Below are 57671 nucleotides of genomic sequence, written 5' to 3'. Positions count from 1 at the left end.
CGTCGATGACGGGAAGCGTCACGGGCGCGTCGGCGACGTCGACGAACCTGACGGCGTAGCCGTCCATGGCGGAGTTGTCGAACGGCGGCAGCGGCACCGGCGAGGAGATCTCCTCCGCCAGCGTGGTGCCGAGCGCCCGCTCGAGCTCGACCTCGAGCGGGGCCAGCGTGCGCACCGTGGCGAGGATGTCGGCCAGGTGCGCGTCAACCGATTTCATCGAGGAACTCACGCAGCCACGGTACAAACTCCGGGGCGAGATCCTCGCGATCGGCCGCGAACTTCACGACGGTGCGCAGGTAGTCGAGCTTGTCACCGGTGTCGTAGCGGCGGCCGCGGAACAGCACGCCGTGGACCGGACCGCCCTCCTCGCCGCCGCGGCCCGCGAGCGTGCGCAGCGCGTCGGTGAGCTGGATCTCGCCGCCGCGGCCTGGCGGGGTGTTCTCCAGCACCTCGAAGACCGCCGGGTCGATCACGTAGCGCCCGATGACCGCCCAGTTGGACGGCGCCTCCTCCACCGCAGGCTTCTCCACCAGGTCGGTGACGCGGACGACGTCGTCCTCGGAGGTGGCCTCGATGGTGGCCACGCCGTACAGGGAGACCTGCTCCTTCGGCACCTCCATCAGCGCGATGACGCTGCCGCCGTAGGTGCCGCGCACCTCGATCATGCGCTTGAGCAGCTCGTCACGGTAGTCGATCAGGTCGTCGCCGAGCAGGCACGCGAACGGGTGGTCGCCGACGTGCTGCTTGGCGCAGAGCACCGCGTGCCCGAGGCCCCTGGGCTCGCCCTGCCGTACGTAGTGGAGGGTCGCCAGCGAGGCGGGCTCGAGGACCTGGGACAGCCGCTCCTCATCGCCCTTGGCCTCGAGGGCACCTTCCAGCTCGAAGGCGCGGTCGAAGTGGTCCTCGATGGAACGCTTGTTCTTGCCGGTCACCATCAGCACGTCGAGCAGTCCGGCGGAAGCGGCCTCTTCGACGACATACTGGATCGCGGGCTTGTCGACGATCGGCAGCATCTCCTTGGGAGTTGCCTTGGTCGCCGGAAGGAACCGGGTGCCCATGCCCGCGGCAGGCACGACGGCTTTCGTCACTGGGTCGAAGTCAGCCATACAGGGGACCCTACTGGAGGTATCTGTGGACAAGCTGAAGCTGCGCCGCCGGCTGACCGAGCAGCGTGCCGCCATTACCGAGCAGAAACGGCGGGACGACGCCCGCACGATCCGCGAAACACTGCTCGACCAGCCGTGGGTGCAGATGGCCGGCCTGGTGGCGTGCTACTGGTCGATCGGCACCGAACCGGACACGCACGGGCTGGTGTTCGCGCTGTGGAAGCACGGCGCCACGGTCATGCTGCCCGTGCTGCGCGACGACAACGACCTCGACTGGGCGGTCTACGACGGCCCTGACACGCTGGCCCCCGGGCGCTTCGGGATCATGGAGCCGGTTGACACGCGCAGAGGCGTCGACGCCGTCCGCACCGCCGCGCTCGTCATCGTCCCCGCGCTGGCCGTCGACAAGGACTCGGGGGTACGGCTCGGCCGCGGCGGCGGCTCCTACGACCGCGCGCTGGCCAGGGTCGGGCCGAACGTGCCGACGGTCGCGCTCCTCCACGACGGCGAGTTGATCAGCGGCGTCCCGGCCGAGCCGCACGACCAGCGCGTCAAGTGGGTGATGCAGCCGAGTGGCCTGACGAACGTCCAGAAACCGGCGTAACCAGGCGCGACCAGTCAGGGCGGACTAGCTCGGCAAGTACGCGACAATAGCCCTCAGGACAGGAGAGGGGGCCGGATGAAACTCGACGTCTGGCTTCTTCTGGGAGCAGCCGTCGTCATCGCGGCCATCGCCTCGGTACGGGTCGCCCACCGCAGCGGCCTGCCCAGCCTCCTGCTCTTCCTCGGGTTCGGGCTCCTGCTCGGCGAGAGCGGCTTCGGGATCCCTTTCGACGACCCCATGCTCGCCCAGCAGATCGGCCTCGGCGCGCTGGCGCTGATCCTGGCCGAGGGTGGTCTGACCACGACGTGGGGCCATGTCCGCCGATCGGTGCCCACCGCGCTCGCGCTGGCCACCGTCGGGGTGGCGGTCAGCATCGTGGTCGTGGCGCTGGCCGTCCAAGGACTGCTGGGGGCCGACTGGCGCACCGCGCTCATCCTCGGCGGCGTGCTGGCCTCCACCGACGCGGCGGCGGTCTTCTCCGTGCTGCGCAGGCTCCCGCTGCCCAGCCGCCTGGCGGGCATCCTGGAGGCGGAGTCGGGCTTCAACGACGCCCCGACGGTCATCGTCGTCGTGCTGCTCAGCCAGGTGGCGCGGCCGGTGCCCAGTCTGGGCGAGTTCGTCCTCGAGGCGGTGATGGAGCTGGCCATCGGCGCGGGCGTGGCCTGCCTGCTCGGCCCGGCCGGCGCCTATGCGCTGCGCCGCGTCGCGCTGCCCGCCTCGGGCCTCTACCCCCTCGCGGTGCTGGCGCTGACCTTCGTCGCGTACGGCGGCGCGGTCCTGCTGCACGGCTCGGGTTTCCTGGCGGTCTACCTGACGGCACTGATCCTGGGCAACGCCAGGCTGCCGCACCGGGCCGCCACCCGCGGGTTCGCCGAGGGTCTCGCGTGGCTGGCGCAGATCGGCCTGTTCGTGATGCTCGGCCTGCTGGCCAGCCCGAGCGAGATGTCCGAGGACATCGTTCCCGCGCTCATCGCGGGAACGGTCCTCCTGCTGCTGGCCAGGCCGGTGTCGGTGGTCGTCTGCGCGTGGCTGGTGCGGATCGCCCGCCTCGACCGCATCGACTGGCGCGAGCAGGCCTTCCTGTCGTGGGCGGGACTGCGCGGCGCGGTGCCGATCGTCCTGGCCACGATCCCCTGGGCGGCGGGCGTCGGCAACGCCGAGCACCTGTTCAACCAGGTCTTCGTGATCGTCATCGTGTTCACGCTCGTGCAGGGTCCGACCCTGCCGTACGTCGCCAGGCTGCTCGGCATCGCCACCGAGGGCGAGCCGCTCGACCTCGACGTGGAGTCGGCGCCGCTGGAGGAGCTGAACGCCGACCTGCTCCAGATCAAGGTGCCCCAGGGCTCGCTGCTCCACGGTGTGGAGATCTTCGAGCTGCGCCTGCCCGCCGACGCGAACGTCACGCTGATCGTCAGGGAGGGCCGCACCTTCGTCCCCACCGTCACCACCAGGATCAGGTCGGACGACCAGCTGCTGGTGGTCACCACGGCCTCCTGCCGGGACCAGGTCGAGCGCCGGATGCGCGCGGTCAGCCGCAGGGGCAAGCTGGCGGGATGGTACGGCGAGCGCGGTATGGAATGAGCCGCTGCCGAGGAGTGTTTATGATTAGCAGTCGCGTAGGTCGAGTGCCAACCTAAGGAGGAGCGCGTGCCCACGTACCAGTACGTCTGCAATGACTGTGGCCAGCCACTCGAGGTCGTCCAGAAGTTCTCTGACGACGCCCTGACGGTGTGCCCCTCCTGCGAGGGCCAGCTCCGCAAGGTGTTCTCGGCCGTTGGCATCGTCTTCAAGGGCTCGGGCTTCTACCGCACCGACAACCGCTCCTCGTCGTCGACGACCACGTCGACCACGACGGCGGCCAAGCCTGCGGAGAGCACGAGCAGCAGCAGCACCCCGGCCGCCACGCCCTCCCCGGCCGCGGCTCCCGCCGCCACCAGCTAACCGGGCCGGTCGGCGTCCGCGCCGAGCAGCTGCGGGCACAACCTGTCCAGCAGCTGGTGCAGCTCGGGGTGCGTGCCCCAGTCGGCGACCAGCTCCCTGAGCCCGTCCCTGGCCCGCCCGAGCAGGGCCGTGTACGCCCGGTCGCCCTCGGCCGTGAGCCTCAGCGACTCGCCGTCCGCTGACCGCCTGACCAGCCCCATGGCGATCAGCTGCGCGGTGTACGGCCCGCCCTCCGCCCGCGTGACCTTCCCGCGGTCGGCGAGGTCCTGGGCCCGTACCCACCCGTGGCCGCCGAGCCTGGCGATGATCCAGACGCCCGCCGGCGAGACGCCGTCGAGTCCGGCCAGTTCGCCGAGCCTCGCGTAGTAGTCCTTGCGCAGCTCGGTGTCGGCCAGGCGCATCAGACCCCGCTCGACCTCGGCCAGGGACGACCGTTCGGCCGAGGTCGCGCCCAGCCCCTCACCGATGTCGCCGGCCGCGACCGTCTTCTTCAGCGGCTTCTCGGGGATGAACCACGACAGCACGAACGCCACCAGCATGATCGGCGTGGCCACCGCGAACACGCTGGAGATCGCGTCGGCGTAGATGTGCAGGAAGTCGGCCGCGAGCGCGGGCGGCAACCGCTGGACGATCGTCGGATCGGCCCGCACCTGCTCGGGGTCGAACCCCGAGGGCAGCCGCACGGTGGTCAGCAGCAGCCGCAGGTCCTCGTTGAGCGTGGCGGTGAAGACCGAGCCGAGGACGGCGACGCCGAACGAGCCGCCGATCGACCGGAAGAACGTGGCTCCCGAGGTGGCCACGCCCAGGTCGGCGTAACCGACCGCGTTCTGCACCACGATCACCAGCACCTGCATGGTCATGCCGAGCCCCACCCCGAGCACGAGCAGGTCGACGCTCATGACGAGGGTGGAGCTCGTCTCGGTCAGGCGCGAGAGCAGGAACATCCCGGCCGTGGCCACGGCCGTGCCGGCGATCGGGAAGACCCTGTAGCGGCCGTGACGCGAGATGACCTGCCCGCTCACGATCGACATGGTGAGCATGCCGGCCATCATGGGGAGCAGGTGGATGCCCGACAGGGTGGCGCTCACGCCGTACACGACCTGCATGAACAGCGGCAGGTAGGTCAGCGCGCCGAACATGCCGAACCCGACGACGAAGCCGACCGCGCACGTCACCGTGAAGCTGCGCGTCGCGAACAGCCGCGGCGGCAGCACCGGCTCGGCGGCCCGCCGCTCCACGAACCACCAGCCCGCCAGCATGGCCACCGCGGCCAGCCCGAGCCCCCGGATGACCGGGTCGGACCAGGCGTACGTGGTGCCGCCCCACGTCGCCAGCAGGACCAGGCAGGACGTCGCGCCGCCGAGCAGGACGATGCCCGCGTAGTCGATCGTGTGGCGGGTCCGGGTGGTACGGCCGGGCAGGACGGCGACGATGACCGCCAGGGCGACGGCGGCCACGGGCAGGTTGATGTAGAAGACCCAGTGCCAGGACAGGCGGTCGACGAAGAACCCGCCGAGCAGCGGGCCGACGATGCTGGCCACCGCGAAGACGGCGCCGAAGAAACCCTGATACCTGCCGCGCTCGCGCGGCGGGACGACGTCGCCGACGATCGCCTGGGCGAGGACCATCAGGCCGCCGCCGCCCAGGCCCTGCAACGAGCGGAAGGCGATGAGCTGGCCCATGGACTGGCTCAGGCCGCAGAGGGCGGAGCCGACGATGAAGATGACGATCGCGGCGATGAAGAGGTGCTTGCGGCCGTACTGGTCGCCCAGCTTGCCCCAGAGCGGGGTGGAGACGGTCGAGGCGAGCAGGTAGCCGGTGACGACCCAGGACAGCTGTTCCAGGCCGCCGAGGTCGCTGACGATCGTGGGCAGGGCCGTGGAGACGATCGTCTGGTCGAGGGCGGCCAGGAGCATGCCGAGCATGAGCGCGAGGATGATCAGGCCGAGGCCCGCGCGCCGGCCTTCCCCCTGGTCCTTCTGACGCTCTGGCATGGTTTCCCCCGGACCGTCCCGTCGAGGCGAGCATACTCTTCGCGATCATCCGGCTACGTGGTGGAGTGCGGCTACTTGCCGGGATAGGGCAGTTCCGGGATGTGCCGCCGCCATTCGGCGGCCGACAGGGGGCCGCCCGCCCGGGCGCGGACCGCCGCCTTCGCCCTGCCCCGCTCGATCGGGAACGCCCGCAGGGAGCCGTCGCCACCGGCGATGTGGAGGACGCCGTCACCGAAGGCCAGCGCCACGACGCCCTCCGGCGAGACGGCGACGGGCAGGCCCATCACCCGGCGACCGGTCAGGTCCCACAGCCGCACCGTGCCCTCCTGCGCCACGGCCAGGATGCCCTCCCGGGAGATCGCCAGGTGCTCGCCAGCGACCTCCTCGCGGGTGAAGGCGTACCCGGAGCGCTGCCACGTCCGGGTGTCGACCAGGACGACCCTCCCGCGAAGGGACGACTCGCCCACCGCGAACGTGCGCCCGTCGGGGCTGAAGGCGACCGACGTAGCGCCGAGGTGGCCGGGGATCCTGGCCTCCTTGCCCGACCGCGTCTCGAACACGCGCAACCCGCCGCCGTCACCCGCGCCCCGGACGGCGATGAGGCGGCCGTCGGGACTGAAGACCATGCCGTCGCCCGGCGGCAGGCGCAGGACGCGCCGGCGCGTGGCCACCTCGTACAGCTCGGTCGCCTTCTCGGTCGCCACGGCGATGATCGTGCCGCCCGGGTCGAACACGGCGTCCCATCCGGGCAGCGAGCCGCGTCCGGTCCCCGAGGCGACGTCCCACAACGCCACGGACGACGCCGAGGGGACGGCGAGCGTCCGGCCGTCAGGGCTGAAGGCGAGCCGCTGGGCGCCCCCACCGGGAACCCGGGCGATCCGCCGCCTGGTCGCGGTCTCCCACACGGTCACCCATGACCGGTGCGCCAGCGCGAGCCGCCTGCCGTCGGCGCTGAAGGCCGCGCCCGCGAGGGCCGCGTACTCGCTGTAGCGCGGGCCGGGAAGGTCCGGAAGGACGTCCGGCGCGGTGAAGGCGGAGATGTCGACCGTGACGACCTCACCCAGACCCGTCAGGAAGTGAAGGCCACGACCCCCCGCCCGCAGGCTCCTCGCACCGCTGACCTGGAGCGGATGGGACATCACCGGGTCGATGCGGTCGACCTTCCACAGCTGGAGCACGCCTTCGTCCCCCAACCCCGCCACGAACCGGCCGTCAGGAGTGAAGACCACCTCGCCCTTGTACGGGAACGTCCTGTCGTCATGGTCACGCCAGGCGCTCTTCTCGACGTCCCACAGCCGGAAGGCCGTCTCCCCCGTGCGCACGGCCAGCACCCTGCCGTCGGGACTCCACGCCGCGATCTCGCGCGGCAGGTCCGCCAGCTTCCGCCGCCGCCGCAGGTCCCACAGCACCCACGAGGAGTCGCCCTGCCCGATGGCCGCGACCCTGTCGCCCGGCCCCACGACCACGCCGAACGCCGGAGGCAGGCCGTCGACCCATCGACGCCTGGCCACGTCCCAGAGCCCGGCCCTTCCGTCCGCCTCCGAGGCCAGCAGGCGTCCGGTCGGGCTGAACCCGCTCATCGCCGACCGGATCGGACCGCCGATCCGCTTGCCCGAGCCGACATCCCAGAGCTGGACGTGCTCGTCACCCGTCACGGCCAGCGTGCGACCGTCGGGGCTGAGCTCCACCGCCGAAACCCCGGCCCCCACACCGGTGAAGGAGGTGACCTCACCGCCGGCCCCCACGCCGGTGAAAGAGGTGACCTCGCCCGCCGAGACCCCGGTCCCCACAGCGGGGAAGGAGGTGACCTCGCCCTCGGAGGCCCCGGCCCTCACGCCGGGGACGGAGGTGACCTCGCCCGCTGAAACCCCGGACCCCACGCCGGGGACAGAGGTGACCTCACCCGTCCGCCGCCGCAGTCGCACGACGCCCTCAGCAACCGAGACGAGCGTCTGGCCGTCCGCGCTCAACTCCTGCAACGCGCCGGGCGGGGCGCCGGGATCGCTGAAGAGGGCGATCTCCGGCTGGGCGAGCGAGCCGTACAGGCCGGCGCGGGTCTCCATCAGCGGCGCCAGATCGGCGGCCGCGAGGCTGAGCCGCATCGCGGTCACCGGATCCGACCCCCGCAGCTCCTCCGCCCGCGCCGCGACCAGCCTGGCCACCGACTCCAGATGCTGCTCGGCCATGACCCGCCGCTGCCGGTCCGCGACGACGGTCGCCACCGTCGCCACCACCAGCAGGACGGCCAGAGCGGCGATCATCAGCCGGCGCCGCCGGGTGGCGCGTCGCGCCAGAGCCGTACCCGCCTCCAGGAAGGCCGCCTCGCGCCGGGTCAGCGTCAGATGCCGCCTGCCGGTCGCCGCCCAGCGCAGCGCCTCCTCCAGCGCCGCGCCGCGGTAGACGTCGCCGCCGGTCTGCCAGCGCCGCGCCGCCTCGCTCAACGCGCGGTGAACCGCCAGGCCGTCCCGCTCCTGCTCGACCCAGCCCCGCAGCCGAGGCCAGGCCCGGTGCAGAGCCGGATGCACGATCGCCACCGCCCCGCCGAGCGACCCGGCCCCGTCGAGCAGCCCGTCCCCGCCGAACGGCCCGGCCGCGTTGACCGGCCCGGCCCCATCGAGCAGCCCGGCCGCGCCGGACGGCCCGGCCGCGTCGAACGGTCTGGCGGCCTCGGACGGCCTGGCCGCCTCGGACGGCCTGGCCACGTCGAGCATCCCGGCCGCGCGGTAGGCGGCCACGACACCTGCCGCGCCCTCGGGCAGTTCCTCTGGAGGGACCCGGCGGGTCATCTCACTGTCGGTCAGCCGCAGGAACACCTGGGGCGCCATGGCCTGGTCGGCGGGGTCCAGCGCTTCGTAGACGGATTCGGCGAGGTCACCCAGTGGCGGATCGGCGTGCCACGCCCCCACCGGAACCGCGAGCCGCCCAACACCCGGCACTTCCCCGGCACGCGTTGCTTCCCCAAGTCCCCCGGCACGCGCCACTCCCTCAGGGCCCGCGGCAGCCACCGTTCCTCCGGGTTCCTCGGTAGGCGCCGTTTCCCCGAGGCCCGCGGCGAGCCCTGCTTCCCCGCCAGCCGAAGAACCCCCGACACCCGCCGCTTCCCCAGCACTCCGAGAACGGCCAGCAGGCGCCATTCCTCCGGCTCCCGCGGCACGCACCGCTCCCCCGGGACCCCCGGCAGGCGCCACTCCTCCGGGCCCCTCGGTAGGCGCCGTTCCCCCGGGGCCGGCGGCGAGCCCTGCTTCCCCGCCAGCCGAAGAACCCCCGACACCCGCCGCTTCCCCAGCACTCCGAGAACGGCCAGCGTCCGCCGCTCCCCCAGCACCCGCAGAACGCCCCGCACCGGCCCCTTCAGTCCAACCGGAAGCGTGCACACCCCCAGCACCCGCGTACTCCGTCTCCCCAACACCCCACGGACCACCGACCCGCGAGGCTCCCCCGGCAGCGTCCGGACGCCCGGTCGGCAACGCTCCCCCGGCTCTCCCGGCAGACGCCGCTTCCCCACCATCTCCCGCCGCTCCCTCTGCACCCGCCGCTTCCCCAGCATCCGGAGAACGACCGTCACGCAACCCCTCAGGCCACCCCACAGCGGGCGCACCCCCGGCACCCTCGTGCAACCTCTCCCCAGCCCCCTGCGGACCGCCGACCCGCGCCGCTCCCCCGGCGGCTTCGGAGCGGCCAGTGCTGAGGCCCGAGCCTGGTGCGCCGTCGGAACCCGCACGCAGCGCCTCCCCCACAGCCTTGGAACGGCCGGTGCCGACCAGGCCGAGCAGCAGTTCCCTGGCGTCGGGCCGGTCCCCGGGCCTCTTGCGAAGAGCCGCGGACACCAGCGAGCGCAGCGGCTCGTGCAGCATGGTCACGTCGGGGTCCACCGTGAGGACCCGGTGCATCACCCCGCCCAGACTCTCGTCCATGAACGGGTCGGCGCCCGTGGACGCGTACAGGATCACACCGCCCCACGCGAAGACGTCCGCCGGTGTACCGGCCCGTTGCCCGGTGAACACCTCGGGAGGCATGTACGTCGGAGTCCCCGCGACGAACCCCGTCGACGTCAGCGACATCTCCTCCGTCCGCGCCACACCGAAGTCGATCACGCGGGGGCCGTCGGGGCCGAGGAGCACGTTGTCCGGCTTGAGGTCGCGATGGATCACCCCCGCCTCGTGGATCGCGACCAGCGCGGTCGCCACGGCCGTCGCCAGGCGGTGCAGCGGATCCCCCGCGAACGGCCCGGACTGCTCGACGGCCGTGCGCAGGCTCGGGCCGGGGACGTACTCGCTGACGATGTACGGCTCGGGCGCGTCGACGTCCACGGCGAGGATCCTGGCCGTGCAGAAGGAAGCGACACGGCGGGCGGCCGTGACCTCCTTGACGAAGCGAGCCCGGTCGGAGGTGTGCAACACCTTGATCGCGACCCTGGCGCCGGCGACGTCGTAAGCCTCGTAGACGATTCCTTGCCCGCCCGCGCCGAGCCGTCCCGCGAGCCAGTAGTCGCCCAACCGCTGGGGGTCGCTGGGAAGGAGCGCCTCCAGGTTCATCGACGGCCTCCGAGGGTCATGGGATGCGGAGGATTTGACGAGCTCAGCCGCCGATTAGTTCTACCCACCCCACTCACACCTGCAGCTCATCGCCGGGCTTCTACCCCACCGCCGCTGCCATCCCTCCGCCTCCGCAGCGCTGCAGCCCCTCGGCCACGCTATGCACAGCGACCACCTCCGCCCGCGCCACTCAGAGGCAGCACGTCTCCCAACCATCCCCGCCCCGTCGTCCGCCCACTGCTGCCCATCGACCCGCGCCACTCAAGGCCACCTCTCTGCCCGCAGTTACGGGCAGCACCTCACCGCTTGCCCAGCCACCCCCGCCCAGCCACTGCTGCCCGTCCGCCCGGACCACACGACCACCACCTCCGCCCGCGGCGCTCAGGGGCGCTACCCCTCCACCTGCACCGCCCACGGCCGCACCTCGCGTTGCGCTCCCCAACCCGTCCGTGAGACAGACCAGGCCCGGACTGGTTATCCACACCCACCCAGCCGTTATCCACAGAACCCGATTCCGCCCGTCCCCCCACCCACCCACTCCCGCTACTCTCTCGCCATGGTCACTCGCGCAGACATCGGCGTCATCGGCGGATCAGGCTTCTACTCCCTCCTCGACGACGCACAGGAAGTCGAGGTCACGACCCCCTACGGCCCGCCCAGCGACGTGGTCACGGTCGGGCGCATCGGCACGCGGTCGGTGGCCTTCATTCCCCGTCACGGCCGCGACCACCGTTACCCGCCCCATCGCATCCCCTACCGCGCCAACCTGTGGGCGCTCCGCTCGCTGGGTGTCCGCCAGGTCCTCGCGCCCAACGCCGTCGGCTCCCTCCAGGCCGAACACGGCCCGGGCACCATCGTGGTCCCCGACCAGCTCGTCGACCGCACGTCGGGCCGCGTGCAGACCTACTACGACGCCGGCGGCGCCGTCCACGTCTCCTTCTCCGACCCCTACTGCCCCGACGGCCGCGCGGTCGCCGTCACCGCAGCCCGAACAGGCGGCTGGAACACCGTCGACGGCGGCACACTCGTCATCATCGAGGGTCCCCGCTTCTCCACCCGCGCCGAGTCGAAATGGTTCGCCGGCAACGGCTGGACGATCATCGGCATGACCGGCCACCCCGAGGCCGTCCTGGCAAGGGAGCTCGCCCTCTGCTACACCTCGCTGTCCCTCGTCACCGACCATGACGCCGGCGTGGAGGCCGGCGAGGGTGTGACCCACGACGAGGTGCTCCGCTTCTTCGCCACGAACGTCGCCAAGATGCGCACCCTCGTCTCCGACGCCGTCCAGGCCCTTCCCGAGGAGCGCACCTGTTCCTGCGGCTCGGCCCTCGACGGCATCAAGCTGCCCTTCGACCTGCCCTAACGAGCACCGCCCAAGGCATCACCGGTACGCCACGGCGCTCCGTGCCACCCACACGGAGCCCACCCTTCCTCCACGAGAACGAACCAGCCGAAAACATCCCCAGCACCCTCCAGACATCCCCAGCGCCCTCCCACGCCCCTGTCCGAACCTCACGACCTCGCGGCCGTAGCCGTCCAGACCTCTCGAGCTCCCGGCGATCGCGGTAGGCCTCCCGATCTCCCCGCGGTCAGCGCCTCTCCGGCCAGCACCGACGCAGCGCCGGCCCCACAGCGCCCACAACGCTCTTCATGCGCCCCGACGCGCCCTCGCATCATGCCCATCGCCGCCCTTAGACCCCCCATCACGCCATCCGACCGCATCGCGCCATCCTGACGACATCACGCCATCTCGACCGCATCGCGGCGCTGGCCCACATCGCGCCACTCCAACCGCCTCGGAGCAGCCTCGCTCGCCGCCGCTTCCCTGGCCAGCCGTGTCGCCACGCGAATGGCCTCATCTCGATGACACCAGCCGCTCGTCCCGCGCCGCACGCCCGCCCGCGACCCCACCCCAGAACCCGAACCGCCCCTGAACCTGAACCTGAACGAACACCACCACCGACCCGGCATCCGCCCCAGCAACACCACCCTTGGAGTCGCCCATGCGCGCCTGGACCCGCGTCTTCGAACGCCGGCGCCGGCTCATCGCGGCCGCCCTGGCCGCCCTCTCCCTCGCATGCGTGCTCACCGTCCTCCGCCCAGGCCCCGGCCCGACCACCACCGTCCTCGTCGCCACCAAGGACCTCAAACCCGGCACCCTCCAGCAGGGCGACCTCCAGCCGGCTCACCTCCCCGCGGCAGCCGTACCCGACGGCGCCCTCAGCACCGGCGCCGTCGGCCGCACGCTCGCCGCCCCGATGCGTCGCGGCGAGCCCCTCACCGACGTACGTCTCGTCAACCCCGCGCTCCTGGCCACGCTCCCTCCGGGTACGGTCGCCATGCCGGTGCGCATCGCCGACCCCGACGCCGTACGACTGCTCTCCCCCGGCGACGCCATCGGCGTGCTCGCGGCCTGGGACTCCGGCCAGGTCGCCCAGACCGTGGCCGAACGGGTTCCCGTCATCACCATCCCCCCGGCGGAGTCCGACAGCGGCGCGCTCGTCGTGCTGGCCGCCACTCCCGACCAGGCGAGAATGCTCGCCGCCGCCCAAGCCGGTGGACGCCTCTCCGTGACCATCAATCCGCACTTACCGTAAGTGATTCGCTACTATTTGTAGCTATGAGCGGTTTCAAGAAGTTCCTCATGCAGGGAAACGTCATCGACCTGGCCGTCGCGGTGGTCATCGGCGCGGCGTTCGGCGCCATCGTCACGTCCTTCGTCGCGGATCTGCTGACCCCGCTGATCTCGGCGTTCGGCGGCCTGCCCGACTTCAGCTCGCTGACGCTCACGGTGGGCCAGGCCCAGTTCAAGTACGGCAACTTCATCAACGCGCTGCTGTCGTTCCTGCTGATCGCCCTGGTCGTGTACTTCCTAATCGTCAGGCCGTACACCCGCTACAAGGAACGCGCCGCCGGACGCCAGGAGACCACGCACCGCGAATGCCCGGAATGCCTGTCCGACATCCCCAAGGCAGCCGCCCGCTGCGCGCACTGCTGCGCCGAGGTCACCCCGGTCTGACCAGATCGGCGCCAAGCCCTGCCCGACATCCACTCCACGCCCAAACAGTCACCCAGAACCCCGAGCCGGAGCGTGCGGTCAGCGCTGGGAATCGATCTGCGGGTCGTACTCCCAGTGCCACGGCTCATAAGGGCTGCTGTAGGCCCAGTCCGGGTGGAACCACCCGTACCTCTTCGAGTTGGCCTCCATCCACCTGAACTGCGGTGTTCCCGCGCTCTGCACCCCTCCGCACAGGTCGACCGCCATGCCCAGACCGTGGTTGCTCCGCCCGGGAACGGCGGCGAAACCCGGCCGGCGGTAGTAGACCGACTGCTGCTCGGCCAGCGTCCGGTAGGCGTCGGTGACGCATATCTGCTGCCCGAAGTGCCGCTTGTACGCCTCGTTGAGCGAGACGAAGGCGATGGCCGCGTCCGCCCGCAACAGGTGCCCGCGCTGTTGGAGCGGGCAGAGGATGTTCTCGGGAATGAGCCCGTTGGGATACTCGGTCGTCGCGTTGATCCGCAGGGGATTGCACGCGAAGGCTGCGCGCCCCACCTTGTCGATCTTGATGCCCATCTTGACGAGGGCCTTCGTGAGCGACTGCACGACCTTGTCCGAACGCTTCGTCAGCATGGAGACCTCCGCCTCCACCTGCGCGGCGGCGAGCAGGTTCGTGGCGCGCAACTCCTGCGCCTCGGCAGCCAGCCGCTGCTTGTCCGCGTACGCCTTCGCGACCTGCTCCATCTGCAACTGCTGAGCCTGCGCCAGCACGCTCGCGTCGCTCTGCGAGCGCAGCATCGCCGTGTTCGCGTCCGCGTTGCCGGCGAGGAACGGCGCGATGCCATCGCCTATGGGCTGCTGGTACACCAGCTCGACGAGGTCGGCGATCGGCCGCCGCATCTGCGTCAGCGCCGCCTCCGCCTTCGCCAGGTCCTCGAGCTTCTTGTCGAGCTGGGAGTTCGCCGCCTTGAGATCACTGGTCCGCTTGTCGAGCACCTTCTGCGCCGCGGCCAGCTCGTTCGCCGACTTCTCGGCCTCCTTGCGCAACGCCGTAAGATCCCCAGGCCCCTGCGTCACCGCCGTACTGTCCCCGGCGGACCCCTCCACCACCCCGCCACCGACGACGGCCTCGAGAACGGAGTCCGGCAACGGATCGACAGCATGCGCGGGTACGGCCGGAATGCCCAGAAGCACCGAAGAGATCGCCGTGACGACCGCGATCAGACCCACTGATCGAGGGGCTGACACGTTCGATTCCTCCGTTTGCGAACTCGTTACCTGGGTCAGGCACGCACGTTACTACAGCCGTCTCGGTGCCCGGACCGAACTCCCGGCAGCCGTTATGTTCCGAACACGCCATTAGCGCCGCTCCACCGCCAGATCCCTACGCCTGCTTCCGCTGATACTCCTGACACAACTCCCACAGCCAGGTGTCCACCCACTCGTCAGGACAGCCGCCCGGCCGCGCCGGCTCCTGCCGTACGGGCCGCTCCGGCACCGCCTGCCGCGCCTCTGCTGGCTCCTGCCCCCGCTCCTGACGCCTCGGTACGGCAAGCGCCACCGTCTCCGGCGCCTCCACCCCCAGCGGTGCCGGCAACAGCCTCTCGAACGCCCGCTCAGCATGCGGCGGCGCGGGTGCCGGCACCGGCGCGAAGGCCATGCGCCCGCCTTCTCGACCAGCCACCACCGGCCGCTCCCCCGACGCCGCACCCACCGCCCGGCGACCGCCCCCTTGCTCACCCGCCACCTGGCCACCGACCTGCCGATCGTCCACCGCACGGCGACTCGCCCGCCCCTCGCCCGAGCCCTCCATCGCCGCGGCCGTGACGGCCGCGTCGTACCCGACGAGTTCCCCCGCCAGCAGCCCCCCAGCGAGGATCGCGGGCGCAAGCAACGCCGCGAACAGCACCACCGGCCGCCCCGCGCCCCGCCTACCACGTCGACTACTGGTCACGAGCGCGACGTTAGCCACGCGGCGGATCTGATCACGGGACCGCTTGCCATGCCTTTACCGCCGACCAGAGCACCCGTGACCGATCCCGCGAAAGTTCCCTCGGGTCGATGTCACACGCAGTGCTCTGCTTTCGCTAGTCTTAGGTGCGTCCGCCTCCGTAGCTCAGGGGATAGAGCACCGCTCTCCTAAAGCGGGTGCCGCAGGTTCGAATCCTGCCGGGGGCACTCATCTCCACCAGGAAATTTGGCCTCTGACCTGCGGTTTCTCAACCGCAGGTCTTTTGTTTGCCAGCCCCAGCTAGGTCACCGAGGGCAGCCATATGCAGCCGTAGGACAGAGTTTTGGGGACATACGGGGGATGATCTTGGAAGCGGTTTCCCGAGGTCAACTGCGGATTCTCCGACGGTCTGTTGGGGCGGACTCGTCGTATCTATGATCGGCATCGTGCAGCGCCTCGCCCTCTTCGATCTCGACAGGACGCTCATAGATCTCGGCGGCGCGCTCACGCGGTGGGCCGAGGAGTTCGCCGAGCAGCATCACTTGAGCGGCGAGGACGTGGCCTGGCTCGTCTCCCTGGATCAGGGCGTACATCCCCATCGAGAGGTGTTCTTCAACGAGGTCCGCGAGCACTTCGCGCTGACGGAATCAGTCGAGGAGCTATGGGCCGGCTACCGGCAGCGGATGCCCTACCTCGTGCAGTGCTATCCCGGCGTTCTGTCCGCCTTGGCTGATCTGAGGGCCGCAGGGTGGCGTGTGGGGATCGTCACCAACGGCACGGCGGACAACCAGCTCGGCAAGCTTCGGCAAACGGGCCTGGCCGACGCAGTCGACGGCTATGCCGTGTCGGGAGTCGAGGGCATCAGGAAACCCGAGACCGGCCTGTTCGAGATCGCCGCGCAGCGGTGTGGGACCAGCCTGGCCCAGGGCGGCTGGATGGTCGGCGACAACCTCATCGCCGACATTGAAGGAGCTCAGACAGCCGGCCTCCACACGATCTGGATCGACCGGGGAACATGGCCCGAGCACGAGCATCGAGCCGACCATGTGGTCGCCGATGCAACCGAGGCAATCGCCATCATGCGCGGGCAGCGCCACGAATAGCGCGGCTCAGCCAGCCCGAGGCAAATGACGCCGTTGGGACGCCCGAGGTGGCCGACGGTACGCGGCGCCCATTTCGCATAGTTGGGCATCTATAGCCCTTCGTAGGTGTACGCACAAAACCTGCCGAATGGATCGATTTCTCAGGGAAGAATCGCGAATCGGTTGGTTACCGGGGCAATCGACTCAGACGGGGTTATCGTCGATTGGGGGTCCTTGAGGAGCCATACGAGGAGAGATCGGCATGCCTGGTCTTGATCGCGAGGCGATGCAGGCTGCGATGTCCCGCATCCAGAAGCTGTCCGATTACAACTGGTGGGTCCTGCACGCTTCCTGCACCTTGATGGAAGCCCAAGCATGGGTCGGGCCGAGCGGGACCCGTTTCAGCGACACCGTCCACAAGAGCCAGCAGGAGTTGCGTGCGATGCTGGCCAAGGCCGTCTCCCTGGCCCAGGACGAGCTGGCGAGGGCGAAATGAGCTTCAGCGGAGTGAAACTGCCGGAGTTCGACACCCTGGTCACCCGCCACACGGCGGCCGCCATGCAGATCGAGGAACTGACCTCGTTGCTGTACGGCGAACTCAATGGCGCAGGACTGGATACCGCGCCGGCGGAACGGATCAGGCGACTCGCGGCGCAGGTTGGCCAGGAAGCCGAGGACTTGCGCAAACGGCAGGGCATCGTCCGGGAGATAGAACGTTTGAAGGTCCCCCTCGGACCGGCCGCAGCAACGGGAACCCTCATCGCGATGCCGGACTCTCTCCAACAGGCTCAAGGCCAACTCGACGGCACCGCCGCAGCCAGAGCGGCCAAGGCCGCGGCAGCAGGCGATAAGAACGCGTTGAAGCAACTGCAGGCGTACGCGGCGAAGGCGCGCGACGCCACATTCGTCAAAGCGTTCCTCTCCCAACTCGGCGCCAAGGGAGTGACGGAACTGCCCGCCACGATCGCCGGTCAGCTCAAGGCGGCAGCCTCAGCAGGTGGCACCGGGCAGGCATCCAAGGAAGCCCGGGAGGCGATGCGATTGCTCGCTACCGCGCTGGCCAAGGGAACCAATCCCAGCGATCCCGCGTACATGGGCGACGCCTTCCTCACCGATCTGGTGAAGCACGGACGCAGCGAGTTCAAGCTGAACGGCATCGCCTACTACGGATATCAAGCACAGGCGATGATCTGGCAGGCGAGCGAGGGCAACCCGCCGTTCTCCGAGAAGTTCATGCAGGTCGTCGGACGAGATGCCATCGTCTTCGAGAAGGAGAAGTTCGAGGATCGCTGGAAGGCATTCAAGGACGCGATCGGAAGCGCCCTGGGCAGCCAACAGGTCCCGATGGCGGACCTCGCCACCACGCTCGGCGTGACCCAATGGATGATTCCCAGGCCCCCACGATCGGCCCAGCGAAGCAGCCCATCGACGAGTCGCGGAAGCATCTTGGCTCAGCGGTCATCGACGACCTGTTCAATGCGGCGGCCAGCGATGCGAAAGCTTCACAAGCCCTGCTCAACCACACGCCCGCCGGATGGAAGCAGTCGATCCTGTGCTACATGCTGACCGATCGCCTCGCCGCATTCCAGTTCCACGGCAACACCGACCCGTTCGCGCAAGCAATGCGGAAGGCGATGACAGGCAAGGACGACACCTCACTGAAACTGACCGGAGAGGCGCTGAACATCCTCAAGGAGCACGCCAAAAAGGTATTCGGGCCAGACGACAACAATCGCCACAGGCGATTGGTCCAAGAACGCCATGGAAGCAGCCAAGGGCAAGAGCTTCGCCACCCGCGATCAGCCACCCCAGATCAGATCCCTGGAGGAGATACTGGCAGAGCCGACGACTTTTGACGATTTTATGGAATGGGCACAACGTTTTACTAATACTGAAAGCACAGCGAACGACTTGCAGACCACCATGTCTCGCCGCGCCACATCTGGGCCACGTCCACGGTACTCACACTGCGGCTTCCCAGGCGAGGCAGGACGTCTCGGACGTACTGGAGGAAGCCCTTGTGCGGGCCGATGACCAAGACCTCGTCGGCCGTGAAGTGGTTGTTGTCCAGCAGCCAGGTGACTCGGTGCAGACCCACAGCGGTCTTACCGGTGCCGGGACCACCCTGGACGAGTAACAGGCCGGGGCGTTCCCCCTGAGGACTGGACACCTGAGACCCTAGACCTAGTGTCATGCGCCTGAAATTCGGCGGATAAGTTCTTATCCTTGGCATATGGGAAATCCGGGCCCGTCGGCCGTAGAGATCAAGTTAACGAGCACGGAGCGAGCTCGGCTGCATGGTTTGACGGTGGATGCGTCGGGACTGGCCGGCCGAGCGCGGATCGTGCTGGCCTGCGCCGAACCGGGTGCCAGTAACGCGCAGGTGGCGCGGGATCTCGGGATGAACGTGGCGACGGTGCGCCGGTGGCGCGCCGCTTACGCGCGGGGCGGGATCGATGCCCTGCTGGACAGGCCTCGAACCGGGCGGCCCAAGGCCGGGCTGACGGTCACCGAGGAAGAACGGGTCACGCTGCAGCGGTGGGCGCGCCGAGCCAAATCGTCGCAGGTCCTGGCGATGCGGGCGAAGATCGTGCTTGGCTGTGCGGACGGCAAGGACAACCAGCAGATCGCTGCCGAGCTGCGAGTGCATCCGGACACGGTCTCCAAGTGGCGCTCGCGCTTTCTGCGGCTGCGGCTGGACGGGCTGATCGACGAGCCGCGACCTGGCCGACCACCGTCGATCACCTTGGACCAGGTCGAGCAGGTGGTGGTGGCCACCTTGGAACAGACACCGACAGGCGCCACACACTGGACGCGGGCCTCGATGGCCAAGCGCAGCGGGCTGTCCAAGTCGACGATCGGGCGGATTTGGCGCGACTTCGAGCTCAAGCCGCACCGGGCCGACACCTTCAAGCTGTCCACGGATCCGTTGTTCGTGGAGAAGGTCGTCGACGTGGTCGGGCTCTACCACCATCCGCCCGAGCGGGCCGTGGTGCTGTGCGTCGATGAGAAATCCCAGATCCAGGCACTGGACCGATCGCAGCCGGTGCTGCCGATGATGCCGGGCATGCCCGAGCGGCGCACCCACGACTATGTGCGCAACGGCATCACCAGCCTGTTTGCCGCCTTCAACATCGCTGACGGCACGGTGATCGGCGAACTGCACCGCCAGCACCACGCCGCCGAGTTCAAGAAGTTCCTGGTCACCATCGACAAGACGGTGCCGACCGAGCTGGACGTCCACCTGATCTGCGACAACTGTGAGGATCAGGGTCGTACCGCCTCGGATCAGGCTTGACCCGTGCGACAACTGGCCTCGGTGTCCTGCCGTAGATCTGTCGGCCTGATCGGGGGCGGTGCTGCATGCGCCGATCCGGTGGAGCGTGTCCCGATAGGGGCCTTGGCCTAGAAGGCACCGTCACAGTCCTGACCGCCCTCACCGGCTCGGCGCTGGCCATCAGTCCCGCAACGATCAGGAGTGTGACGACCTGTGATCAGCATGCCCCATTCCGCCCAGCCTGACCACGCCGCGGCTGAAGCCTCATCGGTGCTGCTGGGAGTCGACACCCACAAAGATGTGCACGTCGCGGCCGTACTCACTGCTGTCGGTGTGCTGGTGGGCAGTAAGGCCTTCCCCGCCACGGCTGCCGGCTATCGGTCGCTGCTGGGTTGGGCGCGAGGATTCGGGCTGGTGGTCCGCGCCGGTGTGGAGTGCACCGGCTCCTACGGGGCCGCGCTGACCCGGCACCTGCGTCAGGCGGGCGTTCAGGTGGTGGAGGTCAACCAGCCGGACAAGGCGACCCGCCGCCGGCGAGGCAAGACCGATGCGGTCGACGCCGAGGCCGCAGCCAGGGCAGTGCTGTCCGAGCGGGCCACCGCGGTGCCCAAGTCCGGCGATGGACACGTCGAGGCGATACGCATGTTCAAGCTGGCCAGGGACTCGGCCGTCAAGTCCCGCACCCAGGCCATCAACCAGCTCAAGGCGGTACTGATCAACGTCGATCCCGCGTTGCGCGAGTCGCTGGCCGGCCTGGGCGTCAAGACCCTCATCCGCAGCTGCGCGGACCTGGCCGAACCCGACACCAGCGGCACCGACCTCGCCCATTCGGCGGCTGTCTTCACGCTGCGGCTGTTGGCCCGACGCATTCAGCAACTCACCGCCGAGGCCCGCGACCTGGAGAGACGCATCCGAGACGCCGTCACTGCTCATAGCCCGCAGCTGCTGGAGCGCGTCGGCGTCGGCCCCGACTGCGCCGCCGCCCTGCTCATCGCGGCTGGCGACAACCCCGAACGGCTGCACAGCGAGGCCTCCTTCGCGGCGCTGTGCGGCGTCAGCCCCGTCGAAGCGTCCTCCGGCAAGACCCAACGACGCAGGCTCAACCGAGGCGGTGACCGCCAAGCCAACGCCGCCCTCTACCGCATCGTGCTCAGCCGCCTGCGCTGGGACCAGCGCACCCGCGACTACCTGGAACGACGCCTGACCGAAGGTAAGACCCGCCGAGAAGTCATCCGCTGCATCAAACGCTACGTCGCCCGCGAAATCTACAACCTCACCCACCGGCCGGCCAGCTCACCCCGCACCATCGCTGACCTGCCAGAAGCGGCTTGACAAACATAGGGGCATCTACGGCACCCACAAGACTCCGGCGGTCAAGGCCTGGCTGGCCCGTCATCCCCGCTTCCACATGCATTTCACCCCGACCGGGTCCTCGTGGATCAACCAGGTGGAGCGCTGGTTCGGATATCTGACCGACCAGCTCATCCGCCGTGGTGTCCACAAGAACGTCCAAGCGCTGGAGAAGGACATCCGCGCCTGGATGGACCAGTGGAACGAAGACCCCAAGCCGTTCGTGTGGGTCAAGACCGCGGAAGAGATTCTTGCATCCCTCGCCAAATATTGCCGACGAATTTCAGGCGCATGACACTAGTGCGGTGACCACGAACGTTCACCGGCTTGAGTGATCAGGCTGCTCGGACGAGCGGCCGGCCCCACCGTCGTTGTTTCTCGCTGCGGACACGGGCACGTTCGCGGCGTTGGGCGGCCAGCACGTCGGGATGACGGGCGTTGGCGTTGCGCCAGCGCAGGTAGGCCTGCAGCTTGCGGGTCTGCACGGTGTGGTTGGGATGGTGCGAGTTGCTGATCACGAACGTTCTCAGCGGCCCGAACTGCGCTTCGATCGGGTTGGCCCAGGAGGCATAGGTCGGCGTCAGGCACAGCTCCACCCGGTTGGCTGCGGCCCATGCGCGGATGGCGGGGGTGGTGTTGGCCGACAGGTTGTCCAAGATGACGTAGATCGGCGCGCCGTCGGGGCGGGCCTTGCGGATGCTCTTGAGCGCGGCCAGCGTGTTGGCGCCGCTCTTGCGCATCCGGACCACGCCCCACAGCTGGTCATCGCCCAGGCTGTAGCAGCCGTGGAAGTAGCGGATCCCGTGGGTGCGCCGGTAGGTGGCCGGCCAGCGTTCGGGTCTGCCCTCGCGCGCCCAGCCCGAGCCGGGCTGCGGCCGGATCGACAACGGCCCGAACTGGTCGAAGGCGAAACACCGGTTCGGAAAGCGGGTGGTGACCTCCTCGATCCGGTCCAGCTTGGCCTCCCGGTCGGGGTCGGTGGACTCCTTCCAGGTCCGGGTGCGCTGGAAGGAGATCTTGTGCTCGCGTAAGTACTGCCGCAGCCGCTCCCGGCCGATCACCACGATGCGGGTCGGGTTGTCGGCCAGGTAAGCCAGGAGTTTGCGGATGCTCCACCGGGTGAAAGGACGACCCAGCTTCTCGGGCCGGGTGGTGGCCGTCCGGGCGATGAAGTCCTCATCATCGCTGGTGATGCGGCGGGGACGGCCTCCCGCCCAGTTAGGGTCCAGCGCGGACAGGCCCCGCTCGTTGAAGGCGTGAATCACGTCGCGGACGGTGTCTTCATCGGCGGCGACCAGCTGGGCGATCGCCGGCACCGGCGTCCCGCTGGCCGACGCCATGATGATCAGCGCACGCCTGACCCGGATCGAGTCATGCTTGCCTCGCCGGACCAGCCGTTGCAGGGTCTGTCCCTCATGATCGGACAGCCGCCGTGCCCGGACGGGCTCGGCCATATGCCTCTCCTTTGATCGACCTGGATGGTGTCGATACGACCTTGGAGGACAAGCGGGCGAAACTGGCGCAACCTGTACGGCGTGTCACCTCACGACCCGGTGAACCTAAGTGGACACCGCACTAGCTGGTTCGGGGAAGATCGGGAGAGTGTCCCGTTGGGGATGAAGAACTATCCACCGGAGTTCAAGAGGGACGCGGTGGCGTTGTATGAGTCGAGGCCGGGCGCGACGATCGCGGGGATCGCCGCTGACCTGGGGATCAGTTCCGAGACGTTGCGGAACTGGATCCGGGCGGCACGCGGCGAGCGGGGTGAGCCAGGGCGGTCGGGCCGCAGGCCGAGAGCTGGTGACAACGGCGGTGAGGCGTCGCTGGAGACGGTGGAGGCCGAGAACGCCGCGTTGCGGCGCCGGGTGCGTGAGCTGGAGGAGGAGCGGGACATCCTGCGCAAGGCCGCCCGGTATTTCGCCGGGGAGACGCGCTGGTGAGGACTCGTTAACTAACTACTGCCTGATTTGATGTTGCTTTCATACTCGGCGATCGCCTTCTGTAAGGCCTCGATCGTGCGGGGTGGGTGCGTCCGGCGAGGCTGGTCAAGGGCTGTGGCGATGTCGGGAGTGGCGAAGGCGAGCAACGGCATGGTCCGGTGGGCGTGGTAGCTCAGCGTGTTGCGGTCTCGGCTGAGCAGTCGGGCCGTCAGGGTGAGCGTGACCGTGTTGCGGCGGCTCAGGATCGCGGCCAGGACACGGTGGCGGTGGTCGAGGAAGCCGAAACCGGGGTTGTATCCGCGTCGGTTGATGCCCTTCCTCTTCTCGCGTTCAGCCTCGGCCAGGACCCCGGCGCCAGGGCTGGAGTTCCTTCACGAGCCGATCGAACTGTTCGCGGGAGATGCCGGTCAGGGCGGGGTGGGTGAGCAGGTAGGTGGCCTCGGCCGGTATCGGGGGAGCCTTCGCCTGTTCCGGGTCTGCCGGGGGTGACTGCTGGGGGTCGTAGGGGGCGATGGTGTAGTTCCACTCGCCGTGGAAGTCGTCACGCTGGACGCGCTGCAGGATCGCCTTGCGTTCGTCCTTGGTGAGGGTCCGCCCGGTGGGGTAGTCGTTGTCGTCCAGGACGGCGCTGACGGTCAGTCCGGTGCTGGTGCGGGTGGCCGAGATGGTCTGGAGCAGCACCTCGTAGCTGGTCAGCGGCTGCCCGCGCAGGCTGTGGGTGATGCGGGAGAACAGCCGGTGCTCGACCTTGTTCCACTTCGATGTGCCGGGCGGAAAGTGCATGACGGTGACGGCCAGTCCGCACTCATCGGCGAACGCGGCCAGGTCCTTCTTGAACAGGTGGGAGTCGGCCGAGTTCGCTCCGCCGGAATCCGCGGTGATCAGCAGCCGCGCCGCGTCGGAGTAATCGAGCCGGCCTTGCTGGTTCCACCATCGGCGGATGGACTCCACCGCGAACGCGGCGGTGTTGCGGTCGGTGCCCACGTTCACCCAGCCGGTATCGCGTCCCAGGTCATAGACGCCATACGGGATGGCCACCGGCGTGGCGGGGTCGGTGAAGTCATGGTCCGGGGCGATGATCGGCCTGCCCATGGGCCGGTAGGTGCGGCCGGGTCGCGCGTACTCCCCGATCGGCTCCTTCTTCTTGGCATCCACGCTCACCACCGGAAGACCGCGGGCCAGGAACTTCTCCACGGCCGCGTTGATATGCCGGAACTGCGCATCGCGGTCGGGCACCTGGCTGCCAGCCCGTCTCTTGGCCATGCCCTGCAGGCTGAACCCCATCTGGCGCAGCAGCCTGCCCACCACCGGCGCGCTGACCGGATGCCCCGCTTCTGCCAGTTCCCGGGATAGATCCCGCAGTGAGGCGGTGGTCCACCGCAACGGGGAGACCGGATCGCCCACCTCCCGCGGCTCGATCAACGACTCCAGAGCCGCGACCAGGCCCGGATCGCGCTCGTCGGCCAGTTTGCGGCCCGCGCCCGGCCGGCGCGCCCGTCCCTCTAGCACCGTCGCGCCCGCAAGTTCTGCTCGCCCCCGCGCGACCGTCGACTCCGAGACTTCCGCCAGCCGGGCCACGGCCGCGATCCCTCCGTGCCCCAGCGCCTCGGCCTCAGAGGCCAGATACAAGCGGCGCTGCCGCTCGTCCAGATGTGGAAGCAACGCGGCGAACTTCACATCCAGCACCGCCAGGGCCTGCGGCGATATCCCCACGAGAGCCCGTATACCACTTCACTCACAGACACGAGATCAAAACAAGCAGTAATTTCCTTACGCGCCCTGAACCGCTTCCAGTTCGTCGCCGACCACGCAGGCGCCTTCGGGGTGAAGCGGTTGTGCCGGATCGTCGGGGTCGCCCGCTCCAGCTTCTACCACTGGCGGTCGGCGGCGCCGGCGCGGGCTGAGCGGCAGCGCCGGGACCAGGCGCTCGCCGAACAGATCCGGGCCATCCATGCCGAGCATGACGGCACCTACGGAGCGCCGCGCATCACCGCGGAGCTGCGTGAGCGGGGCTGGCTGGTGAACCGCAAGCGGGTCGAGCGCATCATGCGCGCCTTCGCCATCGTGGGCGTGCACCTGCGCAGGAAGGTCCGCACCACGGTGCCCGAGGCCTCCGGCCGCAAGGTTGCCGACCTGCTCCAGCGCGACTTCACCGCAGACGCGCCGAACCGGCGCTACGTGGGCGACATCACCTATCTGCCCATCGCCGACGGCACGCACCTGTATCTGGCGACGGTGATCGATCTGTGCTCGCGCAAGCTGGCGGGCTGGTCGATCGCCGACCACATGCGCACCGAGCTCGTGGCCGATGCGCTGCGGGCCGCCGCCCGCGATCGCGGCGGACTGGACGGGGCGATCTTCCATTCGGACCACGGGGCGCAAGGTGGATTCAACCGGTGCTCGCAACACTCCATCGACGGAGGTGTTGGTGAATGGGCCTGGGCAAGAAACAGCAGGCTGTCCGGTTGTATCGCGGCCAGATCCCCTCGCCGGGACGGCCGACTGTCGCCTGGCGTGAGGACCGTGTCCGGTTCTGGCATGCGATCGCGCGTGGGGTGAGTTCGGAGGACGCCGCGGTGGAGATCGGCGTGTCGCCGGCGGTGGGGACGCGCTGGTTTCGCCAGGCTGGCGGGGTGGGACCATGTCTTGCCCCGACGGTGTCGGGCCGTTATCTGTCGTTCGCGGAGCGGGAAGAGATCGCGTTATGCCGTGCTCGGAAGGTCGGCGTGCGGGAGATCGCGCGGCGTCTGGGGCGGTCGCCGTCGACGATCTCCCGCGAGTTACGGCGTAACGCCTCGACGCGGACGTATGACGTGGAATATCGAGCGACGGTCGCGCAATGGCACGCCGAGCGCCGAGCCCGGCGGCCGAAGACCGCCAAACTGGCGGCCAACCAGCAGCTGCGCGAGTATGTGCAGCAGCGGCTGGCCGGACAGGTCCGCCACCCGGACGGCACGCCGGTGTCGGGGCCAGAGACGGCGCCCTGGAAGGGGCGGAACGAACCTCGGCGTCAGGACCGCCGCTGGACGACGTCGTGGAGCCCGGAACAGATCGCCCATCGGCTGAAGGTCGATTTCCCCGAGGATGACACCATGCGGATCTCACACGAGGCGATCTACCAGGCCCTGTTCATCCAGGGGCGAGGAGCGCTCAAGCGGGAGCTGGTCGCCTGTCTGCGCACTGGGCGTGCCCTGCGGGTGCCGCGAGCACGCGCCCGGCAGAAGGCCGGCGGCCACGTGACCCCCGGGGTGCTGATCAGCGCCAGGCCCGCCGAGGCCGACGACCGTGCGGTCCCGGGTCACTGGGAAGGCGATCTCATCATCGGCACCGGCCGGTCGGCGATCGGCACCCTCGTGGAGCGCACGACACGGTTCACTCTGCTGTTGCACCTGCCCCGGATGGAGGGCTACGGCACTCAGGAACGCGTGAAGAACGGCCCAGCGTTGGCAGGCCGCGGCGCAGAAGCCGTCAGGGACGCGATCACCAAAGAGATCACTGGGCTACCCGAGCAGCTACGCCGCTCGCTGACCTGGGACCGTGGAACGGAGTTGGCCCAGCATGCGCAACTGCGCATCGACACCGGCTTGGTGGTCTATTTCGCCGATCCCCATAGTCCTTGGCAGCGTGGCACCAACGAGAACACCAACGGGCTGCTGCGCCAGTACTTTCCCAAGGGCACCGACCTATCACGATGGAATGCCGAGGAGTTGGCGGCCGTAGCATTCGCGCTCAACACCAGGCCCCGAAAAACTCTCGGGTGGAAGACACCGGCAGAGGCCTTCAGCGAGCATCTAAGCTTGCTGCTGAACAGCAGTGTTGCGACGACTCCTTGAACCCAAGCAATACGGCAGCAAGCAGTTCGCGGACCTGTGCGCCGAACTGAGCGTCGTCCAGTCGATGGGAGCGGTCGGATCCAGCGCCGACAACGCGGCGGCCGAGAGCTTCAACGCCACGCTGAAACGCGAGACGCTTCAAGACCGCACCAGCTGGTCAACCGCCCGCGACGCCCGTCTCGAGGTGTTCCGCTGGGCCAGCCGCTACAACACCCGACGCCGCCACTCCAGGCTCGGCCAACGGGCTCCCCAGGCCTACGAGACAGCCTTCCACTCAACATCATCTACGCTGGCATCAGCTGCATAAGCCGTGTCCAGTCTTCGGGTGGAAGCCCCGCCGCGCCGCTCGTCAGCAACCAGGCGTAACTGGTCGCGCTGGATTGTCTCGACGATGTCGCGCATCAGTCCGTCGCGGGCCAGGTCGAGGTCGGCGAGCAGGAACGCGTCGGGCTCGTCTACCTCGACGTCGGGAGCCGGAGTCATTTCCGTCCCATCAGTGATGATCTGAATCTCGTTGTCGCTGTAATCGAGTACCCGGCGCCCGTCGCAGCGCAGGCTACTAAGAAGAGGACCTCGCCGGGATCGTCCGGAGTTGCAGACCGCCACCTGGTGGCCAGCCTGTTGGCCCATTTCACGACTGCACGCTCGTCGCCGTACACGACATCTCGGCGACCGAGGTACCAGGCCAGCTTGCCATCAGGATCCTCAACGAGGTCGACCCGTGTGAATACGAGTGAAAGGTCCCCGATGTCCTCCCGCTGGCCATACTCGGGTGGCGCGTCCGGGTGAGAAGAGAGACCCGCGTCAGCACAGTCTGTCCGGTACCCCGTCTTGAACCGGTCGACCGCCTGCCGGTCCTGATCGGCACAGCCATAGGCATGATCAACAGCTCGCTGCTCCTCAGCGATCACGTCTGCACGATCCACCATACCCATGCGCCCTCCTCGTCATGTGGCCCGCTGTGGGCGAGCGGGAGCGCTCCAACCGCAGACAGGTTGCACCGATCTATCACCTATTGATCGCCAATGTCACGGGTTCGATGGTGGAGGGACTGCCAGATCACTACCATTTCGTCCACGAAGCTCTCTACCACGCGCAACAGCAGCCCAACGAGACCGTTGGAATCAACCCCTGTGCTCTCCATCGAAGCCGGGGCGGTTCAGAGTGACGAAATCCATCCATTTGTCTGTTGGATTGTCGTCGATCTGGGGTGACGCTCGCGCGATCGTCCATGACGATGCCGGCCATCCTGCAGGTCGTTTACCCACTCAAGCCGGACAGCCTCCAGCTGACTCTATTCTCAGAAAGCCAGGGAGGCGAAACGGCCGCCGAAGACGGAAATGTAACGCTCCGTTCGCCCAAGGTGATGAGCTACTGGATGCCAGAATTCTCGCTAGCCTCTTGGCAGGAGTGAGCTTGAGAGGGGACCGCTGCAAGAAATGACGTTACCCCAGCCAGAGGGAGAGCTGCTCGACCCCTGCGCCGAAGATCTCATCGAGTCACTGCGCGCTTTCGGCTACGACCTGCCAACGGCGCTCGCGGACCTCGTCGACAACAGCATCGCTGCGGGAGCTCGGACCGTTCGGATAGCGTACTCCTCGGATCGGGGTTCCGCCTGGGTCGCTGTCGCGGACGACGGCCACGGCATGAGCGAAGAGGAACTCCGCACGGCCATGCGCTTCGCCCGGAATCCCAACGCAGAGCGCGCGATCGGAGATCTGGGGCGGTTCGGTTTGGGACTGAAAACGGCCTCGCTCTCACAAGCCAGAAAGCTGACGGTTCTCAGCAGAGACGCCAATGGCACACTCTCGACGCGCACCTGGGACATCGATCACGTAACCCTTCACCGTCAGTGGCGCGTCATCACCGAACTCGACAGCGAAGCCCAGAAGATTGCCGACCAGTTGGAGTTCACCGGTCCAGGGACACTGGTCCTATGGAGAAACACCGACAAGCTCGGGGACGGTCCCTCACTTTCCCGCCGCATCAACGAGGCCGGCAGGGAGCTGTCACTCCTGTTTCACCGTTTCATCGAACGTGGCCACCTGTATCTCCACGTCGGCGGCCACCAGTTGACCGCCATGGATCCGTATCTCCGGAGGCATCCAGCAACCCAGGACCGAGGCGTGGAAGACCTTGAGTACCAAGGTCACAGGATCCGCTTGAATCCCGTGGTCCTGCCCCATCCCTCCCGCTTGACCAGGCAGGATGCCGCCCTCGCTTCCGGCCCTGGCGGGATGCTGGCCCGCCAGGGGTTCTATGTGTATCGGGGAGACCGTCTGGTTGTGGCTGGAGGCTGGCTCGGACTGCAAGGCCTGTACAACTCCCAACCCACCAGGCTGGCCAGACTGACAGTCGAGATCCCCCCAGGGGCCGACCTTTCGTGGGAGGTAGACGTCAGAAAGTCCACCGTTCGCCCGCCATCCGTCTTGGAGGCACGCATCATGGAGATCGCAAAGGATGTCCGGGCACGCTCCGAACGGGTCTTCACCCACCGCGGAACACCGACACCCGGCCCCCGTGAGCGACGGGATCTTCAGGTGGTCTGGCAACAGGTACGCCGGCTCGGGACCTCCGAGTACACCGTGAACCGGAGTCACCCTCTGATCGCCGCCGCGATCTCCGGTCCCGGTGGAGAGGCCATCGAGGGTGTCCTCCGGATGATCGAAACCACGTTTCCCGTCGGTCTTGTCGCTCAGGAAATCGCAACGGCTGCCCAGGCAGAGGAGGTAGCTACCGAGCAGCCGGATATCGAGGAAATCCTTGCGCTGTTCCGCTCGATGCTGACAGGACTGCCTGACGATCCCGAAACCCGACTTGTGTTGATGGAGGCGCTCGCGAAGGCCGAGCCCTTCAGCAGGTATCCCGGTCTCGTCCAAGAGATCATCGAGTCCGAGACTTCCAAGGAGGACTGATCGTGTTCGACCCTACGGAGATGGCGCTGACCATGGCCAGGCAGGTGGTGCTCGGCCTGGACAAACACGAGCGGACGCCTGCACGACTGAGAGAGATCGCCAAACAGGCAACCAATATGTTGAATGCCTCGGTCGGTCCCGTTTCGGTCGTCGAAGTAGCACTGCAACTTGAGGAAGAATTCGAGGTCTCGGTGCCAAAGGCGATCGTGGTCAGCGACGCTGGAGAACACGAGCCTTGGCTGGAGGACCGCCAGGGAGAAATCGAATTCGCGTACTGGAACCGCTACGTCACCCTGCTGGGTAAGCGCTGGAAGCCCAGTGCCGTTGAAGCGCTGGATGAGACGACAGATCAGATTCTCGGCCTGATGGAGGATCCTGCCCGGTCAGGTTCCTGGAAGACCTACGGCATGGTCTATGGTCAGGTCCAGTCCGGCAAGACCGCGAACTACGCGGGCGTGATCTGCAAGGCCGTGGATGCCGGATACAGAGTCATCGTGGTCCTCACCAGCCAGCACGAGAGTCTGCGCCACCAGACCCAGGAACGTCTCGACAGAGAATTTCTGGGTTTCAACACCAAGTTCACACGGGATCCTGATGCCGAAAGCTCCAAGAAGATTGGGGTGGGCGCACTTGGCCTGAAGCCTCCTGCGGCGACGTGTCAGGCCGTGACGACCCGTGACAGTGACTTCACTGCGGCCCAGTTCCAGGGATCGGCCGTGAACGTGCCCGAGACGCGCATCCTCGTGGTCGCGAAGAAGAACGCCCGAATCCTGAACAATCTAAAGGCCTGGCTGGGGAATTTTGCGGAACTTCAGTCGGACGGCTCACGCCTGATAACCAACACCCCGCTGTTACTCATCGACGACGAGGCCGATTATGCCTCGGTGGACACCAAACGGCCAACCAGCGGCCAGAACCAGAGCGATCCGGACCATGACCCCACAGCTATCAACAAGGCGATCCGCGGTCTGCTGGAACTGTTCGAGAAAAGGGCCTACATCGCCTACACCGCGACGCCGTTCGCCAACGTCTTCATTTCGAACACCACCAATCATCCGGAGCTCGGAGAGGACCTGTTCCCACGAAGCTTCATGGTCGCGCTCGAGCCCCCCTCGAACTACTGTGGTCCCGAGGTCGTGTTCGGGCTGGAAGACTTCGCAGCGGCGGAGATCCGTGAGCCCCTGCCGATCATCAGGGAGGTGGACGACTACAGCACCTGGCTGCCCGATGTGCATCACAAGAGCTTCAAGCCTCACGGCCCGCTACCCCCGTCCTTTGTGGAAGCCTTGGACGCATTCGTACTGTCGACTGCAGTACGGCGTATTCGAGACCGTGACCACGACATCGCGGGCGGTCACAGTACCATGTTGGTACACGTCACCCGACACACCGAGGTACAAGCTGCGGTCGCCCGACAAATCGAGCAGCATCTTCAGACAATGGCCGACTCGTGGGGTGACTTCGGGCAGTCCGGCGTCGCAGTGCGAGAACGCCTGAAGAACCTCTGGCTAGCGGACTTCACTCCCACCTACACCACGGTTGCTAGCCGCGACGACGTGAGCGCGATGGTGGGACCGCCCGTCTCGTGGGACAGTCTTCAGCAGTTCATCCCCCAGGTACTTGGGGATGCCGCCTCTGGCGTACGCCGCATCAACGGCAGCGCCACAGATGTACTCGACTACCAGTCGACCACTCCAGTCACCGCGGTCGCCGTAGGCGGCGACAAACTGTCGCGAGGATTGACCTTGGAAGGCCTGTCGGTCTCGTACTACCTGCGTGCGTCGAGAATGTACGACACACTCCTGCAAATGGGGCGCTGGTTCGGCTACAGGCCAGGCTATCTGGATGTCACGCGGCTCTACACCACCCAGGAACTCGTAAGCCACTACGTTCACATCACCCGCGCCAACCGTGAACTGATGGACCTTACGAGTGCAGTCGCCAAGGCAGGTCAGACTCCAAAGCATGTGGGCATGCGGGTCCTCGACGGTGTTGGAAACCTCCGCGTCACGGCAGCCGCCAAGATGCGGTCCACAGCCAGCATGTCGGTCAGTTTCTCGGCCACGAGGGCCGAAAGCCTGGTGATCCGGACCGACGAACCGGCTCTGACGAGAAACTACGCGCGCCTGGAAGGACTGCTGGGCAAGATTGTCTCCATGCCCGCCGTTCCTGATCATCGGCTCAACGGTGCCGGCCGTGGCCTCTTCCGCCAAGAGGTTCCCACACAGGTCGTACTCGACTTTCTCGAAGGTTTCGATGTCTCGCCGAGGGTCCTTACGGCGAACCCCGAGAACCTCGTCAGCTACATCCATGCACAGATGGCCAAGGACGAGCTGATCCGCTGGACGGTGGCGGTCACAGGGGGCAGCTCAGCTGCCCGCCTCACCTCACACGGTACCGATATTCCTCTGGTCAAGCGCACGCCGATCGGTGGAGCCCGTGTGCGGGATGGAGAGTTCGAGGTTGGTGTCCTCGTCAGCCCCGCGCACGAGGCGCTGGGTCTCTCCCCCGCCACGGTGAAGGAAGCCTTCGACCGAACTGCCGAGGAGTTCCAGAGGAGCGGCAAGGGGAAGGCGCCCGTCCGGGCAAGTGGAGAGTCCCTCCGAATGGTGAGAGATCCCGCCGAAGGGCTGCTGCTGATCTATCCGATCGACCCTGCTGCCTCCAAAATCAAGGTACAGAAGGAGGACGTGCCCGCCATCGGATACGCGGTCGTCTTCCCGCATTCGACGCAGGCCGAGAAGATTCGTTACCGAGTGAACGAGGTCTTCCTCAAGGGCCTCCTGAAGGCCGTCGAAGAGGATGGAGGTGACGAGCAGTGACAAGTCCCCTCCAACAGCCCAAAGTATCGTTCCCCGCCACCAAAGAAGGCGGCGATCCCTGTCACGGTGCTACTGCGGCCTCTGCCGGGATCCGCCCTGGACGTCTATGCGGAGGCGAGGTTGGCCGTCCGTGGCCGCATGCCCCTCGTGCACAGCAACGGACAGGCGAACGACCAGGACCTCGTCCTTGATACGAGCCTCACTCACCGGACCAGAGGCGGAACGGTCGAGATCGTTGCAGGTAGCAAGGCCGACCAAGAGAACAACGTCCGGGAGCATGCACGGGGTAAGCCCAAATTATCCTGTTTTGCGAACTTCCTCCCAGAGGTGGTCCGCCCGACCTCCCACCGAAACCAGCAGGCGAACGAGATGTCACCATTCGGAGCAGCCTATTGTCGCCGATGCACAATTGAACGGAATAATTCCATCTGACACTCCGGCAGGAGTGCCTTGAGCGTCACATCTTGTCGACCTGTCCACATGCGATACCCGCGCTGTGGACGAAGAGACTGCACGAGAAACGCCGGCGGTACAGCAAAGGAGTAGCCGTGGAGGGGGAAACCGTCGAGAACTTCGCGATCCAGCTGGAGCAGGCAGTCGAAGAGCGGCTGGGACACGACTCGGGGTGGCTCAGACGAGATGTCTTCGTCCAGGTGGTCCAGGAATACCTCGTCGAGGACGGGACTCTGGAGGATCTAAGGGTCTGCTACTTCGTCGCCCCATCAGGTCGCAGCCGCATGGAGGTCGCCGGCTACTACATCAGCGATGACGGGCGCGTTCTGGACCTCGTCGTTGCGAACTACGGCAACTCGGGACACACCCTGCCTCGCGACCAGGTGCTCAAGCGGTTGAGGTGGGCACTGAACTTCGCAGCAGGTTGCAAGGAGGGCTACCACCTGCAGATGGAGGAGTCCACCCCCGAGTTCGACATGGCGCAGACCATTCACACGCACTGGCCGGAGTTCGGCAAGATCAGAATCTTTCTCTTCACGGACGGTCGCACCACCCTGACCGGCCTTCCAGAAGAAAGCCTTGACGACATCCCCGTCGTCCAACACATCTGGGATATCGAACGGCTCCGCAAGCTCGCACTCTCCGGGCGGCACGAAGAACCAATCACTGTCGATTTCGAAGCCTTGGGCGGAGCTCTTCCATGTCTCCCTGTGGTCGGCTCCAACGACGATCACCGCTGTTTCCTGGCAATCATCCCAGGACAGTTGCTAGCCGATATGTACGAGCAACACGGCGCCAAACTCCTGCAACGGAACATCCGCGCCTTCCTCCAAGCTCGCGGCAAGGTCAACAAAGGGCTCAACGAGACCATCAAATCGGCCCCAGGGCGGTTTCTGGCATACAACAACGGCATCTCGGTGACCGCCACCGGCGTCACCCTCACCCAGACAGGTAACGCCCTCACACAGCTACAGGATGTCCAGATCGTCAACGGCGGGCAGACGACGGCCTCGCTCCATCATGCAGCCAGGCGCGACAACGCGGACCTGAGCACGATCCAGGTTCCGGCCAAGATCACCGTCGTGGCCCCTGAACTGCTTGATGAGCTGGTTCCAAAGATCTCCCTGTACGCCAACTCACAGAACACGATCAACGAGGCGGACTTCGAGTCCAACAGCCCCTTCCACGTGGAGCTGGAGCGTCTCTCCCGCAGACTCTGGGCTCCTGCAGTCGACGGTGCCCAGCACGAGAGCCACTGGTACTACGAGAGAGTACGCGGGCAGTACCAGGTGGATCGCGCACGCCTGGTAACGAGATCCCAGCAGAAAGGCTTCGACAAGGAGAACCCACGGACGCAGAAGTTCACCAAGACCGATGCGGCCAAGTTCGACATGACCTTCCAACAGGAGCCCCACACCGTCAGTCTGGGCGCCCAGAAGTGCTTCCACGAGTGGACAATCAACGTTGTCTCCAGGCGAAACAGCCTGCCCGATGAGCAGTACTTCCGCGATCTGGTGGCGAAGGCGATCTTCTTTGCGCAGGGGCGGAAGGAGATCATGCGCCTCAACCCCGGCGCCGGCTATCTTGCCAACGTCACGACCTACACGATCTCTCGGCTGATCCAGGAGATCGACGTGGAAGCCACCCTGAACTCGATCTGGCGGGCACAGCGGCTGGCTCCGGAGATGCTGCGGGCGATAGGAAGCCTGAGCGGGCTCGTTCGCGATAGGCTGCTCCACGCCCCGGGGGCCGGCAACGTCACGGAATGGTGCAAGAAGGTCGACTGCTGGAAAGCGGTCCAGGACATCAACTGGGTTGGGATTTAGGAAACGGGCCACGTCCCGAGCTCATAGCAGTTCGTAAGGGCGTTCCAATTCGGTCGTGATGCCACCATGGTCTTGGTCCGGCGAGGCAGTTTGGACGTTCGCAACTAGCATGAAATCGTGCGCCTTTCATGGCGCTCCGGGAGGCCTAAAGAGCCGCCCAGCACGCAAGAATACTTGCGGCGATCGAGGAGTCTGTGTTCTCCTGGCGGTCGGCTGTACTCATAACACAAGGAGGTCAGGTGTCGTTTTATGGGGTGAAGCTGCATCGCAGTGACATCCTCTCCCTCCCCCAACTGCCCGACGCCTGCGCGGAGGACACATTCGCAAAGTGGTGCGACGAGAAGCTGTCAGCTGGAAGTCGACTGGCCGTCGATCTGTTCTCAGGAGCCGGCGGTCTGAGCCTCGGACTGGAACAGGCCGGCTGGACAGTCGTCGCAGCAGCCGACTATGACAAACGAGCCGTCGAAACGCACAGGGCCAACTTCCCCGGACTCTCGCTCAACATCGACCTCTCCGACACTGCAGAGCGGACGCAGCTTGTCCAGCTACTCAAGGGGACGAAGATCGATCTTGTGGCGGGAGGCCCACCCTGTCAACCATTCAGCAGAGCCGGGCGCAGCAAGATCCGCAGCCTGGTCGAGCATGCCGGACGCGACCCACACGACGCACGCAAGGAACTGTGGCGCGCCTTTCTCGACGTTGTCCTAGCGATCAAGCCGCGTGCCGTACTGATGGAGAACGTGCCCGACATGGCACTGGGCGACGACTTCCGAGTTGTGCGGGAAATCGTCGGAAATCTGGAGAACGCGGGCTACCACACAGATGTCCGACTGGTCGACGCATGGAAGTATGGAGTCCCGCAGCACCGCAAGCGTCTCATTCTTCTTGCCCGGAACGACCATCACGAGTTCTCCTGGCCGGACCCACAGAAGAAGGTCACCGTTCGTGACGCGATCGGAGATCTTCCGGTCCTGCCGGAGAACGATCCCATCGGAGACAGGAGCCTGCCTTACCGCGGGAAAGCCGGCGCCTCCGAATTCGCGCATCGGATGCGCGCGAAAGAGGAATCAGGCAAGGTCTGGGATCATATGACGCGTCCAGTCCGACCTGACGACCTTGAAGTCTTCAAACTGATGGACCACAAGACCTTGTACTCGGCCATTCCGGAGAATCTGCGCCGTTACAACGCGGACACCTTCGACGACAAGTACAAACGTCTCGACTGGGACGACCTGAGCCGCTCCATCACCGCTCATATTGCCAAGGATGGCTACTGGTACATCCATCCGGAGCAGCACAGAACGATCACCGTACGTGAGGCAGCCCGGATCCAGACCTTCCCCGACCACTTTCGCTTCTCCGGCACCCGAAGCGATGCCTTCCGCCAGGTCGGCAACGCCGTCCCACCCGAACTGGGCAGGTTCGCGGCTCAGGCCATCGACCCGAGAAGCCTTCACGAGGAGAAGCCTCTCTTCTCCCCGAACCGGTGGGCGTTCATCAACAAGCAGCTGTCAGACTGGGCTGCCGTGCAGCGGGAAGGAGCAGACTGGTTCAGTTTCCCTGGGCCCAACATGACTCCGGCCGCGGCCGCAGTCGTGGTCATACTCAGCCTCGGGGGCCGGGTCGACATCCGCAACTTGACCCCTGCGCTCACCCCCCTCAGAGGGTTGGCAAAGCTCACTCGGAAGAAGTACCGAGTACTCGTTGAAGCACTCGATGACCCGAAGGCCGAGCAGCGCCTCAAGCCACTCTCGGACCTGACTGCGAAGCAGAACGTGTGGAAGGACCCCGCCGACCTGTCAGAACAACTCGGACTACAGCCGGCAGAAGAAGCCCTGCTCACCCTCCTGAGCAACCACGACGTCATGCTCACATCGCAATTGTCCCTCCGTGTGGCCGCCAGGGTCACTGGCAGCGATTCCGACAAGACAAACCGGCTCACCGACGGCCGTGTGAATCTTGCTCGACTTATCGGTGGAGGGAAGGCCGCACCGCTTCGGATGGCGGCCCTACGCGTCCTGGGACTGACCACATGTCTTCCGAATGAACCGCACTGCGGCAGCTGCCCTTTGTCCACAATGTGCGCGTTCGCCCAACGCGAGCAACCTGGCATCTCGACACTCGGATAACGAACCTCAGCCGTGGTTACCCTCAAACGCCTCTGGCTTCTCTGGCGACATGCTCGGCAGCGAGGTGCACGTCCCTCTTGATTTCGCATTCCCAGATACGAATCACTCGCCAGCCGGCCTCCTCCAAGAGGAGGTTGTTGCGCCGATCTCTGGTCCGATTAGTTTCGATCTTCTGACGCCATCGATCGGCGTTCGGGCCCTTGAATTCGGCGGGCGAATGATCTGGACAACCATGCCAGTAGCACCCGTCGACGAATACCGCCAACCTCCAGCGTGGGAGCACGAAGTCGGGGGTGCAGCGGGGGACTATCCGCAGGTGTAGGCGGAACCTGAGTCCGAGCGCGTGTACGGCACGGCGTAGCGCCACTTCAGGACGGGTGTTCCGAGTACGCCTTCCCCGAAGGTGGACACCCTTTTCCGTCGGTTCCCAGCGCTGGCCGCCGGACGCCGCGGCGGAGTTCACGTGTGACCGCCCTCTCGAATCGACTGCACCTGGCACATTGGAGTTGCCCTGGTTTGGTAGACACGTCAGGACTTCGGGCTACACGGCAGCATAGCCGTCTTCATGGATGCGCCGGTCAGACCATCTCGGCGATCATCAAGGCCGACTCAGCGTCGCAGGCAGGGAGCACCGGACGGAAGGCAGGAACAGCGAGTCAGCTCTTCCGGCGACCGTTCCGCCGCGCACCAGTTCCATCACTGGCCGGACAAGCATTTGTCGACCAGCTGTTCGACACTGTGAATGCCTTCCGGGGTCAGAGTTCATGGGAGTACAGGCATCCGGCAAACCGGGTCAAGTCCATATTTCGGACCCGGCGAGATCTTCGAATGAAAACACCGGCCAAAGTGCGTACCATCACTCTCCAAGGGATGGGCCTTCTATCCCATGACACTCCAAAACCAATGGTCACATGGACGCGGCGAAGGGTTCTGTGGTGAGCGAGCGGCACAGTCTTGTTGAAGCTCTCGTGGCCGAGGTTCTGGGGCCTCGAAGCGGGCCCACGGAAACGCTCTCCTCAGATGAAGATCCCCTGGACGAGTACATCGTTGGCGTACTCGCCCCCGCCTCGTCATCCTCCGCCGAACTCGATGCATTCGAGGAGCTGGCAGGGGGAGACGCACCAGAGGCGGATGACGGCGAGGAATCCGATCCCGGAACTCCAGGACGCTCCGCGGTCGTTGGCTCCCTCCCGTCCCTGAACCTCGACCCGATGTCCCGCCCTTCTTCGATGGGCATCTCACTCGCCGTCAGGACGAACGCCTCTCCCGTACTCGACATATGTGCGACCTGGGCCCGTTACGCGAAAGACGCAGAGGAAACATGGCAGCGTACGCCCTTCGGGAAAGTTTGGCGGGGGGTCGACTGCTCCACCGACCCGACTCTTACTGATCCTCGCGACCCGGATGTTTTGGTACGAGTGCGCAGCCGCACGGACAGGACGGGGGGAACATGGCATATTTCCCTCTTCGTCGTCAACAACACCGAGCTTGACTCCGATCGCCCGCATGCCCATCACCACGTGTACCAGCCGCAGATCCGCGTCCGCTGCGACAGCGGCGAGGTCGTTCCTGTGGAACGTCAGCGACCATCGCATGACCTGGAAGATGAAGGGCTGGCCCTCCTCTATCAGGACCGACCCGTACTGGCCCGTGGACACCTCTGCTCGGCGGTCTGGCGCTCCATCGACCCTGAACGTCCACATCCCACTGGCCGTCGCGGAGCACGTGCCCCCTTCGCCTGGGCAGACGGCGAGCACCTGTTCGATAGTGCGACGGCCGCGGAGTTCTCTCCGGCAGATGCACGCTCAGAGTTCGTTCCCGTCGTGTCGGTCAATGCGCCCGACAAGGCGTGGCCGGACGAGGTTGGTCACGCTCCGGAGCTGAATCCGAGCAAGCTCTGCGAGATCACCGACGGACCGTCGATGGAGCAGGCGCTCAGTCCGCTCATCGACGGGTACGAGCGCTGGATCGAGCTGATCGAAAGCGAGGCAGGCAATCCCGATCCAGGGACACCAGCCCATCGGCACATTGCAGGATGTCGCCAAGCTCTCGAACGTATCAGGAACGGCATCAGGCTCCTCGGGTCAGACGTCGACGCTCGTTTGGCTTTCTGCTTCGCCAACCGGGCCATCGCGCTCCAGTCGGAGTGGTCGAAGGGCAAGGTCAACTCCTGGTGGCCGTTCCAGCTCGCCTTTCTCCTGGTTAATCTCCCAGCGATGGCGGACGAGGCCCATCCCGATCGGGAAGTGTGCGACCTACTCTGGTTCCCTACCGGCGGCGGCAAGACGGAGGCGTACCTCGGCTTGGCCGCCTTCACCTTGGCTCATCGCCGTCTCCGTGCCATGCGTGACGGGAGCACACACGGTGGAGCCGGCGTAACGGTCCTCTCGCGATACACATTGCGTCTGCTCACTATCCAGCAGTACCGGCGAGCCCTTACGCTCGTGACGGCCTGCGAGTACCTCAGGACCACTGGCATCGAGGGCAGCCGCGGGTGGCGTCCCAAACTGGCCAACGATCTTGGCGATCTACCGTGGGGGAACCACCGCTTCTCCATCGGACTCTGGGTAGGCGGTGGCGTCACGCCGAACAACCTTGGCAACTTTCAGTACAAAGACAGCAACAACAAGATGGTCACGGTCTACGGCGCCCTCTCGATCCTCGACGGGAAGACCGGCGAAGGTGACCCTGCTCAGGTCCTTAACTGTCCTTGCTGTCACTCGATCCTTGCAGTCCCGTCGGAAGGGTTCAGGAGTGGAGATACCAAAACGCTGCACCTGGCAGTGGGTGATCTGACCCTCGATGCCGATGGGGCGGATCCTGAGCACTTCTCCGTGGACAGCATCCAGGCATCCGATGTCGTGCTCACACCGCATGCCGATTCGACCTTCTCGACAGTGTCGATCACTTTCTCTGTCTCCGCGGAGACTTCCAGCGCCATGATCGACCAGTGGGTCAACCAGCATGTCCTTCCGGCACTCGGCAAACTCTCCTATCTGCTGCCCGTGCGCCCGTCCCGTCCTGGATACTTCATCCGGGAGGTCACCTGGCGACGAGACCAGAAGGCAGTCGACTTCGAGATCTACTGTTCCAACCCCGCCTGCGCCCTCAACATCGATGTCTCCTGGAACGAGACAACAGAAGTAGGCGGCTGGCCGGTGATGGACGCCTTCAACGACGGCAACGGACGGTCCAACCACTGTCCTGTTCCGGCCTTCACCGTCGATGAACAGGTATACGCGCGATGCCCGTCCATGCTCATAGCCACGGTGGACAAGTTCGCACGGCTTGCCTACGAACCGCGGGCCAGCGCCATCTTCGGCAATGTGGACCACCTCAACGAGCACCTCGGCTATTTCCGCAAATGGGCACCTCCCTCTGCACCAGGTTCTTCGCTACCGGCCCAACCGCGTAGCGCGCCTGCACAGGGCGTCAACCTCGCCGTCTCCGGGTTCCTGCCCCCGACGTTGATCCTTCAGGACGAGCTGCATCTAATCGAGGGCCCTCTGGGCAGCATGGTCGGCCTCTACGAGACCAGTGTTGATCTACTTGCCACCGACTACGGCCGTGGCACGCCTGTGAAGCCCAAGTACGTCGCGTCGACAGCCACCGTCCGCCAGGCCCAGGAGCAGGTACAGTCGCTGTTCGCCCGTTCGCTGGCGGTCTTTCCATCCCCGGGGATCCGAGCGGACGAGTCGTTCTTCTCGCGGGCGGAGTCCTCCCATCCATTGGACTCCCAGCAGGCAGGTCGTCTCTACGTTGGGATCATTGCGCCAGGCCGCGGAGCGCAGACACCGCTGGTGCGTACCTGGTCGCGGCTACTCCAGTACCCCAAAGACAGGCGCGATGCCGGGATCCCATCCAAGGAACTGGATCCGTTCTGGACCCTCGTCGGCTACTTCAACGCGATCCGCGAGTTGGCGGGGGCCGTGGCTCTGACACGACAGGACGTCGTGCAACGACTCGCGAGCATCACGCCCACACCTCGTCAGCTCTTCGAGAGCGACCCCATGGAGCTGTCCAGCCGAGCAGATTCGCTGAATCTCCCAACCATGCTGGACGATCTCGGTGTTGGGCTGGACGGTGATCGGGACGCGGTGAACGCGGTCGTAGCAACGTCCATGTTTGGTACCGGAGTCGACGTCGACCGGCTGGGGCTTATGTTCGTGAATGGGCAGCCCAAGACGACGTCCTCCTACATCCAGGCGACCGGTCGCGTCGGACGTTCGACGGGCGGCTTGGTGGTGACCTTCTACCGGTCCTCCCGACCTCGGGACCTCAGCCACTACGAGTACTTCGCGGGGTATCACACGACCCTGTACAAGCACGTGGAGCCCGTCACGGTCAATCCATTCGCGCCTCGGGCACGGGATCGGGCACTAGGCCCTGTGGCGGTCAGCATCCTCAGGCAGGCGGCGCTGCTACCCGGCACAGCCGGACCGGTACCGGTCGACCAACGGTGGCGAATCCAGCAGAGGCTGAACAATGGCTGGCACTGCCTGGCGAACGCGATGGAGGAGGCACGCAGCGCACCTGATGTCGAACTCCTGCCTGTGTTGATGGAGCAGCGAGCCACCCAGCAACCCGAGCTACGACGCCCTGACGCGTCTGAGACGTCAGACCACGCCCACTCTGCGCTGGACAGTTGGAAGGAACTTGCCTCAGGGAAGAACGGACAGCTGCTGCTGTTCCACGAAGGCTCCGTGACCCGAACTCCGGCGCATCCTGTGGTCCTTGGTGATCTAGCGCACAAGGTCGCCGGCACCGGCCAGGCGTACGAGAACGCTCCGAACTCCCTTCGTGAAGTCGAATCCACAACAACTATCCGTGGAACGCACTGAGGATGTCCAAGTCCAACCAGGTGATACGCCCATCCCAGCTCATCACGACCTTCGGGCCAGGCAGCATCGTCGAAACGCCTTCGGGACCGGTCGTGCTCAAGTCCATGGATGAGATTTTCAACTTGATTGGTCGGCAACCGGACGAGTTCGAGATCGTTGACGGAAGACTGTCGAAGAGCACCCTGGACGATGCTCGAATCTGCAGGATTCCAGCAAACGCCGAGATCGGCGACCCAACGGACACCTGGATCTATCCAGCAGACGGCTTTCCCTACTGGGCTCTCTGCGCCCAGCACCCTGGCCACCAGGTCCTCTACGGGTCTGATGAGGGCTGCCCGGACTGCCGTTCCTTCAACCCCTGGGAACGTCGCCAGAAGCGTGGACGTGAGGCCATCCGTTTCGTCACCGCCTGTGAGGCCGGGCATCTGGACGAGGTTCCGTGGCATGCGCTTGTTCACGGATCAAGGAGATGCGGTACGAAGCACTATCTTTGGCATGGAGGGGGCCGAGCACTCCGGCTCGTGAAAATCGAGTGCCCCAAATGCAAGACCTCGGTCAACTTTGGGAACGCATACGGTCGCCAGTGGACATGCACTGGCCGGCAGCCGGAGCACGGACCGCGCCCGAACCAGAGCGGTTCTGCCTGCACTCGCCCCGCAACGATAGTCCAGCGAGGCTCGGCAAACCTCAGAATGGCAGAACTGGTCACAGCCCTCACCATCCTGGATATGCCTGAGAGGCTTCACGATGTCCTTGGTGCCAAGAGTTTCCTTTCACGACTGGACGTCCTCCGGGAAGCGGATCTTCTCGACCACGACGCTGTCCTCAAGCAGGCGAAGAGCGCAAAGATCGCCAGCGACGACGTTGACTACCTGGCACGAGTTCCTTGGTCAGAGATACTCTTGGCCCTCGAACAGCTGCTTGGCCTCCAACCAAACAGCCCGGAAGCCGTACGGGAGGCAGAGCTCAAGCGTCTGCGCGAAGCAGCCGTAAGCGGTGCGCCCATAGCCGTGAAGGACGAGCCACTGGACAGCCCGCCTCTCTTCGAGGTGAAGCGGTCGGATGTTCGTTCGATCATCGGCCCGACCGGGCAGATGACGCTGCGCGTCACCCCCATCAGCAGACTTCGCATGGTGATGGCTCAGACCGGGTATCGCCGGCTGAATCCCGAAACCGGGCACATCGTTTCCACGTCCTTCACCGGCAAAGGCGGCATCACCTGGTATCCCGGCGTCGAACTCTTCGGCGAAGGGGTGTTCATCGACCTGAAAGATGCACCTTTGCCTGTGGCAGGTTCACGGTGGCCTCTCTGGCAGAACCGGTACATGGCCGGGGATTCCGCCAGCCTGCTCAACCACCCGGCCCATGTCTGGTGGCACAGCCTCTCCCACCGGCTGCTCTGGGCTCTGTCCGTCGACTCCGGATACTCCTCGGCCGCGATTCGTGAACGCGTGTACGTCCAGCTAAAGAACGACAACGTGGTGAGCAGTGGGCTGCTCCTCTATACAGTCCAGCCCGGCGGAGACGGGACCATGGGCGGACTCATATCCCTCGTCAACCGCTTCGAGCGGGTTCTGGAACGTGCGCTCCAGGACGTCGACACCTGTTCGAACGATCCGCTGTGCGAGGAAGCCCCGCGTTCCGGCGCAGACGGAGTGGCCTGTTACTCATGCCTGTTCGCGTCCGAGACCTCCTGTGAACATCGAAACCGCGGACTCGACCGACTGCTACTGACAGAGAATCTTCCTTAGTTCGTGCGGAGCTCTCGGGCGTGGCGGGCAGCACAAGCGCATGCCTACCACGTCCGTTCCTGATCCCTGTAGAATTCGGTGTATTTGTTGTACGCAAGTTCACCGGCACGGTGAAATCTGATGTTGTCCCGAACATCAACAACAAGACATTCCTCGGTGCCCCTGAAGGCACGTCCTCGCATTCCTCGCCCGATCATCTGCGCGTAGAGCACTCGGCTGGTTGTTGGACGACCGATCACGAGAGCGCGGATCCTGGGGGCATCGAATCCGGTCGTAAGGACTCCGAAGTTGCACAGAACGGAGATGTTCCCTGCCCGGAATTCTTCAATCAGTGCACGACGTGTCGCAGATCTGGTATCGCCGGTGATCACCTCGGCCGAACGCCCCTTTCTCCGAAGAAGAATCGACATTGCCTCGGCGTGTTCGACCGTGCAGCCAAAAAACAACGTGGGGCATTCTTCCGGGATCTTCATAAGGCGGTCGAAGAGTGCCTTGTTCCTGAGTTCGGACTCGCCTATCTCCTGCAGGAATCCGGTATGGAAGTCGTGGAACTGCTCGAAGTGTTCAACGAACTTCTGGTTATGGGCCATGTCGAACGGAGAGGCCGCATGCTCAAGCACTTCGTGTTTCGCCACCGAGAGAACCCCACGAGAACGGAGCTCCTTGATCGGATCATCTCCCAGGGAGTCCGCTCTGAGCAGCCGCTTGTGGAAAACGCCTGCCATGTCCTGCGTCTCCGGGTCATTGCCTCGATACGGCGTTGCAGTGAGACCGAGGAGCGGAGTCTCGGACTGCCCCGACCTGGAGGTGTCGATCTTCAAGAAGTCCAAGACCTCCCTGTAGCTGGGCGCACCTACACGATGCGCCTCGTCGACAACCACGGCACCAATTCCTTGGGCCAGCTCCCCAAACTCCAGGGCCTGCTTGGATTCCGGATCCCGGACCGCAGCCTGCAGCTTCTGAATACTCGCGACCAGGATGTTTGATTCCTCCGGAATCTTGGCGTTCCCCCAGAAACGAGCTATCTCCAGATTGGAACGAACATTCGAACGATGGCCGAGATCGGTCCACACCTCACTGAAGGACTGAACAGCCTGCTCGCAGAGTTCTTCGCTCTGCGCAATCCAAAGAACAATCGGTCTGTCGGAACGCTCCAGCCACCATGCGATGAGACTCTCCACCGCGGTTCTCGTCTTTCCCGCTCCCGTCGGCATGGTCAGCACACCACGATTGCCGCCAGGCTGTCCGTTGAGTACCTCGACCGCCTGATTCCTCAGATCGGCCTGGAAATCCGTGAGGTCGTCCAGCGGAACAAACGGGACCACCTGTAGCATGCTTGGCTCTGACCTGACACCCGGAAGACCCGCGAACACCAACGGGAGCTCGAGGTCTCTGACAAAATGCCGCGCCCAACTCTTTCCTGGATGCCATGAACGGCCGGCCAGTTTCTCCGCCTGAACTCTCACCGATCCCTTGACCATGAGCCCTGTGGCATGTTCCTTCAGACGTTCACGCTGCTCGTGTGTCGCGTTCAGAACAAGGTAGTACTTGATTTCCTTGGACTCCAGAAGATCAACACCACAACGGTCAACTATGAACTCCGCCAAGTCCTCATCGGGAAGCGTCTTACGCCGGCGCCCGCGAGTCGGTAAGCGTTCCGCATCGAGCACCAGTTGTTCAACTGTTGCCCGTCTACCTCTGCCTCGCCGCTCCAGCGAGTCGACGATTTTACGTCGCTCGATGCCCGCCAACCGCCGGTTGAGAATGTCCACAGCCGCTCTGCGATCGTCCTCGCCGAGCCGTCCGAAGGCTTCCAACGCTCTCCTCGTCCGAAATAATCTCCACTGCACGTTCGTCGCGAGACGCCCATGAAGCGAGTAACTATACATCCACGACAGAGTCAATTACACATCTTGCCATATTTGCCCATGCAGTTGGAGCGGTCTACGTCCAAATCGCCAGAGAGGCGACCTGACGGTCGCCGGACACTTCAGCCAGGATATTTATATCGATTAGGTCCCATTCGTCCGCATTGCGAGGTAAGCGGACTCATTACACGCAGATGCCAGCGCGCCAACGCATCGTGGACCAAGGCCACTCGGGCAGGAGCCAGGCTTGGGACCCGTCCACACGGTTTCGTCCTCCGCCACGAGAGTGCGGTCCTCTGAGCCGACTTAGCTGATCGAGCAAGCTGGACTGCCGTAGCTCTACTGCAACCGACCCAAACTGCCCTTCACGCACGCGATCTTAATCGTACGATGGGATCGGCTTCAGAGAGCCCAAGACGTCGCAGGAAGGACCGCAGTGGCCAAGCAGCTCGCCATCGCCAAAGACTTCCTGACCGAATACGCCAAGCTGGAGAAGCCGGTCCAACGAGCAGTCCAAGAGGCAATCGGCAAGTTCACCCAGCATGCCCATGCTGGACAGCATCTGGAGAAGGTGAACAACGCCCGCGACCCCCGCATCCGAACGATCCGAATCGACAGGTTCTGGCGAGGGGTGGTGCTGGCACCGGAGACCGGCGAGGTCTACTGCCTTCTGCGGGTACTCCCTCATGACGACGCCTACGACTTCTGCGCGAGTCATCGATTCACGGTTAACCAGGTCCTTGGCGTCCTGGAGAGCCGTGACGAGTCCCAGTTGGAGACCCTGACGCCGGCCCTGCGTCGGGTCGCCGACCGGGTACCCAAACGGCTCTTCGACGGCGTGAGTGATGCCGACCTCAGAAATCTGGGCATCGACGAGCAGGTCCTACCCGTCATCCGACTGCTCAGCAAGGAGGCTCATCTCGACGCGCTACAGCATCTGCTGCCGCCTCTTCAGTATGACGCGCTCGTAGCCCTCGCTGCCGGCATGTCACCGGAGGAAGTCTGGAGCGAGATCAGCAGGAACCTCATCGACAGTGCCCGCCCCGACGAGGTGGATCCGGACGACTTCGCCGCCGCAATCACACGCACCCCAGACCAGGTGACGTTGATAGAGGGACCCGCTGATCTTCAGATGATGCTGGAGCATCCTTTCGACGCATGGCGGGTTTTCCTGCACCCGGCGCAGCATCGCATCGCCTACCGTGAGGCATACAGGGGATCGGTGATGGTCAGCGGTGGCGCCGGCACCGGAAAGACGGTCACCGCGCTGCACCGCGCCGCCCACTTGGCTGCGCGTACCCCCGGCAACCGCGAACATCGGCCCATCCTGCTGACGGCGTTTAGTACGGAGCTAACCGCCGCCTTGGAGCAGCAGCTTGAGCTGCTGATCGACAACGTAGAAGCCCGGCAGCCGGTCGAGGTGCTCAACACCGACAAGCTGGCCTTTCGCATAGTGCAGGAGAATCTGGGCCGTAGCCCGCACGTCCTTGACGTCAAGGATCTCGAGCAGCGATGGACGCAATGGCTCAATGAGCTCGGTAGCAGTTATCGCGCTCGATTCCTGATCGAGGAATGGGACAATGTGATCATCGCTCAGGATCTGCGGACCCAGGAGGAATACGTCGCCTGTCGTCGCCATGGTCGTAGGGAACCTCTGGCCGGAGCCGAGCGACCAGAGGTGTGGCGAATCATCACGATGTTCCGCGAGCGTATGAGGCAGCGGGACGAACGGACCTTCCGTCAGATCACTGACGAGGCCGCCAGGCTGCTCCAGGACAGCGACTCTCCTGTCTATCGGCACGTCATCGTCGACGAGGCGCAAGACCTGCACCCTGCACAATGGCGATTGCTACGCGCTGCCGTACCTGAAGGGCCCGACGATCTGTTCATAGTCGGCGATCCACACCAGCGCATCTGGGAGCACCGGGTTTCGCTGAAGAGTGTTGGGATCGATGTCCGCGGAGCCCGTAGTCACCGGCTAACGATCAACTATCGGACGACCCAGGAGATATTGACCTGGGCCATTCAGGTCCTGGGCCTCGTACAGGCAGATGGTCTGGATGACTTGCCCACTTCCCTGGAGGGCTACGAGTCACCAATGCACGGCCGCCGGCCTGTCGTCCGCCGCTTCCCTGACCAGGAAAGCGAACTGGACGCCGTCGTCGAGCAGGTCCGCTCCTGGCTGAATGACGGAGTCGCCGCCAAGGACATCGCAGTGACCGCGCGCGTACGGGCACTGCGCGACCAAGCAATCAATCGGCTGGAAAGCGCCGGGATCAAGGCCGTTCGCAGTGGTTCCACAGGTGTGCGGGTCAGCACGATGCACATGACCAAGGGTTTGGAATTTCGGTGCGTGGCAGTGATCGGGGCGACCCAGAAGCTCATCCCTCTCCCCAGCGCTCTCGTACCTGCCGACGTGGATCAAGCCGCCCATAACGAGAGCCTGCAACGCGAACGGTGCCTGCTGTATGTGGCATGTACCCGAGCCCGCGACCGGTTGTACGTGTCGCATTCCGGGCCGCCGAGCCAGTTCCTACCGCGCTGACCCCGCCGGAACAAGGAGACCCTCATGAGACCCCTGCGTGTCGGTGTCCGCAACGTACGCGGCGCCCACGATGTGGAGCTCCACCTGCGGCCCTTCAGCGCGCTCATCGGCCCTAACAACGCCGGCAAGTCGACATTGCTGGATGCCGTGCGGCTGTTCTATGACGTGCTCGCCTGGGACGGCCCACGTGACCGGACATGGAGTGCACAGCCCACGGAAGCGTCCTGGGTCGAGATCAGTTATGAACTGAACGAACAGGAAGCCAACGACATCCTGGGCGTGACGAACGAAGACCGAGAGCACGGCGCCGAGCTCCTTGACGATGATGTGCTGACCGTCCGCCGCTACCTCGTAGATCACGATGGGCATCGGGCTGGCCAGTACTACTTCGTACCTGCCAACGGCGACGAGCTGGAGGCAACGGGCTGGAGTGAGGTCAGCAACAAGTTCGGTCAGTGCGTCTATGTCCCGACACTGGCGCAGGTTCGCGACCACACCGCAGTGACGCGGTCCTCCCCGTTCCGGGACATTCTGATGCTTGCCTTCTCCGAGCCGAAAATAGATGTCTATCTTTCGGCCGTAACCAGTGGGCTCCAGGGGATCCGGCAAATCATGGGCGAAGGGCCCGTCTCGAACCTGGAGGACGAGCTCGACCAAGCCCTGCACTCCTGGGGCCTGTCGACGAAGGTCCATATCGGCGAGATCACCAGTGACTTCATTGTGCAGAATCTTATTGATCTTCGACTTACCCAGGATGGAGAAGAACGTTCGGCCGATGCTCAGGGGTCCGGTGTACAGAGGGCATTGATCGCCGGGCTAATCCAAGCGGCGGCCCGGGTACGACAACACTCCGAGGAGAACGCCTTCCGTTGGATCTTGTTCGAGGAGCCGGAGGCCCTGCTGCATCCGGCGCAGATTACCCGTCTGGCCCAAGACCTGCGCCAGTTGACCAAGACAGGCAACACAGCCGTCACAATTACCACGCATGCTCCGGCAACGCTTTCGGCTTCGGAGACCTCACCTGAGGGCATCACCCGGGTCCAACGTCATGGGGCCCAGATTCAGGTAACCTCCCCGGCACCACCCACTGTCACCCGGGCACTCGACGCGATTCACGTCCGCTCGACGTACACCCAGGCGAGTCATAGTTGCTTCAAAAAACCGCGAATGACCGGCCCGGACGAAGAACGGAGTCGAATCCTCTATGACCTGGACGTTCGTCGCGCTGCGGCCTTCTTCGCCGAGCGAGTCATCGTCGTCGAGGGGATCAGCGATGTCGCTTTCTTCGAATGGCTCGAGCGTCGTGGCCATCTCGCCAGAATCGGCCCAAACGTTGGCATAATGGACACTGGAGGCAAGTACGAGCTACATCGCGCCGTAGCGACATTATCGCTATTCCACATTCCGCATGTAGTTGTTTGGGACGAGGACGCCGCCATGCAGCAACCTGGTACCAATGAGCATGTCAACCAGCGCTGCCGCGATGACGCTGCGCTTCAAGCCCTTCGAGGAGCGGCCTGCGATCCCGGATCGTCCTTTGCCGGGGCACTCCGCCTGCCTGGCACCATCGAGCGCTGGCTTGGGATCACCGAGGAAAAGACAGGAGCGTGGAAGGCGGCCAACCTGGGCGCCGCAATGACCGAATCCTACGCACTGCCCGGCTCCCTGCTACCCGGTAAGGTCGAGGCCCTTCTGAGTCTCATCGAAGGGCTCTTCGACAAGAGCGACCTTGCGCAATATCGAGCTCATCCTGATTTCGTCGGCGCTCTGATCGACCATGAGCTAAGCCCGCCTACCCTGGATCTCGCCGCGGTCGTTGCCCAAATACCACGCAACTCCTGCGCGTGCAAATCATCTCCGTAATCCCGCGAAATCCTCGATTATCTTGCGCACTGGTCGCCCTGGCTGATGTCCGGTGAGCGTCAACGTCATCTTCCGAAGGTGGGTGGTCGAGCGGGCCCCTACCTCGCCCCCCGACGACGATTGCGAACACAACCCTAGGTATCTAACCCGCGGTGAGCTCGGCTGTGCTCGGACCATACTGCCCGCGGAGTCGAAGAGCCCCAGACCGACCTCTGCCGGATTCCGATGGCATAGGCATAGTCGCCGTCCACTGCCATTAAGCCGCTCAGGCAGCGCCGGGCCAGCGACCACACCCTGTAGCGGGCGTGCACTCGGCTTCCGGCCCGTGCAATATTTCGATAGCGTCGCACTGCACCCGACAACGCGGTGAGTCGTCCGGGCTTCCAACGGGCTTCAGCCTGGTTCATCACCCAGATGCACCTCCGCCCAGGGCGTCTCGGCCTGGTCCACTGCCCACCTGCCGACTGTCGGCATCAACGCCTTCATCGGCGTCGTCAGCGACGCCTAGGACAACGCAATGCAGGAACCCAGATCGGCTTCCAGCAGCCCAGGTATGGAACTGGTGCCCGCCGATCGGGTTGGCTGGTTCACTGCACTACGCTCTCCGGCAAGCTGCCCCAAGGAGTATGGAGCCCCCACTCGATACCAACCCGACAAACCCGCTGGAATCCACCCCGAAGGTCGCCATCAGGACTCAAAACTTCAGTTATGGCAGGCCGAGCGGGTATGGTCCGTTATCGTGTCAGTTCACGACGAGACGAGTCCACGACCACACCGCAAGAAAGCCTACGGTGTGAAGCTTGTGCGAGGTCCTTTCGTCCGGCTTGCGCCACATCCGGAGTCGACCCCCGATGCCGCCTCGTTCCTTTCCTATGCGGCTACTCTGCGGGAGAACGGTGCTCGTCTGGCCGCGGATCTGTTCTGCGGCGCCGGCGGCCTCAGTCTCGGCTTGGAGGACAGCGGTTACAAGGTGGTACTGGCGGTCGACCACGATCGAGAGGCTGTCGAAACCCACCGTCATCACCACGGCGGACTAACTGTTGACTGGGATCTTGGAGACCCGATGGTCATCCAGCACGTCGCCGATCTGATCAGAACGGCGGGGATAGAGCTTCTGGCCGGTGGACCGCCATGTCAGCCGTTCTCTAAGGCCGGTCGTTCCAAGATCCGCTTCCAGGTCAGACACAGCCTGCGAGATGCTCGCGACCAGCGCCGGAACATGTGGCAGTCGTACTTGGAAATCATCCGGCTGGCACGACCCCCTGCGGTTCTCATGGAGAACGTTACGGACATGGCGCTCGACCGGGAGATGTTCATTCTTCGCACCATGGTCCACGAGCTGGAACTCATGGGCTACGCCGTAGAGGAACGGGCTGTAGACACCTATCGGTACGGAGTTCCCCAATGGCGGCAGCGGCTCATCCTTGTGGCGTTACAAGACCGCATTGCTTTCCAGTGGCCGGCGGAGGTACTAGAGCGAACAACGGTCATGAACGCCATTGGCGACCTACCGCTGGTACAGGGCGGGTGGCGTCCCGAAGGCGGCGCTGACGGCTGGGCCGACTATGAGGAGCCCCTGACCACGTTCCAGAAGAGGATGCGGGCCATGGTGCCCCCGGCTGACCGACACAAGGTGTTTGACCACGTCACCCGACCGGTCCGAGAGGACGACCTGGCCGCCTTCGAGTTGATGAGCTCAACCACCCGTTACTCGGAGCTGCCAGCCACGGTCAAGCGCTACCGGGACGACATCTTCGACGACAAGTACAAGCGACTCGACGCCGACGGGCTGTCTCGTACGATTACGGCGCACATTGCCAAGGACGGATACTGGTATATCCACCCCTCCCAGAACCGGACTCTGACGGTCCGGGAGGCAGCGCGTCTCCAGACGTTTCCGGACACGTACCGGTTTGCAGGCCCGCCTTCGGCGGCGTTCCGGCAGATCGGCAACGCCGTCCCGCCGATGCTGGGTGAGGAACTGGGTCGAGCTATCATGGCCGCGCTCGACACCCCAACCAAGGTTCCGTTCACGACGCAGGACGTTGCCCGCGCGCTCGCCCAGTGGTATGTCGGTCGACAACATCGGACGTTCCCATGGCTCACCGACGTGAACCGCTGGCAGGCCATCACAGGCGAAATCCTTCTCGACCGAGCCTCTGCTCACATCGTGCGTCTCATCTGGCCGCTGGTTTCTCGCTGGAACGAACCTTCCGAGACACTCGGCAACGAAGAGGAGTTCCGCGAGGTCGCCCGTTGGATCGGCCGGGAGGAGCGTGCCGACCGGATTCTGGAAATTGCGCGCTATCTCGTGGACAACCCCGAAGCTTTCGCTGACGACCGCCTTCGCGAGGCTCCAGGACTGACCGAAGCCACCGCCGCTCTAGTAGTCCTCGCCGCTCCATTATCGGACGAGCCTTCGACCACGACAGAAGACGAAGAGCTTCCTGATGCGAAGGCGTCCAGCAATGAGGAGCCGGTGCTTGTTACGAAAGGTGTCCTCCGCATTGCCGGTCGCTTCTCTGGTGAACCGGTAGAAACCAAGAACAGGCTGACCGACGGTCGCCTAGCGGTTGCGCGAATGATCGGGGATGACGAGGACGCTCGCGACGCCCACCGTGGTCTGATCGAGCTGGCCAACACTTTGTGCAGGCCGGAGCGGCCCTTGTGTATGGACTGCCCGCTACAGAAGATGTGCCGCGCCGCTGTCGAGGCCGCTGTCGAGCCGCCGAACGTACTGTTCTGAGCACAGCTACCGATGGAGCCCCAGCAGCCGTGCCGACTCGGGGTCCGTAAGTCGCAGCTGGTCGATGATGCGGGTAAGCGCTGCGTACTCGCCAGCCAACATAGCCGCTGTGCGCAGAGCCACCCCGGCCGTCTCCACAGCACCAGCTACCAATTGCTCCTCACGCGGCATCGCCAGCCTTGTCAAGCGCTCTTTGTCGGCCTTACGGGGTGCTTTCCGATACGCACCGTTGGCGAGCACACAAAGTTCGTTCACGGCCGGCTCGACCAGCTGCCGCAGCGACGGGGGCAGAGTCACCCTCATCTTCGCCACGTCAATGTTGAACACGCTGTCGAGGTCGGTGTCGAAGTCAATCGATGCCCGCGCAAGCTTGGTATGCTCATCGATTCCACGGATTCCCGCCCAGCCGCCCCACTGGACCAGCCTGTCCGCACGATACACATACAGACCCTGCTGGCGGTTCCAGTTCAGCGGGCCGGAGAGCCGATCAAATTCCTCCGGAGTGGAGAACTTTTCCCGCGTCGGCAAAATGTACCGCCGCAGTGTTACAGATCCGCACAGCTCACCGACCTGCACCTCGAACCGTAGCGGGGGGAGATCCTGCCGGTGTCTCTCTTCTGGTGCGAAAGGGTTCCACGGACGCACCTTCTCCCCATTGACTGTGATGACCAGTTGATGCCCTTTGGCCCCTTCAAGGTGGCGGTGAAAAACAGCGCCCAGATGTTCGGCCGTCTTCACCGCGAGCGACTCGAGCCGCCGTCGCGCCCATCCCCCCTCCGGCCGCTTCTCCGGTAACACACGATCGAGGTTGCGCCACACTACGACCGTACCGGCCGACTCCGCTAACCAGCCACGGCACCGGTCAAGAACCACATCCCTCGGAGGCTTGGCAACGACCCACTGATCCCACTCTTCTATGAGGTCGAAATCAAGCTCTCTGGTGTGCACCGAAGTACTCGCCGTCGAGCTGCGCGTTGCCACGGTGACCGAGCGGCACTGCGATAACGACGCGGTCTTCAGTCCGAGCCCATAACGCCCAAGGTCTCCCTGCTGGTATTTTCGACGACTGCCAAAGCGCAGGGCCTCCTCCAGCGCGCGGGGCTTCATACCAACGCCGTCATCGACGATGAACACGCGCGAGCCCAGCCCATCAAACTCGATTAGCACGTCGACCCGTTTGGCTCCGGCCGAGATGCTGTTGTCGACGATGTCGGCTACCGCTGTCGGGAAGTCGTACCCGATGTCACGTAGAGAACCGGTCAGCCTGGCAGCCGACGGTGGAACCTCAAACCAGCTCCGCGACACCATACTTTCACCCTCCGACGGTCGTCTGGAAGACCAGGATGTCACACAACGGGGGTGATCATACAACAGTGCTGCGATACGGACGCGGCACCAGATCTTGTCTGTGACGTCTGACGGCCTAGGCAGGGGGTGCCTACACTCCCCATTGTGAATCAACGTTCGACAGTTCTCTTACAAAGCGGGAACGACTCTTTCCTGTAGGGTTGCGCGACTCTCGCTTCTGTTGTCTAAGCGCGAGTAGCTCTGGTGGCTAGTTCGTATTCAGCACGTCATCATACGCCACACAGGCGGGTTGTATTCGGACGCACGCGGCGGCCATGCATAACGAGACAGGTGAACCTTGCGGGTTCGATAGGCAGCTTCACCTCCATCAATGCCGCCGGCACGTAGCGCAGGCTATTTCCCAGCTTCAGCCACCTGGGCAACCAAACAGTTTACGCTCTCCTACAATGGATGTCGATCAGCGCAGCCATGACGCCCCATTCGTGATTCCCCGTGTGACCGGCGGAGCCGCTAATACAGCTAGTAGGCTACTCAAATCTTAACGCAGAAGATCAAAAATTTAGAAGGAGGTATATGCTATAAGCCGCGGCACGCTGTGGATAACCTGATGTTTATAGAGACACCCGGATATCTGGCTACTACCTGCGGGCAGAGGTCCTTGATGAACCCTGTGCAGGAGGAACCTTGCGATGTCATGCAAGGATAGACGGCCATGAAGAACGGCGTCTATGTTTCCTTGGCCCTGTGTATCTCGCTCGGCGGGCCATGCTCGCGGGTTTCGTCGGATCAGCGCTCGATGCCGCACTGCTCGCCGCACTCACGTGGGGAGGAACCGCCTTCCTTCCTGATAGCCCCACACTGGGGCATTTTCATCCTCGGACGGCCTCGACGACATGGTGGTTTTGGAGTTCGGCAATGGCCCTGCACAGGTAGCCGGCCCCGGGAAGGGCTGCAGCGGAGTTTGCAAGTATCTTCCAACTCTTCGACTGGGCATTCGCACGACGCGTTCGCCGGGTCCGCGGAGCCTGGCGTGGGCGGGGTTCGCCTGCTTATGGGACTCAGATACGAGTGCGGACCAGTCCTTCGGCTCCTTGAAGGGGCAGGAAGGGGCTTGGGGCGCTGCCCCAAGCCCCGGGTCTCAGACTCCAGGATTATCGGCGTACGCAGGGTTCGACCGTAGCTGGCTGAGATGGAAGCCTAATCGTCCCACCTGGGGCTTGATTTGAAGGCTACTTTTGCTCCTCAAGCTCCCAGGGCTACTCGAAGATGTTCGGGACGGGAATGCGATTTACGCGACGGTTCGCGTTCCAAGCAGAAGCAACCGCCAGGTGGGCCGCCTTGAGCCGGCCCTTGGTGCCGTCGAGACGGGTGTTACCGTTTGTCGCGATGGTCTGAATTTTTGCCTTGAAGGAGAGGGGATCGCCCTGACGCTTGAGCTTCTGCGCCAGTTCCAAGGGCTTAACCACGTCGGGATGCCGGCTAAGCACCATAGCGATGCCAGCGATGGTGACGGAGTGCCAAGTATCAGGCGTGCGACCCCAGGCCCCCTCAGCTATGGCGAGCGACTGATCTAGGACCTCGGGGCCGCACTCCTTGACAACGTCAAGAATTCCCTTGATACCTCGCACTGCGTTGGTGGTGCGGCTGCCGACCTTGAGCTGGTGCTTCTCAAGAACAGTGTTTGTGTCCACGAACAGCGGGTGCCCAGCAAGAACACCGATCCTGAACTCATCCGTCGGGCCGACCTTCGAGGACTCCTTATTCTTGATGATGAAGAGAGACGCCTCGTTCGCCATCGACAGGCCAGAGTGGATCTCACAGGTGATCGTCTGGATGTCCTCACGGACCTTGTCTCTGACGCTGACGTTCCCCGTCAGAATGAGCTGACATGCGTAGACGCGGTGCATTCCGTCCACCGCATACTGGCCGTCATCACGCCGCGAGAGGATCGGCGTCCCGAGCGCGGTTGGCACCAACTTCTCAGCAATGGCTTGCGCACGCGCCTTGTTGAGGCTGCGCTGTGCGCGTGGGTCGAACTTGATGACCCTCGGATCCACCTCGACATACTCGATCGGGTGGTCCGGAATGTCGTAGCTGTAGTCCTTATCGGACATGGGCCCCACTCCTTTCGTGTCAGCATCCCAGCGGGGATGACGGCGACACAGAGTCAGCTCCCGATTGCGGGAGACGGCGACTGAAGCACGACCAGGCTATAGAACAATCAGCAGCCAAAGGGGCGAGTTAACCAAATCCGCCTTCCGTGACCACTTCGGATGCGACGGCGACATCACGCAGGCCTTACCTAACCGGGCATATCGCCTATTTCGTTAGAAAATTTCAACGGGCGCCCGTTTAGCTCCAGTCGGCGTCCGCGAGCAAGATGCGGCCACTATGGCCATATTTATCCTAATTGCGCCTCTTCCTATTGCTGGGAGCCGATTGGGCCTGATCAATTAAGTGACGACAGCGAAAACAGGTAGGGCAACCTGAGCTAGTACTCCAGTGACACTTCGCGATCTTGGACGTTGAGGTGGCATGAGAACGGCCACCACGTGATCATTCGGAGTTTGTGAAGACATCTGAAGATCGCGTGATGGCCGTGGCCGATACTGTAGACCCCGACGGCTGGATGGTCACCTTCCATGACCTGGTGAGCCGGATTGCCAGCAGGTTCGGTCGCGTCGAGCCACGTCGTGCCGCCACCGCCTACGTCCGTGGACTGCTGTCCGACCTCGAACGCAAGAACTGCTGGAGTCTGGCCGAGCACGCCGGACTGACCGGGCCGCAGGCGATGCAGCGCCTGCTGCGTACCGCGCGCTGGGACGCCGACGCCGTACGCGATGACCTACGCCTCTACGTGGTCGAGCAGCTCGGCGAGGGCGGGGTGCTGATCGTGGATGAGACCGGCTTCATCAAGAAGGGCGGCGGCTCGGCAGGGGTTCAGCGGCAATACACCGGCACCGCCGGGCGGATCGAGAACAGCCAGGTCGGCGTGTTCCTGGCCTACGCCACGCCGCGAGGGCGGGCGCTGCTGGACCGGCGGCTTTACCTGCCCGAGCACTCCTGGCTGGCCGATCCCGGCCGGTGCCGCGCGGCCGGGGTGCCCGAGCAGGCCACGTTCGCCACCAAGCCCGCCCTGGCGGCTGAGATGATCGTAGATGCGCTGGATGCCGGCCTGGAGGCGCGGTGGGTGAGCGGTGATGAGGTCTACGGCCAGGACCCACGCCTGCGTGCGCTGCTGGAGCGGTGCCGCCTCGGCTACGTGCTGGCGATCGCGGGCAACCGGCGGGTGAGCCTGGACGGTGCCGACCGCAGCGCGGCCGACATCGCCGCCGCCGTGGCCGATCGGCACTGGCATCGCTACCGCGCCGGCCAGGGCGTCAAGGGCCCGCGCTGGTACGCCTGGGCATGGGCGCGCATCGACGAAGCCGAGCCCGAGGGATACCGGTGGCTGCTGATCCGCCGCAATCTGACCACCGGTGAGCTCGCCTTCTATCGCTGTGGCGCGCCCACGCCGATGCCGATGATGGCCCTGGTGAAGATCGCGGGTATCCGGTGGGCGGTGGAGGAGTCTTTCCAGGCGGCCAAAGGTCAGGTCGGGCTGGATCATTACCAGGTGCGCGGCTGGACGGCCTGGCACCGGCACATCACGTTGGCGATGCTCGCCCTGGCCTTCCTAGCGGCCATCACCGCTGCCCAACGACCCTGCGACGAGGAGCACATCGCGCTGACCATGCCCGAGATCCGCCGACTGCTGGCCGTTCTCATCCTGACCCGTCACCGCACCGCCCGGCAGGTTCTGCACTGGTCACAATGGCGCCGACGGCATCAAGCCACCGCCCGACGCTGCCACTACCAGCGCAGATCCCAACCGTGATCGCGAACTGTCACTGGAGTACTAGTACTACAGTCATGTTTTGTGATCTATAGCTGGATCTTGTTGTGCCGGAGCCAGCGTTTCCAGTAGTGGCTGCTGCGAGCGCCGGCTTGGTG

38 protein-coding genes, 1 tRNA gene and 5 pseudogenes (1 of these 44 running past the window's edge) are annotated in these 57671 nt (G+C 65.1%); 28 read left to right on the top strand and 16 right to left on the bottom strand.

Features of this window, described 5'->3' with window-relative positions; translation table 11 throughout:
- Together glp and galU are read right to left on the bottom strand one after the other, a co-directional pair.
- Positions 1–217, bottom strand: the start of a protein-coding gene (glp, locus tag ABZX22_RS02500; RefSeq protein ID WP_354905313.1) for a gephyrin-like molybdotransferase Glp. It extends 974 nt beyond the left edge of the window; only the first 217 of its 1191 coding nucleotides appear in the window; it begins with the start codon at positions 215–217; its stop codon lies off the left edge, out of view.
- The gene (galU, locus tag ABZX22_RS02495) at positions 204–1106 is read right to left on the bottom strand and encodes a UTP--glucose-1-phosphate uridylyltransferase GalU (RefSeq protein WP_354905312.1); all 903 of its coding nucleotides are present in this window, start codon (positions 1104–1106) and stop codon (positions 204–206) included. The genes glp and galU overlap by 14 nt, the downstream gene beginning before the upstream one ends.
- 25 nt (positions 1107–1131) lie before the next feature.
- Here galU and ABZX22_RS02490 point away from each other — a divergent pair, with 25 nt between their 5' ends.
- The 3 genes from ABZX22_RS02490 (at position 1132) to ABZX22_RS02480 (ending at position 3651) form a co-directional block, all read left to right on the top strand.
- The gene (locus ABZX22_RS02490) at positions 1132–1710 is read left to right on the top strand and encodes a 5-formyltetrahydrofolate cyclo-ligase (protein WP_354905310.1); all 579 of its coding nucleotides are present in this window, start codon (positions 1132–1134) and stop codon (positions 1708–1710) included.
- 75 nt (positions 1711–1785) lie between these two features.
- Positions 1786–3291: a potassium/proton antiporter gene (locus ABZX22_RS02485; RefSeq protein WP_354905308.1), complete on the top strand. Its 1506-nt coding sequence runs from the start codon at positions 1786–1788 to the stop codon at positions 3289–3291.
- A gap of 66 nt (positions 3292–3357) precedes the next feature.
- Positions 3358–3651: an FmdB family zinc ribbon protein gene (locus ABZX22_RS02480; protein WP_354905306.1), complete on the top strand. Its 294-nt coding sequence runs from the start codon at positions 3358–3360 to the stop codon at positions 3649–3651.
- Here the strand turns inward: ABZX22_RS02480 and ABZX22_RS02475 are convergent.
- The 3 genes and pseudogenes from ABZX22_RS02475 to ABZX22_RS02465 all read right to left on the bottom strand — a co-directional run.
- Entirely contained in the window at positions 3648–5645 is a 1998-nt protein-coding gene (locus ABZX22_RS02475) for an MFS transporter (RefSeq protein ID WP_354905304.1), read from the bottom strand. The two genes, ABZX22_RS02480 and ABZX22_RS02475, sit on opposite strands and share 4 nt — an antisense overlap.
- 71 nt (positions 5646–5716) lie before the next feature.
- On the bottom strand, positions 5717–8551 hold the full coding sequence (locus ABZX22_RS02470) for a hypothetical protein (RefSeq protein WP_354905971.1): 2835 nt from the start codon (positions 8549–8551) through the stop codon (positions 5717–5719).
- Between the two features lie 924 nt (positions 8552–9475).
- Positions 9476–10180, bottom strand: a pseudogene (locus tag ABZX22_RS02465) (serine/threonine-protein kinase); the annotation flags it as partial.
- A gap of 556 nt (positions 10181–10736) precedes the next feature.
- Between ABZX22_RS02465 and ABZX22_RS02460 the strand changes: the two are divergent.
- The 3 genes from ABZX22_RS02460 (at position 10737) to mscL (ending at position 13199) form a co-directional block, all read left to right on the top strand.
- Complete coding sequence (locus ABZX22_RS02460; RefSeq protein ID WP_354905301.1) at positions 10737–11543, top strand: S-methyl-5'-thioadenosine phosphorylase; 807 nt, start codon at positions 10737–10739, stop codon at positions 11541–11543.
- A gap of 640 nt (positions 11544–12183) precedes the next feature.
- Entirely contained in the window at positions 12184–12777 is a 594-nt protein-coding gene (locus ABZX22_RS02455) for an RcpC/CpaB family pilus assembly protein (RefSeq protein WP_354905298.1), read from the top strand.
- 23 nt (positions 12778–12800) lie between these two features.
- Positions 12801–13199 (top strand): large conductance mechanosensitive channel protein MscL, encoded by a 399-nt coding sequence (gene mscL / locus ABZX22_RS02450; protein ID WP_354905296.1) that lies wholly within the window; start codon positions 12801–12803, stop codon positions 13197–13199.
- A 78-nt stretch (positions 13200–13277) separates the two neighbouring features.
- Here mscL and ABZX22_RS02445 read toward each other — a convergent pair whose 3' ends face one another.
- Together ABZX22_RS02445 and ABZX22_RS02440 are read right to left on the bottom strand one after the other, a co-directional pair.
- Positions 13278–14255: a D-alanyl-D-alanine carboxypeptidase family protein gene (locus ABZX22_RS02445; RefSeq protein WP_354905293.1), complete on the bottom strand. Its 978-nt coding sequence runs from the start codon at positions 14253–14255 to the stop codon at positions 13278–13280.
- 307 nt (positions 14256–14562) lie between these two features.
- Positions 14563–15132, bottom strand: coding sequence for a hypothetical protein (locus ABZX22_RS02440; RefSeq protein ID WP_354905291.1), 570 nt, complete (start codon positions 15130–15132; stop codon positions 14563–14565).
- 151 nt (positions 15133–15283) lie between these two features.
- Here ABZX22_RS02440 and ABZX22_RS02435 point away from each other — a divergent pair.
- The 5 genes from ABZX22_RS02435 (at position 15284) to ABZX22_RS02415 (ending at position 18067) form a co-directional block, all read left to right on the top strand.
- Positions 15284–15356, top strand: a tRNA-Arg gene (locus ABZX22_RS02435).
- 207 nt (positions 15357–15563) lie between these two features.
- The gene (locus tag ABZX22_RS02430; protein ID WP_354905288.1) at positions 15564–16232 is read left to right on the top strand and encodes an HAD family hydrolase; all 669 of its coding nucleotides are present in this window, start codon (positions 15564–15566) and stop codon (positions 16230–16232) included.
- A 241-nt stretch (positions 16233–16473) separates the two neighbouring features.
- The gene (locus tag ABZX22_RS02425) at positions 16474–16707 is read left to right on the top strand and encodes a hypothetical protein (protein ID WP_354905285.1); all 234 of its coding nucleotides are present in this window, start codon (positions 16474–16476) and stop codon (positions 16705–16707) included.
- On the top strand, positions 16704–17777 hold the full coding sequence (locus ABZX22_RS02420; protein WP_354905282.1) for a hypothetical protein: 1074 nt from the start codon (positions 16704–16706) through the stop codon (positions 17775–17777). The genes ABZX22_RS02425 and ABZX22_RS02420 overlap by 4 nt, the downstream gene beginning before the upstream one ends.
- Complete coding sequence (locus ABZX22_RS02415; protein WP_354905280.1) at positions 17771–18067, top strand: hypothetical protein; 297 nt, start codon at positions 17771–17773, stop codon at positions 18065–18067. The genes ABZX22_RS02420 and ABZX22_RS02415 overlap by 7 nt, the downstream gene beginning before the upstream one ends.
- A gap of 29 nt (positions 18068–18096) precedes the next feature.
- Here ABZX22_RS02415 and ABZX22_RS02410 read toward each other — a convergent pair whose 3' ends face one another.
- Positions 18097–18405, bottom strand: a complete 309-nt coding sequence (locus ABZX22_RS02410; protein ID WP_354905278.1) for a UvrD-helicase domain-containing protein — start codon at positions 18403–18405, stop codon at positions 18097–18099.
- A gap of 39 nt (positions 18406–18444) precedes the next feature.
- Here ABZX22_RS02410 and ABZX22_RS02405 point away from each other — a divergent pair.
- The 3 genes and pseudogenes from ABZX22_RS02405 to ABZX22_RS02395 all read left to right on the top strand — a co-directional run.
- Positions 18445–19470: pseudogene (locus tag ABZX22_RS02405) on the top strand (IS630 family transposase); the annotation flags it as partial.
- Positions 19471–19710: 240 nt separating this feature from the next.
- A complete protein-coding gene (locus tag ABZX22_RS02400; protein WP_354905970.1) occupies positions 19711–20820 on the top strand; it encodes an IS110 family transposase in 1110 nt (369 codons plus the stop codon).
- A gap of 22 nt (positions 20821–20842) precedes the next feature.
- Positions 20843–21133, top strand: a pseudogene (locus ABZX22_RS02395) (transposase); the annotation flags it as partial.
- 40 nt (positions 21134–21173) lie between these two features.
- Here ABZX22_RS02395 and ABZX22_RS02390 read toward each other — a convergent pair.
- The gene (locus ABZX22_RS02390) at positions 21174–22292 is read right to left on the bottom strand and encodes an IS630 family transposase (RefSeq protein ID WP_354905275.1); all 1119 of its coding nucleotides are present in this window, start codon (positions 22290–22292) and stop codon (positions 21174–21176) included.
- Between the two features lie 162 nt (positions 22293–22454).
- Between ABZX22_RS02390 and ABZX22_RS02385 the strand changes: the two genes are divergently transcribed.
- Entirely contained in the window at positions 22455–22778 is a 324-nt protein-coding gene (locus tag ABZX22_RS02385) for a transposase (protein WP_354905274.1), read from the top strand.
- A gap of 330 nt (positions 22779–23108) precedes the next feature.
- Here the strand turns inward: ABZX22_RS02385 and ABZX22_RS02380 are convergent, their stop codons facing one another.
- Entirely contained in the window at positions 23109–24470 is a 1362-nt protein-coding gene (locus ABZX22_RS02380; RefSeq protein WP_354905968.1) for an ISAzo13 family transposase, read from the bottom strand.
- 87 nt (positions 24471–24557) lie between these two features.
- On the opposite strand from ABZX22_RS02380, the pseudogene ABZX22_RS02375 reads away from it, so the two are divergent.
- From ABZX22_RS02375 to ABZX22_RS02365, 3 genes and pseudogenes are all read left to right on the top strand, one after another.
- A pseudogene (locus ABZX22_RS02375) lies at positions 24558–25160 on the top strand (IS3 family transposase); the annotation flags it as partial.
- A gap of 50 nt (positions 25161–25210) precedes the next feature.
- Positions 25211–26611 carry an IS30 family transposase gene (locus ABZX22_RS02370; protein WP_354905272.1) on the top strand — a complete coding sequence of 467 codons (1401 nt, stop codon included), beginning with the start codon at positions 25211–25213 and terminating at the stop codon, positions 26609–26611.
- 10 nt (positions 26612–26621) lie between these two features.
- A pseudogene (locus ABZX22_RS02365) lies at positions 26622–26918 on the top strand (integrase core domain-containing protein); the annotation flags it as partial.
- Here ABZX22_RS02365 and ABZX22_RS02360 read toward each other — a convergent pair.
- Positions 26867–27094 (bottom strand): hypothetical protein, encoded by a 228-nt coding sequence (locus ABZX22_RS02360; RefSeq protein ID WP_354905990.1) that lies wholly within the window; start codon positions 27092–27094, stop codon positions 26867–26869. The pseudogene ABZX22_RS02365 and the gene ABZX22_RS02360 overlap by 52 nt on opposite strands.
- A complete protein-coding gene (locus tag ABZX22_RS02355; RefSeq protein ID WP_354905270.1) occupies positions 27091–27546 on the bottom strand; it encodes a hypothetical protein in 456 nt (151 codons plus the stop codon). Before ABZX22_RS02355 ends, ABZX22_RS02360 begins: the two co-directional genes overlap by 4 nt.
- Before the next feature lie 504 nt (positions 27547–28050).
- On the opposite strand from ABZX22_RS02355, the gene ABZX22_RS02350 reads away from it, so the two are divergent.
- The 4 genes from ABZX22_RS02350 (at position 28051) to ABZX22_RS02335 (ending at position 36756) form a co-directional block, all read left to right on the top strand.
- The gene (locus ABZX22_RS02350) at positions 28051–29526 is read left to right on the top strand and encodes an ATP-binding protein (protein ID WP_354905269.1); all 1476 of its coding nucleotides are present in this window, start codon (positions 28051–28053) and stop codon (positions 29524–29526) included.
- A 2-nt stretch (positions 29527–29528) separates the two neighbouring features.
- Entirely contained in the window at positions 29529–32348 is a 2820-nt protein-coding gene (locus ABZX22_RS02345) for a Z1 domain-containing protein (protein WP_354905268.1), read from the top strand.
- Between the two features lie 548 nt (positions 32349–32896).
- Complete coding sequence (locus ABZX22_RS02340) at positions 32897–34627, top strand: AIPR family protein (RefSeq protein WP_354905266.1); 1731 nt, start codon at positions 32897–32899, stop codon at positions 34625–34627.
- Positions 34628–34866: 239 nt separating this feature from the next.
- Positions 34867–36756: a DNA cytosine methyltransferase gene (locus ABZX22_RS02335; protein WP_354905263.1), complete on the top strand. Its 1890-nt coding sequence runs from the start codon at positions 34867–34869 to the stop codon at positions 36754–36756.
- A 22-nt stretch (positions 36757–36778) separates the two neighbouring features.
- On the opposite strand, the gene ABZX22_RS02330 is transcribed toward ABZX22_RS02335, so the two are convergent.
- On the bottom strand, positions 36779–37219 hold the full coding sequence (locus ABZX22_RS02330) for a very short patch repair endonuclease (protein ID WP_354905261.1): 441 nt from the start codon (positions 37217–37219) through the stop codon (positions 36779–36781).
- Positions 37220–37667: 448 nt separating this feature from the next.
- Between ABZX22_RS02330 and drmA the strand changes: the two genes are divergently transcribed.
- Positions 37668–41597, top strand: coding sequence for a DISARM system helicase DrmA (gene drmA / locus ABZX22_RS02325; protein ID WP_354905259.1), 3930 nt, complete (start codon positions 37668–37670; stop codon positions 41595–41597).
- Between the two features lie 2 nt (positions 41598–41599).
- Complete coding sequence (locus tag ABZX22_RS02320; RefSeq protein ID WP_354905258.1) at positions 41600–43348, top strand: DUF1998 domain-containing protein; 1749 nt, start codon at positions 41600–41602, stop codon at positions 43346–43348.
- A gap of 44 nt (positions 43349–43392) precedes the next feature.
- Here ABZX22_RS02320 and ABZX22_RS02315 read toward each other — a convergent pair whose 3' ends face one another.
- Complete coding sequence (locus ABZX22_RS02315; protein WP_354905256.1) at positions 43393–45165, bottom strand: DEAD/DEAH box helicase; 1773 nt, start codon at positions 45163–45165, stop codon at positions 43393–43395.
- Between the two features lie 487 nt (positions 45166–45652).
- Between ABZX22_RS02315 and ABZX22_RS02310 the strand changes: the two genes are divergently transcribed.
- From ABZX22_RS02310 to dcm, 3 genes are all read left to right on the top strand, one after another.
- Complete coding sequence (locus tag ABZX22_RS02310; RefSeq protein ID WP_354905254.1) at positions 45653–47761, top strand: 3'-5' exonuclease; 2109 nt, start codon at positions 45653–45655, stop codon at positions 47759–47761.
- Positions 47762–47785: 24 nt separating this feature from the next.
- Positions 47786–49624, top strand: a complete 1839-nt coding sequence (locus ABZX22_RS02305; protein ID WP_354905251.1) for an AAA family ATPase — start codon at positions 47786–47788, stop codon at positions 49622–49624.
- A 739-nt stretch (positions 49625–50363) separates the two neighbouring features.
- Positions 50364–52370 carry a DNA (cytosine-5-)-methyltransferase gene (dcm, locus tag ABZX22_RS02300; RefSeq protein WP_354905249.1) on the top strand — a complete coding sequence of 669 codons (2007 nt, stop codon included), beginning with the start codon at positions 50364–50366 and terminating at the stop codon, positions 52368–52370.
- Between the two features lie 6 nt (positions 52371–52376).
- Here dcm and ABZX22_RS02295 read toward each other — a convergent pair whose 3' ends face one another.
- Complete coding sequence (locus ABZX22_RS02295) at positions 52377–53678, bottom strand: ATP-binding protein (RefSeq protein ID WP_354905247.1); 1302 nt, start codon at positions 53676–53678, stop codon at positions 52377–52379.
- A 1256-nt stretch (positions 53679–54934) separates the two neighbouring features.
- Positions 54935–55792, bottom strand: a complete 858-nt coding sequence (locus tag ABZX22_RS02290; RefSeq protein ID WP_354905245.1) for a DUF6551 family protein — start codon at positions 55790–55792, stop codon at positions 54935–54937.
- Between the two features lie 515 nt (positions 55793–56307).
- Between ABZX22_RS02290 and ABZX22_RS02285 the strand changes: the two genes are divergently transcribed.
- Entirely contained in the window at positions 56308–57555 is a 1248-nt protein-coding gene (locus ABZX22_RS02285) for an IS701 family transposase (RefSeq protein ID WP_354905967.1), read from the top strand.
- Positions 57556–57671: the final 116 nt, after the last annotated feature.

The organism is Nonomuraea sp. NPDC003804, from assembly GCF_040610675.1.
Classification (GTDB): Bacteria; Actinomycetota; Actinomycetes; order Streptosporangiales; family Streptosporangiaceae; genus Nonomuraea.
The sequence above is the reverse complement of the archived record's forward strand: the minus strand, read 5'-3'. Positions and strand labels throughout refer to the sequence as shown.

Bases quoted from the DNA above. Each gene is read 5' to 3' on its own strand.
- ABZX22_RS02355 (WP_354905270.1), bottom strand. From the start codon at position 27,546: ATGGGTATGGTGGATCGTGCAGACGTGATCGCTGAGGAGCAGCGAGCT.
- drmA (WP_354905259.1), top strand. From the start codon at position 37,668: ATGGACGCGGCGAAGGGTTCTGTGGTGAGCGAGCGGCACAGTCTTGTT.
- ABZX22_RS02385 (WP_354905274.1), top strand. From the start codon at position 22,455: ATGAAGAACTATCCACCGGAGTTCAAGAGGGACGCGGTGGCGTTGTAT.
- ABZX22_RS02390 (WP_354905275.1), bottom strand. From the start codon at position 22,292: ATGGCCGAGCCCGTCCGGGCACGGCGGCTGTCCGATCATGAGGGACAG.
- ABZX22_RS02295 (WP_354905247.1), bottom strand. From the start codon at position 53,678: ATGGTGTCGCGGAGCTGGTTTGAGGTTCCACCGTCGGCTGCCAGGCTG.
- ABZX22_RS02430 (WP_354905288.1), top strand. From the start codon at position 15,564: ATGATCGGCATCGTGCAGCGCCTCGCCCTCTTCGATCTCGACAGGACG.
- ABZX22_RS02415 (WP_354905280.1), top strand. From the start codon at position 17,771: ATGCTGACCGATCGCCTCGCCGCATTCCAGTTCCACGGCAACACCGAC.
- ABZX22_RS02460 (WP_354905301.1), top strand. From the start codon at position 10,737: ATGGTCACTCGCGCAGACATCGGCGTCATCGGCGGATCAGGCTTCTAC.
- ABZX22_RS02290 (WP_354905245.1), bottom strand. From the start codon at position 55,792: ATGTCCGATAAGGACTACAGCTACGACATTCCGGACCACCCGATCGAG.
- ABZX22_RS02305 (WP_354905251.1), top strand. From the start codon at position 47,786: ATGAGACCCCTGCGTGTCGGTGTCCGCAACGTACGCGGCGCCCACGAT.
- ABZX22_RS02350 (WP_354905269.1), top strand. From the start codon at position 28,051: ATGACGTTACCCCAGCCAGAGGGAGAGCTGCTCGACCCCTGCGCCGAA.
- ABZX22_RS02425 (WP_354905285.1), top strand. From the start codon at position 16,474: ATGCCTGGTCTTGATCGCGAGGCGATGCAGGCTGCGATGTCCCGCATC.
- galU (WP_354905312.1), bottom strand. From the start codon at position 1,106: ATGGCTGACTTCGACCCAGTGACGAAAGCCGTCGTGCCTGCCGCGGGC.
- ABZX22_RS02320 (WP_354905258.1), top strand. From the start codon at position 41,600: ATGTCCAAGTCCAACCAGGTGATACGCCCATCCCAGCTCATCACGACC.
- ABZX22_RS02400 (WP_354905970.1), top strand. From the start codon at position 19,711: ATGCCCCATTCCGCCCAGCCTGACCACGCCGCGGCTGAAGCCTCATCG.
- ABZX22_RS02485 (WP_354905308.1), top strand. From the start codon at position 1,786: ATGAAACTCGACGTCTGGCTTCTTCTGGGAGCAGCCGTCGTCATCGCG.
- ABZX22_RS02455 (WP_354905298.1), top strand. From the start codon at position 12,184: ATGCGCGCCTGGACCCGCGTCTTCGAACGCCGGCGCCGGCTCATCGCG.
- ABZX22_RS02360 (WP_354905990.1), bottom strand. From the start codon at position 27,094: ATGACTCCGGCTCCCGACGTCGAGGTAGACGAGCCCGACGCGTTCCTG.
- ABZX22_RS02410 (WP_354905278.1), bottom strand. From the start codon at position 18,405: ATGACACTAGGTCTAGGGTCTCAGGTGTCCAGTCCTCAGGGGGAACGC.
- ABZX22_RS02370 (WP_354905272.1), top strand. From the start codon at position 25,211: ATGGGCCTGGGCAAGAAACAGCAGGCTGTCCGGTTGTATCGCGGCCAG.
- mscL (WP_354905296.1), top strand. From the start codon at position 12,801: ATGAGCGGTTTCAAGAAGTTCCTCATGCAGGGAAACGTCATCGACCTG.
- ABZX22_RS02420 (WP_354905282.1), top strand. From the start codon at position 16,704: ATGAGCTTCAGCGGAGTGAAACTGCCGGAGTTCGACACCCTGGTCACC.
- ABZX22_RS02285 (WP_354905967.1), top strand. From the start codon at position 56,308: ATGGTCACCTTCCATGACCTGGTGAGCCGGATTGCCAGCAGGTTCGGT.
- ABZX22_RS02475 (WP_354905304.1), bottom strand. From the start codon at position 5,645: ATGCCAGAGCGTCAGAAGGACCAGGGGGAAGGCCGGCGCGCGGGCCTC.